Below are 55,189 nucleotides of genomic sequence, written 5' to 3' on the forward strand. Positions count from 1 at the left end.
TTCATCACCACCGACCACGACAACAACCAGATCACCGCCTTCCACCCGGGCGCGATGATGCGCTCCTACGAGAACCACGTGCGTGGCGTACCGGGCGTGACTCTGGGGCTGGTCGGCCCGGACGGCCGCGAAGGCATGATCCAGAACGCGCAGGAATTCCACGAAGACGGTATTCCGTTCATCTTCGACCCGGGCCAGGCCATGCCGCTGTTCAACGGCCCGGAGCTGCGCGCCTTCATCGACCAGGCCGACTACGTGGTGGTCAACGACTACGAGTCGAACCTCCTGCAGGAACGCACCGGCTGGGACGAGAAGGAGATCGTCAGCCGGGTCAAGGCCTACATCACCACCCGCGGCCCGAAGGGCGCGGTCATCCACACCCCGGAAAAGAGCTACGACATCCCGCCGGCGCACGAGCGCCGCGTGGTCGACCCGACCGGCTGTGGCGACGCCTTCCGTGCGGGCCTGATCTACGGCATCCAGAAGGGCTACGACTGGCTGACCATCGGCCGCATGGGCAACCTGATGGGCGCGCTGAAGGTCGAGCACCCGGGCACGCAGAACCAGCGCTTCACCTTTGACGAGTTCAACGAGCAGTTCAAGCAGCAGTTCGGTTACGCGCTGGGCGCGTAAACGAACTGCCCGCGCACCCGCTCGGTGGGTGTCGACCTTGGTCGACACCCTGTGCCTTGGTAGGTGTCGACCTTGGTCGACACTGCCGGCCAGCGGCCGGCACTACCCCTTCTGCTGCCAGGCGGCCAACAGGTCGCGGCAATCGGCGAAATGCCAGTCGGCACTGCCCGGCCACGGGTTCTCCGGCAGATTGACCAGCACGGTGTGGGTGCCCGCGGCGCGGCCGCACTCCAGGTCGTAGGCGTGGTCTCCCACCATCACCGCCTCTGCCGCCGCGATGCCCCAACGCTGCAGGTGCTGCTGCAGGCCATCCGGCGACGGCTTGGGCACCGCTTCATCGCGGCCGATGATGTCGGCATCGTCGAACAACTCCCCGACCCCGATCGCGTCCAGGGTCAGCTTCGCCAGCGCATGATCGTTGCGGGTCAGGATGCCCAGCCGGCAGCCCGCCGCCGACAGCGCGCGCAGCAGCTTCACCGCACCCGGCGCCGGCAGTGCCTCCTCGGCCAGCGCACGTTCGTGATCCAGCAGCCACTCGCGCTTGGCCTGCGCCGGCGCATCCGGCAGCGCTGCGATATGGTCGAGGATATCTTCCTCCGCGGCGATCTGCAGCGCGCGGCGGATCGCGGCGAAATCATGCACGGCGACAGTCAGCGTACCGTCCATGTCGAACACCCAGTGCCGGATCGCGGACAACGCGTGCACTGCGCTGCCCGCCGCAACCATCACTGCCACCACTGCGGCATGCGGCTGGCGTCGACACCACCGGTTTCGAACACGGCAGTACGCGTGCCGCCGGCCTTGACCGGGAACTCGATGCTGATCGACTTGCCCTTGCGCGCCAGCTTCCACAGTGCCTTCTGGTCGGTGATGAACAGCGCGATGGCTTCATCGGTCTTCGGGCGCCAGGCCGCCATGGAAATCGGCTTGCCGTCGTCCACGGTTACTTTCACCGCGCACTGCGGGCAACGGAAATCGCCGGCCTGCAGCACCAGGTAGGCATGCCGCTTCCACTCCGGATGATCGCGGAACACCAGCTGCACCGGCTTGGCACCGCTGCCATCCACGTCCACCCGTTCCTTGCTGTAGATCTGCGCCGAGACCTGGTTGCCCTTGTTGCCCACCGGGATCTGGTTGTACTGCCACAGCGCCTGCATGCGGCGCAGGTCGCGCGCAGCATCGCCCTTGGCCTTGACCTCGTCGAAGCCGGCGGCGATGCGCTCGGCGGCGGCGGTGTCCTTGTACTGGTCCAGCAGCGAGGCGCCATGCAGGCGCGCACGCTCCCAGTCCTGTGCGGCCACGGCCATGTCGTACTGCTTGGCCACGTCTTCGGCCTTGGCTTCCTTCTGTGCCTGCACGGCGGCTGCGGCGGCTTCCTGCGCCTTGCGCTCTTCCTCGGGGTTGCTGCAGGCAGCCAGGGCCAGGGTGCAGGCGGTGAGCAGGATCAGTCGTTTCATGGCGGAGGTCCTTCGTGTTTTCGCATTTCTGTAGAGTCGAGCCATGCTCGACTGGCGCTTCAACAGCAGTCGAGCATGGCTCGACTCTACAAAAAAGCGCCGGGGGGTGCCCGGCGCTTTTTCTTACTTGGCTTCAGCCTTGGACAGCATGTCCTGCACCGAGCCGGTGGTGATCGGGTGGTATCCCGGCTTGGCCTTTTCGAAGGCCTGCTTGGCCAGCTCCAGCCCCTTCGGCGTCTTCACCAGTTCAGCGTAGATCGGCATGATCAGCTTGCGACGGCCGACGCGCTCGATGAACGCAGCGGCCCCTTCGTTGGCCTGCTCGTAACCGCTGCGGATTGCCAGCGGGTACCAGCGCATGGCGATCTCGCCATTCGGGGTGCCGGTGAAGTGGAACGCCTTGTCCAGCGTGGCCAGCTTGTCCAGCGGCTGGGTCGCGCCCAGGCCGTCGATGAAGCGCACCCATTCCTGCGTGCTCCAGTCGGCGATGACCTGGCTGCTCGGCACGGTGCCGGCGCTGGCAAACGCGATGCGCGCGGTATCGACGCTACTGAAGTTGCGCGACTGCGCCTTGGCCGCGAACGCCGGGATGCCCGGCTCGTCCAGCCATGCCTTCAGTTCGGCCTCGGTCACTGCCGACGGATTCTTCGGCAGCAGGTTCTTCTTCAGGTACTCGACGAACTGGTCGGTGTTCGCGCTCTGGAAGGCGTGGTCATCGAACCAGCCACGCAGGAACGGATCGAAGGTTTCGCGGCCGAAGCGCTGCTCCAGGAATTCCAGGAACCACGAACCCTTGACGTAGGCGACCTGGCTGAGGGCTTCGTCGGGGTCACGCTCGTTCAGCGGCGGCAGCGCCAGCGCCTGGTCGGCCGGGCTCATGTCCTTCACTTCGGCCAGCAGGTCGGTCTGGTCGATCTGCTTCTCCATCTCGGCCATCTCCTTGCCGTACAGAGCTTCGGTGATGCGGCCCTGGACGTAGGTGGTGAAGCCTTCATTGAGCCAGATGTCCTTCCAGCTGGCGTTGGTCACCAGGTTGCCCGACCAGCTGTGCGCCAGTTCGTGGGCGACCAGCGAGACCAGCGACTTGTCACCGACGATCACGGTCGGGGTGGCGAAGGTCAGGCGCGGGTTCTCCATGCCGCCGAACGGGAATGACGGCGGCAGCACCAGCATGTCGTAGCGGCCCCAGCGGTATTCGCCGTACAGCTTCTCGGCGGCACCGATCATCTTCTCGGTGTCTTCGAACTCCTTGGCGGCCTTGTTGACCATGGTCGGCTCGGCCCAGACGCCGGAGCGGCCGGAGATCGGCTCGAACACCAGGTCGCCGGCGGCGATGGCCAGCAGGTACGACGGAATCGGCTGCGGCATCTTGAAGGTGTAGTCACCGTCACGCGCGGCCTTCGGATCGTTGTCGGCGCTCATCAGCACCATCACGTCCGGGCGCGAGACCACGTGCGCGCTGTAGGTGAAGCGCACGCTCGGGGTGTCCTGCAGCGGCACCCAGGAACGGGCGTGGATGGCCTGCGACTGGCTGAACATGAAGGGCAGCTTCTTACCCTCGGTCATCGACGGTGCCAGCCACTGCAGGCCCGAGGCGGTCGGCGCGGTGTGGTAGGTCACTTCCACCTTGGCCGGCTGTTCCGGGGCTTCGATGGTCAGCTTGCTGCCGAACACCTTGTCAGCGGCGGCCAGCTCGAACTTCAACGGGCTGCGCGCGCCATCGGCAGCGACGGCCTCGACCTTGGACACGGTCAGCTCGCGGGTGTCGAGCACCAGCTGCTTGGCGTCCTTCTGCTTCCATTCCAGGGTGTAGGTGGCGGTGCCGCCGATCTGCTTCTGGTCGAAGTCCAGCTTCAGATCCAGCGCGATGTCCTTGATGACGACCTTGTCCGGCTCGGCGTACGAGCTTTCGTCGTGGCTGCGGTTCTCGGCGTTCACGGGGGCGGCGGGGGCCTTGGCGGCAGTCGGGGCGGCGGCGGGTGCAGCCGCCTCCTGGGAGCAGCCGGCGGCCAGGGCCACGGCCAGCGGAAGGAGCATCAGCGGATTACGCATGAATCGGGACCGTTACGGGGATCAGACCCCCAATGGTAACTCCCTCCGGCCCCGCAGGCGTTGCGCGGTGCGGGGTAATGGCGGGCGGGGCCGATCCTGCGCCTCCGGCGCATGCCAACCAAGGTTGGCTTCTACCGGAATGGCGGCGGACGCGGTACGGGCGGCCGGGGCTGCGCTGCGCCTCGGGCGCATGCCAACCAAGGTTGGCCTCTACCGGTAGGTGCCAACCTTGGTTGGCACGGATGTGTCAGCGCCCGGTGCAGGCGTGTGCCAACCAAGGTTGGCACCTACAAAAGCGCGGTTTACAGCTTGTAGCCGGAGTGGATCGAAACGATGCCGCCGGTCAGGTTCTTGTAGTGGCAGCGCTCGAAGCCGGCCTGCCCCATCATCGCCTTCAGTTCGTCCTGCGGCGGGTGCTTGCGGATGCTCTCGGCCAGGTACTGGTAGCTGTCCGAATCATTGGCGAACAGCTTGCCCAGCTTGGGCAGGATCTTGAACGAGTGGAAGTCGTAGATCGGCTTGAACCAGTCGGCGGTGACTTCGGAGAATTCCAGCACGCGGGCCTGGCCACCCACCTTCAGCACGCGGTACATCTCGCGCAGGCCAGCGTCCTTGTCGGTCACGTTGCGCAGGCCGAAGGCGATGGTCACCAGGTCGAAGCTGTTGTCCGGGAACGGCAGGGCTTCGGCGTTGCACTGCACATAGTCCAGGCCGAGCACGAGGCCGCGGTTGGTCAGGCGGTCGCGGCCGACCGACAGCATGCCGGCGTTGATGTCGCCCAGCACCACCGAGCCCTCGGCGCCGACGCGCTCCTTCAGCAGCGCGGCGATATCGCCGGTGCCGCCTGCCAGGTCGAGCACACGGTCGCCCGGCTTCACCTGCGCGGTAGCCACGTAGTAGCGCTTCCACGCCCGGTGCACGCCCAGGCTCATCAGGTCGTTCATCAGGTCGTAGTTGCGCGCGACCGAGGTGAACACCTGGCCGACCAGCTTCTGCTTGTCCTTGGCGGCGACGTCGCGGAACCCGAAATGGGTGGTACCGGCTTTGTAGGGGGATTCGCTCATGGCCCCGATTATCGCACCGCCGGGGGCCAGCGGCACCCCCTGCCCGTATCATGGCGGGCCACGACTTACCGGAGCCCCGCATGATCACCACGCCCGACTACCAGGCCCTGCTGCAGACCGCCATCGCCGAAGCCCGCCAGGGCCTGGCCGAGGGCGGCGTGCCGATCGGCGCGGCGCTGTACCACAACGACGGCCGCCTGCTCGGCTGCGGCCACAACCGCCGCGTGCAGGAAGGCGACCCGTCGGTGCACGGCGAAACCGATGCGTTCCGCAAGGCCGGCCGCCAGCGCCGCTACCAGGACACCATCATGGTCACCACCCTGGCGCCGTGCTGGTACTGCTCGGGCCTGGTGCGCCAGTTCAACATCGGCACCGTGGTGGTGGGCGAATCGCGCACCTTCCAGGGCGGCATCGACTGGCTGCGGGAAAACGGCGTCAACGTGATCGACCTGGACAGCCAGGAATGCGTGGACCTGCTGGGCGGCTTCATTGCGCAACACCCGGAGATCTGGAACGAAGACATCGGTGAATGATCACCACGCAGTGTGCTGTTGAACCCGCTTAATGAACGCTTCAGTGCCGGCACGCCCTAGTGCCGGCAGCGTTTGCGGCCAATGCCGTGAACCTGTGCACAGTCAGCTGCGCTGTGTGCACACGCTGCGGTAACACCCCACCCGGCTGCCGCGCCTAGGGTGGGGTTACCGGGACTTCCTTCCCCGGCGGAGCCAGCCATGTGCGCGCACGCCGTACGCCCCACGCCCGACCCGATCCTCGACGCCATCCGCAAGCGCCTGCAGCAGCAGTACGCGCTGCACCAGCGTGGAGCACTGTTCTGGACTGCCTACCAGGGCCTGCAGCTGGAACTGGTGCGCGGCCACCCGCTCGACCATGAGCGCCTGTGCAATGCAATGGCCGACATGGCCGAAGACCTCGGCGCGGTCGAGCATGCGCAACTGGTAGGCAATCGCAACGCCAGCTGCACATCGCGCTGACGCGGCTTCCACTGCCCCATCGGCCACACTCGGATGAACCCCCACTCCCTCTCCACTCAACCGAACTGGATTGTCATGCACGCCGAAGTTCCCACCATTCCCCCGGTCATCAACGTTGACGCCGAGCTTGACCACTGGCGCCGCCAGCATGCCGACGGCGCACTACCGCACAACTCGTTCGGCTCCTACGTGCCGTGGATCAAGTTCGCCTGTGATTCGCTGATCACACAGCCGCGCGCCAGCAATGCGCAGCGCGACGAGATGTTCCAGACCCAGTACGCCCTGCAGATCATGCCGCGCCTGAGCGAAGCCCAGGCCCGCGAATTCGTCGACCGTTGCTGGCAGCACGTCTACCAGACCAGCCCGGTGCGCCTGCAGGACGCCCCGCGCCTGCGCGCCTGAGCTGCACGGCCCCTGCACGAGCCGCTGCCGATCATCCTCGTCACCTGAGTGGGACGACGACGATGAAAGCACGCAACCTGTTCAATACGATCGCCAAGAAGGCCGCGGCCGCCACCGGCTCGCCGTGGACCTTCCTGGCCGCGGTAGCGATCGTGGTGATCTGGGGCATCAGTGGCCCGGTATTCGGTTTCAACGACACCTGGCAGCTGGTGATCAACACCGGTACCACCATCATCACCTTCCTGATGGTGTTCCTGATCCAGCACACGCAGAACGCAGATACCGCCGCGATGCAGATCAAGCTGGACGAGCTGATCCGCGCGACGGCCGAAGCCAACAACGAACTGTTGGATCTGGAAGAACTGGACGAGGAGCGGCTGGAAGAGATCCGGCGCGAGTACGAGCAGATGGCGCGCGAGGCTGGCGACGCGCTGGCGCGTGTGCGCGCCTGCCATGCAGCGCGGCGCGACGATGAAGCGGTGTAGCAGGCCCTGAAATGACAATGCCGGCCCGCGGCCGGCATTACCCTCGATCTCCAGGTAGGTGCCAACCTTGGTTGGCACAGGGCCAGCCGTCTGCGCTGACGCATCCGTGCCAACCAAGGTTGGCACCTACCAGAAGCACTGCTTACCCGCGCTCGTGCCAGCCGCCGCCCAGCACCTTGTACAGGGTGATGCGGTTGGCCTGCTGGGCCAGCTGCGCCTGCAGCTGAGTCTGCTGCGCGTTGTAGGCGGTACGGCGCGCATCAAGCAGGGTCACGAAGCTGTCCAGGCCAGCGTCGTAGCGTGCCTGCGACAGGCGGTTGGCCTGTTCGGCCGCTTCCACCAACCTCTGCTGTGAACTCACCTGCTCATCCAGGCTGACATTCAACGCCAGCGCATCGGCGGTTTCGCGGAAGCCCACCTGGATCGACTTCTCGTACTGCGCCAGCGCGATGTCACGGTCCGCGTTGGCGATGGCCAGGTTGGCGCGCAGCTTGCCACCCTGGAAGATTGGCAGCGTGATCTTCGGCAGGAAGCTCCACACGCGGGTGCCGCTGTCGAACAGGTTGGACAGTTCGCTCGAACCACTACCGATGCTGCCGGTCAGCGAGATGCTCGGGAAGAACGCCGCGCGTGCCGCACCGATGTTGGCGTTGGCCGCCAGCAGCTGATGTTCGGCGGCCATGATGTCCGGGCGCTGCAGCAACACGTCGCTGGGCAGGCCGGCCGGCGGCGGTGCCAGTGCCAGCAGCTGCGGTTCGATGCTGTCCGGCAGCAGTGCCGGATCCAGCTGGCCACCGGCCAGCAGCGCCAGCGCATTGCGGTCCTGGGCCAGCTGGCCACGCAGGCGTGCAGCATCCGTACGCGCGGTCTCGACCAGGGTACGGGTCTGGGTCAGCTCCAGCGCCGAACTGCCACCACGCTCGTGGCGGGCCTCGGCCAGGCGCAGCGAATCCTCGTAGGTCTTCAGCGTGGCATCGGCGATCTTCAGCCGCTGCGCATCAGCTCCGTAGGTCAGCCACGCCGTGGCGGTCTCGGCCACCAGGCTCAGCTGCGCGTTGCGGCGGTTGGCGGCCACGGCGAAGTACTGCTGCAGCGCCGCTTCACTGAGATTGCGCACGCGGCCGAACAGATCCAGTTCGAACTCGGCTACGCCGACACCCGCGGTGAACTGCTCGGTGACACCGGCGTCGGTACCACGGCGGTCCATCTGGCCGGTGACGGCCACGCCGGGCACACGGTCGGCGCGCTGTACGCGGTACTGGCCGCGCGCGCGTTCAACGTTGAGTACGGCCACGCGCAGGTCGCGGTTGTTCTGCAGCGACTGGTCGATCACCTGCTGCAGGCGCGCATCGGTGAAGAAGTCGCGCCAGCCGACGGCGGCGACATCGGCCACCTCGCCCTGCGCGGCCTCGGCCGGCCACTGCGCCGGAATGGCCGGAGCAACGGCGGTGTTCTTCGGCACCAGGGTGGAGCAGCCGGCGAGCGCGAGCGCGGCGGCAATGGAAAGGAACAGGGATGCACTTTTCATGGGAATGACTTCCATCGGTACTGCCGGATGGCAGGAGGTAGTGCCGGCCGCTGGCCGGCAACCTCGTTGGATTCACATCACGCGGGCAGTAGGTGCCGGCCAGCGGCCGGCACTACCGTTTCAGGTCACGTCGTGGACTTGCGCTTGAACACGCGCTGCACCACCACGAAGAACAGCGGCACGAAGAACACGCCGAGCACGGTGCCGACGATCATGCCGCCAAGCACGCCGGTGCCGATCGCCTGCTTGGCACCGGAGCCGGCACCGGTGGAGATTGCCAGCGGCACCACGCCCATGCCGAAGGCCAGCGAGGTCATCACGATCGGGCGCAAGCGGTCGCGCACGGCGTGCATGATCGACTCGATCAGGCTGGCCCCCTTCTCCAGGTTTTCCTTGGCGAACTCGACGATCAGGATCGCGTTCTTGCTGGTCAGGCCCACCGTGGTCAGCATCGCCACCTGGAAGTAGATGTCGCGTTCCAGGCCCTTGAAGGTATTGGCCAGCACCGCGCCGAGGATACCCAGCGGGGCCGCCAGCAGCACCGCGGTCGGCACGCTCCAGCTTTCATACATCGCGGCCAGGCACAGGAACACGATCATCAGCGACAGCGTGTACAGCAGCGGCGTCTGCGAGCCGGCCTGGCGTTCCTGGTAGGACATCGCCGTCCACTCGATGCCGAAGCCCGCCGGCAGCTGCTTGGCCAGCTGTTCGATCTCGGCCATGGCATCACCGGACGCGACACCCGGGGCCGGTTCGCCCTGGATTTCCATCGCCGACACACCGTTGTAGCGCTCAAGACGCGGCGAACCATAGTCCCAGTGCTTGGTGGCGAACGCGCTGAACGGCACCATCTCGCCCTTGTCGTTCTTCACGGACCAGAGATCGAAGTCCTCCGGCACCATGCGGAACGGCTGGTCGGCCTGCACGAACACACGCTTGACGCGGCCACGATCGACAAAGTCGTCGATGTACGAGCTGCCCCATGCGGCGGCCAAGGTACCGTTGATCTGGTCGATCGACAGCCCCAGCGAGGTCGCCTTGGCTGCATCGATGTCGATGCGGAACTGCGGCGTGTCTTCCTGGCCGTTCGGGCGCACGTTGGCCAGCTTCTTGCTGCCGGCGGCGAGGCCCAGCAGCTGGTTGCGCGCGGCCACCAGTGCCTCGTGGCCCTGGCCGCTGTTGTCCTTCAGGAAGAAGGTGTAGCCCGACGCGGTACCCAGTTCCGGAATGGCCGGCGGCGGGAAGGCGAAGATGAAGGCATCCTTGATCTGGCCCAGTGCCGCCATGGCGCGACCGGTGATCGGCATCACGCCATTGTCGGCGTCACGCTCGCTCCAGTCCTTCAGCTTGACGAATGCCATGCCCGCGTTCTGGCCCATACCGGCGAAGCTGAAGCCCTGCACCGAGAACACCGAGTCCACCGCATCCTTCTCGTTCTGCAGGAAGTGGTTTTCCAGTGCCGCGATCGATTCCAGCGTACGTTCCTGGGTGGCACCGACCGGCGCCTGCACCAGCGCCATCAGCACGCCCTGGTCTTCGTTGGGCAGGAACGAGCTGGGCAGGCGCACGAACAGCACGCCCATCAGCACGAACAGTGCCGCCACGATGCCCATGAAGCGCCACGGACGGTGGATGATGCCGCGCACACCGCGCTGGTAGCTCTCGCTGGTGCGGTCGAAGCCGCGGTTGAAACCATTGAAGAAACGACCGGACCAGCCCTTGTGTGCGACGTGGTGCTCACCCTTCTTCAGCGGCTTGAGCATGGTCGCGCACAGCGCCGGGGTCAGCACGATCGCGACCAGCACCGACAGCGCCATCGCCGAAACGATCGTGGCCGAGAACTGGCGGTAGATCACGCCGGTGGAGCCGCTCATGAAGGCCATCGGCACGAACACCGCCGACAGCACCAGGCCGATACCCACCAGCGCGCCGGTGATCTGGCCCATCGACTTGCGGGTGGCCTCAAGCGGCGACAGTCCTTCCTCGGACATGATGCGCTCGACGTTCTCCACCACCACGATGGCATCGTCCACCAGCAGGCCGATCGCCAGCACCATCGCGAACATGGTCAGCATGTTCACCGAGAAGCCCAGCATCGCCAGCACGCCGAAGGTACCCAGCAGCACCACCGGAACGGCGATGGTCGGGATCAGGGTGGCGCGGAAGTTCTGCAGGAACAGGTACATCACCACGAACACCAGCACGATCGCTTCGATCAGGGTCTGCACCACGCCCTTGATCGACACGCGCACGAACGGGGTGGTGTCGTACGGGATCTCGGCCTTCAGGCCGGCCGGGAAGAAGCTCTTCATGTCCTGCAGCGCGGCATCCACGCCGGCCGCGGTATCCAGCGCGTTGGCGCCGGTGGCCAGGGTGACCGCCAGGCCGCTGGCCGGCTGGCCGTTGTAGCGGGTGACGAAGTCGTAGGACTCTGCACCCAGTTCGACGCGGGCGACATCGCCCAGGCGCAGTTCGGCACCGTCCTGCGCGCCGCGCACGATGATGTTGCGGAACTGTTCCGGGGTCTGCAGGCGCGACTGCGCATTGATGGTGGCGTTGAGCTGCTGGCCCTTGATCGACGGCGCGCCGCCGAGCTGGCCGATGGCCACCTGGGCGTTCTGTGCCTTGATCGCTGCGGTCACTTCCGCAACCGACAGGCCATAGGTATGCAGCTTGTTCGGGTCCAGCCAGATGCGCATGGCGTACTTGCCACCGAACACCTGGATGTTGCCCACGCCCGGCACGCGGCTCAGACGGTCGACGACATTGGAACCGACGTAGTCGGCGATGTCGTTGGCGTCCATGCTGCCGTTCTCGGACACGAACGCAATGACGTTCAGGAAGCCCGAGCTGGACTTGGCCACGTTGATGCCCTGCCGCTGCACTTCCTGCGGCAGCAGCGGCATGGCCAGCTGCAGCTTGTTCTGCACCTGCACCTGGGCGATGTCCGGGTTGGTGCCGCTCTCGAAGGTCAGGGTGATGGTGGCCTGGCCGTTGGACGAGCTGTTGGAGGAGAAATAGATCAGGCCATCAAGGCCCTTCATGTTCTGCTCGATGATCTGCGTCACCGAGTCCTCGACCACCTTGGCCGATGCACCCGGGTAGGTGGCGCTGATTTCCACCGCCGGCGGTGCGACGTTGGGGTACATCGAGACCGGCAGCTTGAACAGGGCCAGGCCGCCGGCGAGCATGATGATGATGGCGATCACCCATGCAAAGATGGGTCGATCGATGAAAAAGCGTGCCATGGGGTTCTCCGCTTACTTCGCGTCGCCGGCCGGAGCGGCAGGCTGGGCGGCCGCTGCCGGCTTGGCCGGAGCAGCGCCCTTCTCGGTGGCCTTGACCGGCATGCCGGGGCCGATCTTCTGCAGGCCTTCGACAATGACCTTGTCGCCGGCCTTCAGACCGTCCTCGACCAGCCACTTGTCGCCGACCGTGCGGCTGACCTTGACCGGGCGCACTTCGACCTTGTTGTCCTTGTCGACCACCATCGCGGAGGTGTCACCCTTCGGATCGCGGGCGATGCCGGCCATCGGCACCAGCACTGCATCGCTGCGCACACCGCCGCCGATCACCGCGCGCACGTACGTGCCCGGCATCAGCAGGCCGTCCGGATTGTCCACCTTCACGCGCAGGCCGAAGCTGCCAGTGGCCGGGTCGACGCTGACTTCGGAGAACTCCAGCGTGCCCTTGTGCTCGAAGGTGCTGCCGTCTTCCATCAGGATGCTGACCGGCAGCGTCTGGTTGTCCTGCAGGCGGCCCGCGGCCAGCTCACGGCGCAGCTGCAGCAGCTCGGCCGAGGACTGGGTCAGGTCCACATAGATCGGGTCCAGCTGCTGCACGGTGGCCAGCGCATTGGCCTGGCCGGCGCTGACCAGCGCACCCTGGGTGACGCTGGACTTGCCGATGCGGCCGCTGATCGGCGCGGTGATGCGGGCGTAGCCCAGAGTGACGTTGGCCGCATCCAGCGAGGCCTTGGCGGCGCCGACGTCAGCCTCGGCCTGCTTCTGCGCGGCCACCGCGTTTTCCAGGTCCTGCTGGCTGACCGCATCAACCTTGGCCAGCTCGGTGATGCGCTTGGCACTCAGGCGCGCGGCGTTGGCGGTGGCCTCGGCACGCGCCAGCTGGGCACGGGCACTGTTGGCCTGTGCGCGGTAGCTGGCGTCCTCGATCTGGTACAGCGGCTCGCCGGCCTTGACCATGCCGCCCTCGGTGAACAGGCGCTTGGCGACGATGCCGTTGACCTGCGGACGCACTTCGGCGACCAGGAAGGCGTTGGTACGGCCCGGCAGCTCGCGGGTCAGGCCCACGGTCTCGGACTTCAGCGTGACCACGGTGACGTCACCCGGGCCCTGTTCGGGGGCCTGGGGTTGGCCGCCGCAGGCAGCCACGGTCGCGGCGATTGCCAGCGACAGTGCAAAGGGTCGGATTCGGCTCAGCAACATGACGGAAAGGCTCTTGAAGGAAAGGGTCTCAGCCAGCGCTGATACGGCGGACCCTCCACCAGCGAAGGTGAAGACCGTGCGAACAGCGCCCACCCGGGCGGAGTGGGAGCCGGACGGGCCTGCCACGCACACGACGGGAATGATGGGTGCGAAATATACATACATGCTTGTTTGTTTGTAAACCGGTACAATTCAGCCACGTTTCACCCGCACTCGTACCCACACCCATGGCCCGCAAGACCAAAGAGGACACCCAGGCAACCCGGGAAGGCATCCTTGACGCCGCCGAAGCCTGCTTCCATGAACACGGCGTGGCCCGTACCACGCTGGAGATGATCGGTGCCCGCGCCGGCTATACCCGTGGCGCGGTGTACTGGCACTTCAAGAACAAGAGCGAGGTGCTGGCCGCGATCGTCGAACGGGTGCACCTGCCCTTCATGCAGGAACTGGAGCGCACCTCCACCGACCAGCGCGACACACCGGTGCACGACCTGCGCGCAGTGATGATCCACTCGTTCATCGAGCTGTCCGAGGACGAACGCCTGCGCAAGACCATGGAGATCATGCTGCGCAGCGACGCCTCGGCCGATACCAAGGTGCTGACCGAAATGCAGCAGGCCGGCTTCCGCGATGCGCTGGACCGGATGGAGCGCGCCCTGCGCCGGGCCCAGGACCTGGGCCAGCTGCGCGAAGGCGCGGACCCGAAGATCGCCGCGCGCATGCTGCACGCCACTGTGCTGGGCGTACTGCATGGCGCGATGGTCGAACCGGAACTGATGGACCTCAAGCGCGACGGCATGCTTGCGCTGGACATGACCCTGGCCGCCTACGTGAAAGAAGGCGTGTTCGTGCCCGGAACGGTGCCCGAGCCGCTGCCCGAAGCATGAGTAGAGCTGCTGCCGCCACCGCGACACTCATCTGAGGACGAACCCATGATCCTGGACAACGTGGTGTGGGGCTTCATCGGCTGTGGCAGCGTCACCGAGAAGAAGAGCGGGCCGGCCCTGGCCAACACGCCGGGCTCACGGGTGGCGGCGGTCATGCGCCGCAATGCGGCGTTGGCCGAGGATTATGCGCGGCGCCATGCGATTCCCCGCTGGTACACGGACGCCGATGCACTCATCGCCGACCCGGAAGTGAACGCGATCTACGTTGCGACGCCGCCCTCCACGCACATGCACTACGCGTTGCAGGCGATTGCCGCGGGCAAGCCGGTCTACATCGAGAAGCCGATGGCCATGGATCACGCGGAATGCGAACGCGTGCTGGAGGCCAGCGCGCGCAGTGGCGTGCCGGTGTTCGTGGCCTACTACCGCCGCGCCCTGCCCCGCTTCGCGCAGGTGAAGCAGCTGCTGGACAGCGGCACGATCGGCACGCCGCGCAGCGTGCGCGCCACCCTGCACCGGCCACATTCGGCGAACGCTGCATCGCCGGACTTCTGGCGGACCAACCCCGCGATCGCCGGCGGCGGCCTGTTCGTCGATCTGGGCTCGCACACCCTGGACCTGCTCGATCATCTGCTCGGGCCTTTGACCGATGTGCGTGGCCTGGCCAGTTCGCAGGCAGGCGCGTATGCCGCCGAGGACAGCGTCTCGATGTGCTTCCGCACCGGGACGGGGGCGCACGGCATCGCGCAATGGAGTTTCTGCGCGTTCCGCCGCCAGGATGAAATCGAAATCACCGGCGATCGCGGACAACTGCGCTTTGCCACCTTCGAGGACATCCCGGTGGTTCTGGAGACCGAGGCCGGCGTGCAGGCGTTCGACATCCCGAACCCGCCGTCGATCCAGCAACCGTTGATCGCCACTCTGGTGGATGAGCTGCGCGGCAACGGCCACTCGCCATCGAACGGCATCAGCGCCGCCCGCACCAGCGCGGTGATCGACCAGGTGCTGCAGGCCTACCGCGCCAGACATCCGCACTGACCAACAACAAAAAGGCCGCCTTTCGGCGGCCTCATGCTTTGCAGCGTCGGGCATTACAGGATGTAGCGGCTCAGGTCCGGGTCCTGCACCAGCTCACCCAGGTGCGCATCGACATAAGCACTGTCGATGGCCAGGGTTTCGCCGTCGCGGTCCGGTGCCTCGTAGCTGAGCGAATCCAACAGGCGCTCCAGTACGGTGTGCAGGCGACGGGCACCGATGTTCTCCTGGCGCTCGTTCACCTGGAAGGCGATCTCGGCCAGACGATCGATGGCGTCGGCAGTGAAGCTGACCTTGACGCCTTCGGTGGCCAGCAGCGCTTCGTACTGTTTGGTCAGCGCGGCCTTCGGCTCGGTCAGGATGCGCACGAAATCACCCTTGCTCAGCGCACCCAGCTCCACGCGGATCGGGAAGCGGCCCTGCAGCTCCGGAATCAGATCGCTGGGCTTGGCCAGGTGGAACGCGCCCGAAGCAATGAACAGGATGTGGTCGGTCTTGATCGTGCCGTACTTGGTCGACACGTTGGAGCCTTCCACCAGCGGCAGCAGGTCGCGCTGCACGCCTTCGCGCGACACGTCGCCACCACCCACGTTGTCACCACGCTTGGCGACCTTGTCGATCTCGTCGATGAAGACGATGCCGTGCTGCTCGCAGGCCTCGATCGCGGCAGTGCGGATGTCGTCCTCGTTGACCAGCTTGCCGGCTTCTTCCTCGATCAGCAGCGGACGCGCGGCCTTGATGGTCAGCGTGCGCTTGTGCGCCTTGGCGCCGCCGCCGAGGTTGGCGAACATCGACTTCAGCTGCTGGCCCATTTCCTCCATGCCCGGCGGGGTCATGATGTCCATGCTGACGTTGGCAGCCAGGTCGAGCTCGATCTCGCGCTCGTCCAGCTCACCGTTGCGCAGCATCTTGCGGAACTTGATGCGGGTCTCGTTGTCCTGCGCCGACGGCTCATTGCGGGCGACTTCCGGATCGAAACCGATGCCACCGCTGCGGCGCGGCAGCAGCGCATCGAGGATGCGGTCTTCGGCGCGCTCCTCGGCCTGGGTACGCACGCGCACCTTGGCCTGTTCGCGGTACAGCTTGACCGCGGTATCGGCCAGGTCGCGGATGATCTGCTCGACGTCCTTGCCGACGTAGCCGACTTCGGTGAAGCGGGTGGCTTCGACCTTCACGAACGGTGCGTTGGCCAGGGTGGCCAGTCGACGCGCGATCTCGGTCTTGCCGACGCCGGTCGGGCCGATCATCAGGATGTTCTTCGGCATCACTTCATTGCGCAGCTCGGGCACCAGCTGCATGCGGCGCCAGCGGTTGCGCAGGGCAATGGCCACGGCGCGCTTGGCGTCGTGCTGGCCCACGATATGCCGGTCCAGTTCCTGCACGATCTCGCGCGGGGTCATGGTGGCGGAGGAAACTTCGATCTTCGACATGGATGTGCTCACGGATTCATTGTCGGTAGTGCCGGCCACTGGCCGGCAACCAGGCACGCGTGCGGGGGATCATGAGGTTGCCGGCCAGCGGCCGGCACGACCCTCACAGCTCCTCGACCACCACGTTGCGGTTGGTGTAGATGCAGATGTCGCCGGCAATGCCGATCGCTTCGCTGGCAATGGTGCGCGCATCCAGTTCGGTGTGCGCCATCAGCGCGCGCGCGGCCGACAGTGCATAGGAACCACCGGAACCGATGGCGATGATGCCGTCCTCCGGCTCGATCACATCACCGGTGCCGCTGATGATCAGCGAGGTTTCCTTGTCGGCCACTGCCAGCAGGGCCTCGAGCTTGCCGAGGCGGCGCTCGGTGCGCCAATCCTTGGCCAGTTCGACCGCAGCGCGCTGCAGCTGGCCGTGCTTTTCCAGCTTGGCCTCGAACAGCTCGAACAGGGTGAAGGCATCGGCGGCGGCACCGGCGAAGCCGGCCAGCACCTGGCCGTCTCGGCCGAGGCGGCGCACCTTGCGCGCATTGCCCTTCATCACGGTGTGGCCCAGCGTGACCTGGCCGTCGCCGGCAATGGCCACGTGCTCGCCGCGACGGACGCAGACGATGGTGGTGGCGTGGAAAACGTTGGGATTCTGACTGGGGTCCATGCGGCCTCCGATAGCTGTTCCCGGGACATGGGGACAGCGCCGGGTGCGATCAAGCCTGTGCGGATGGCTGCCGTTCAGCGCTTGGCGGCGCCCCATGGGAAGAGGGCGCCCTTTTAACGAGCGCATCGCAATGCGCGCGGACCCCGCCGCCCGAACGTGGAACGCCTGCCGTTCAGCGCTTGGCCTGCGAAGGCCGATCCGGATTCGGCTCGATGCCCCAGGCGATGTACCAGTCCTCACCCTGCGTCTCGATCGGGTGCTGGGTGCGGCCGGAGCCATTGCCGCAGGCCAGCGCGTCAGCCGCGCAGTAGCGATCGCAGCCCCAGCAGATGCGTTCGGGGTGCCTGGGATGCAGCGGAATGGGCTTCGCCATGGTGGCGGTGTCCTCGTGGCCTGCGGCCACAATGCGCCGGTAGCGGCCGCCCTGCCCTGATCCAGATCAAGGGCGGTCTATTCAGCCTTGTCGTCCTTGCTGCGGCGCTTCGCACGTGGATGCGCGGCGTCGTAGACCTTGGCCAGGTGCTGGAAATCGAGGTGGGTGTAGATCTGCGTGGTGGCGATGTCGGCATGGCCAAGCAGTTCCTGCACGCCACGCAGGTCACCGGACGATTCCAGGATGTGGCTGGCGAAACTGTGCCGCAGCATGTGCGGGTGCACGTGCTTGAACAGGCCTTGGCGCTGCGCCAGCTGGCGGATGCGGATCTGCACCGCACGCTGGCTGATCGGCCCGTTGCGACCGGGAAACACCGGCGAGGCCGGGCCGCCGCCACTTTCCGCACGCCACGCCTGCAGCGCTTCGCGCGCCGGCCGGCCGAACGGCACGCGACGCTGGCGATTGCCCTTGCCCAGCACGTTGACCAGGCCGCTGTCGAAATCCAGGTCGCGCCAGGTCAGCGCGCAGACTTCGCTCAGGCGCAGGCCAGAGGAATAGAACAATTCCAGCAGCGCGCGGTCACGGCGGCCGAGTTCACCTTCCGGTTCCAGCTCGACCAGCTGCACGGCTTCGTCGGCATCGAGCACCTGCGGCAACCGGCGCGGTGCGCGTGGCGCCTTCAGCGTCGCCGCCGGGCTGACCTCGATGCGTCCATGCTTCAACAGCCAGGCGTAGAAGCTGCGGCACGCCGACAAGCGGCGTTGCAGGCTCTTGGCCGACAAGCCACGCCGGTGCTCATCGGCGACGAACTGACGCAGCGACTCGGCATCGAGTGCTTCCACCGCAACACCGCGCGGCTCGGCCCAGGCCGACAGCGCGTCCAGGTCGCGGCGGTAGGCGTCGAGCGTATGTGCCGACATCCGCCGCTCTACCTGCAGATGCTGCAGGAAGGCCTGTACCGCGCTCATCGTCGTATCCTGCTCAGCCCGGGAAGCGCTTCAGGCCGGTGGCCAACGCATCGCCCATCATGCGCAGGAACAGCGTGCCCATGCCCGGGTAGAAGCGGTTCGGGTCGTGGCTGCCCACAGCAATCAGGCCCACGCCCGGCAACGGCAGCAGCGCGGTGGTCTGCACTTCTTCGCTGCGCACGCCGTACAGCACGGCATTCTTTTCCGGCTGCAGGCGCCCGCAGATCGGCTCGCCGTCGTTCAGGCAGTCGCGGAACGGGCCCAGCTGCGCATCATCGGCGGCGATCACCTGCAGCCAGTCGGCCTGTTCCAGCCCGGCCACCGGTGTGTGCACCACCAATCGCACCAGGTCGCCGGCGAAATCTTCCTGCAGCGAGGCAGCCATCGCACGCAGGGTGTCGGCGGCGTTGTCCTGCTTCATCAGCGCCAGGGTCAGCTGATGCGTGCGCACTGCCAGGCGTTCATTGACCTGGGCGGTGGCACCCAGATCGGCCAACCGTCGTGCCAGCTCGCGGTTCTTCTCGCGCAGCACTTCCAGCTGGTAGCTGGCCAGCGACGCGGTCGGGCCATCGTCGCGTGGCACCACCAGGGTCAGGGCCAGGTCCGGGAACTGCTTGAGGAAGCCGGGATGTCGCCGCAACCACGCAGCGACTTCATGGGCCCCGAGCTTGTCGACGGTTTCGGTCATGCGATCCACTCCCCTTCGAAGACGAATGCGGTCGGGCCGGCCATCACCACCGGCTGGCCATCGCCCGGCCACTGGATGCGCAGGTCACCCCCGGGCAGGCTGATGCGCGCATCGCGCTGCAGGCGGCCACGCTGCATCAGGGTCACCGCAGCGGCGCAGGCGCCGCTGCCGCAGGCCAGGGTTTCGCCGACGCCACGTTCATTCACACGCAGACGTGCATGCGCCGGGCCCATCACCTGGGCAAAACCCACGTTCACCGAGCGCGGGAACGAGGCATGCTGCTGCAGCAGCGAACCGACGCGCTCGACCGGTGCTGCATCGATCAGGCCCACTTCGATCACCGCATGTGGATTGCCCATCGACACCGCGGCGAAGCGTATGCTCTCGCCCTGCAACGGCAGCAGGTACTCCTCGCGTGCATGGGCGAAGCCCACCAGCGGCACGTTGACCGGCTCGAACGCAGGCACGCCCATGGTCACCGCGAACTGGCCATCGCCCAGGGCCTTCACCCCATGACTGGCCAGCGGGCTGTCGATGACGAACTGATCCCCCTGCGCACTGCCCTCACGCACCAGCCAGGCCGCGATGCAGCGCGCGCCGTTGCCGCACTGCTCGGAGTTGGAACCGTCGGCATTCCAGATGCGGTACGACGCCACCGAGCCTTCCGCGCGCGGCGCTTCGATGGTCAGGATCTGGTCGCAGCCGACGCCGGTGTGGCGGTCGGCCAGGCGCGCGGCCAGTTCAGGCGTGGGCGGCGCAGTGCCGTCACGCAGGTCGATCACTACGAAATCATTGCCCGCGCCATGCATCTTGCTGAAGCGCAGCGCCTTGGAACCGGCCTTACTCATTCCCGCCGCCCACCTTCTTCGCAGGTGCAGGCGCCGGTTGTGGGGTCGGTGCAGCCGGGTCCACGGTCGTGGCCGGCGTGGCGCTGCCCTGGGTCTCCGCCGGGGTCGCTTCGGTAGCGGGCTCGGCAACCGGTTCGACGGTTTCTTCCACCGGCACCGGCTTCTGCGGCAGTACCAGCGGGCCCTTGTTGCCGCAGGCGGCGAGGAGCAGCAGCGAGGCCGCTGCCAGCGGAATCAGGATGGCGTTTCGATGGGGGATCTTCATGCCCCGAGTATAGCCATTGGCGGCTGAGCGGTTGGTGCAGGGGATCGGGTTGCCGGCCAGCGGCCGGCACCACCGCAGGCGTTCAATCTGCAGGCGGCGGCAGCGGCCGGGTCCACAGCCAGATCGCCACCACGGTCATGCTGCCGATCGAGAACCACTTCACCCAGGCGATCGGCACGCACCACAGCATGATGCCGGCGCACACTGCCATGGTGATCGTGGCCATCCACTTGCCGTAGCGGCTGACCGCCCCGTGTGCCTGCCAGTTGGCGATGGCCGGGCCGAAGCGCGGGTGCTGCAGCAGCCAGGTGTGCAGGCGCTCGGAACCACGCGAGGCAGCCCAGGCCGAGATCAGGATGAATACGGTGGTGGGAAGACCCGGCACGAAGATGCCGACGATACCGGTGCCCAGGCTGACGTAGGCCAGCAGCCACCACGCCCAGCGGAAACGCACCACGCGCGGTGGCGTGGCAGCATCGCGGGGTGCGGAGGGGTCGGACTGGCTCATGGCCGCAAGGATACCGGTTCGGGGTGCCAGGCAACGCCCGGCACCCCTGCACCATTACGGCTGGGCGATGCCCAGCTGCTGCAGCACGAACGCGTACGACTCGGACAGCTCGCGGTAGCGCTGGAAGCGCCCCGACTTGCCGCCGTGGCCGGCTTCCATGTTGGTGCGGAACAGGATCGGGTAATGGCCGGTGTTGTCGTCACGCAGCTTGGCCACCCACTTGGCCGGCTCCCAGTACTGCACCTGCGAATCCCACAGGCCGGTGCCCACGAACAGCGCCGGGTACGCCTGCTGCTTCACGTTGTCGTAGGGCGAGTAGGACAGCATGTAGTCGTAATACTGCTTCTGCTCGGGGTTGCCCCACTCGTCGTATTCGTTGGTGGTCAGCGGAATGGTCGGGTCGAGCATGGTGGTGACCACGTCGACGAACGGTACCTGCGCCACCATCACCCGGTAGTCCTGCGGCGCCTGGTTGGCCACGGCGCCCATCAGCAGGCCACCGGCGCTGCCGCCGGACGCGGCGACGCGATCCTTCGCCGCCCAGCCCTGTGCGACCAGGCCGCGGGTGACGTCGATGAAGTCGTTGAAGGTGTTCTGCTTGTGCAGCAGTTTGCCGTTCTCGTACCAGTCGCGGCCCATCTCCTGGCCGCCACGGATATGGGCGATGGCATACACCACGCCACGATCGAGCAGGCTCACCGCGGTCTGGTTGAAGTACGGATCCATCGACATGCCGTAGCTGCCATAGGCGTACTGGAACAGCGCGCCCTTGCCGTCCTTCTGGTAGCCCTTGCGGTAGACCAGCGACACCGGCACCTTCACGCCATCGCGTGCGGTGATCCAGACACGATCGGTTTCGTACTTCGACGCGTCATAGCCGATCACCGGCTGCACCTTCAGCTGGCGACGCTCGCCGGTGGCGGTGTTCAGCTCGAACACGGTGGTGGGGGTGGTCATCGAGGTGTAGACGTAGCGCAGCCACGGCGTATCGGCCTCGGTGTTGTCGCCCAGGCCCATCGAGTACGCCGGCTCATCTGCCTTCACGTAGTCGCTGCGGCCATCCTTGAACAGCAGGCGGATGCGTTCCAGGCCCTCGGAACGTTCGGCGATGGCGGTGTACGCATCGAACAGCTCGAAGCCTTCGATGAAAACCGCATCGTCATGCGCGATCCAGTCCTTCCACTGTGCGCGCGAGGTCGCATCGGTCGGTGCGGTGACCAGCTTGAAGTTCTTCGCACCGTCGTTGGTGCGGATCACCCAGCGGCCGTCGTAGTGGTCAGCGTCGTACTCCACATCGCGCTGGCGCGGCGCCAGTACGGTGAACGTGGTCGGGTCGCTGGCCGGCGCGTAGCGCTCTTCCGAGGACACAGTGCTGTGCACGCCGATGGTGATGAAGCGATCGTCGCGGGTGCGGCCGATGCCCATGTAGAAGCTGTCGTCCTTCTCTTCGTAGACGACGGTGTCGGCACTGGCCGGGGTGCCCAGCACGTGCTTCTTCACGCGTACGGTCAGCAGCGTTTCCGGATCGTTCTCGACATACAGCACGGTGCGGTTGTCGTCGGCCCAGACCAGGTCGCCGGAGCTGCCGGTGATCACATCGGGCAGCACCTTGCCGGTAGCCAGGTCCTTGAAGCGGATGGTGTACTGGCGGCGACCGACATCGTCATCGGCCCAGGCCAGCAGCTGGTTGTCCTGGCTGACTTCCATCGAGCCGACGCTGAAGTAGCCCTTGCCGGCGGCCATCGTGTTGACGTCCAGCAGGATTTCCTCGGCGGCATCCATGCTGCCCTTGCGGCGTGCGTGGATCGGGTAGTCCTGGCCGGTCTCGAAGCGGCTGTAGTACCAGTAGCCGCGCTCGCGCGCCGGCACACTGGAATCGTCCTGCTTGATGCGGCCGACGATCTCCTTGTACAGGGTGTCTTCCAGCGGCTTCAGCGGCGCCAGCAACTGGTCGGCGTAGGCATTCTCGGCCTGCAGGTAGGCCAGCATGTCCTTGTTCTCGCGCTCGTCGTCGCGCAGCCAGTAATAGTCGTCGTTGCGGGTCGCGCCGAACGGCGCCTTGACCACATGCGGATGCTTGGCGGCATCCGGCGGAACGGGCGGCGTGGCGGCGGTGGCAGTGGTGGTCATCAGGCTGGCAAGCAACAGGCAGAGGGTGGATTTCATGAGATAAGGCTCCTTGAGCCGCAATGCAATGGCGTCCTTGTGCTCGAGTCTGGGTTGCAGGAGGGTTGCGGGCAACCCTGCGGATCGTCATGGGTCGTGCTTGCCGCTGGCCGGCAACCTTGGGATAAACAGAGGCGGGTGGTTGCCGGCCAGCGGCCGGCACGACCAGGACGCGCGGCGTACCATGGGCACATGAGTACCCTGCCCCACACGCCGGGCTACAGCCGGCGCAGCCATGAAATCGCTCCGTTCCACGTGATGTCCCTGCTGGCCCGCGCGCAGGCGCTGGAACAGGCGGGCCACGATGTGATCCACCTGGAAATCGGCGAACCGGACTTCACCACGGCCGAACCGGTCGTGCGTGCCGGCCAGGCCGCATTGGCCGCCGGCCATACCCGCTACACCGCCGCACGTGGCCTGCCGGCCCTGCGCCAGGCGATCAGTGGTTTCTATCGCAGCCACTACGGGCTGGATATCGATCCCGAACGCATCCTGGTCACTCCCGGCGGCTCCGGTGCGCTGCTGCTGGCCAGCAGCCTGCTGGTCGATCCGGGCCGCCACTGGCTGCTGGCCGACCCCGGATATCCCTGCAACCGTCATTTCCTGCGCCTGGTGGAAGGCGGTGCACAGCTGGTTCCGGTCGGCCCGGACACCGCCTACCAGCTCACACCGTCGCTGGTGGAACAGCACTGGAATGCCGACAGCGTCGGCGCACTGGTGGCCTCCCCCGCCAATCCGACCGGCACCGTGCTGTCCGCCGACGAACTGGCAGCACTGTCGCAGGCCCTGCACGCGCGTGGCGGCCATCTGGTGGTGGACGAGATCTACCACGGCCTGACCTACGGCCTGGATGCACCCAGCGTGCTGCAGGTGGATGACAGCGCGTTCGTGCTGAACAGCTTCTCAAAGTATTTCGGCATGACCGGCTGGCGGCTGGGTTGGCTGGTGGCGCCGCCGGCGGCGGTGCCGGACCTGGAGAAGCTGGCGCAGAACCTGTACATCAGCGCCTCAAGCATCGCCCAGCACGCCGCACTGGCCTGCTTCAGCGAGGAATCGATGGCGATCTTCGAACAGCGCCGCGAGGCGTTCCGCCAGCGCCGTGATTTCCTGCTGCCCGCGTTGCGCGAGCTGGGTTTCCGCATCGAGGTCGAGCCGCAGGGCGCGTTCTACCTGTACGCCGATGTCAGCGCGTTCACTGACGACGCGCAGGCGTTCTGTGCGCACTTCCTGGAAACCGAACACGTGGCGTTCACCCCGGGCCTGGATTTCGGTTTCCATCGCGCCAACCAGCATGTGCGCCTGGCCTATACCCAGGAAGTGCCGCGGCTGCAGGAGGCGGTGGCGCGGATTGCACGCGGGTTGAAGAGCTGGGGCGCCTGATCGATCTGCGCGAACGGCATCCACGCATGGCGTGGATCTACTGACCCAGCGCACGATACGTAGGTAGATCCACGCCATGCGTGGATACGTGAACCCAACGAAAAACGCCGCCCTGGGGCGGCGTTTTCCGTTCTGCTTATTTACCGCCCAACCGCTCCCACAGGAAGCTGTAGGCCAGCGCCGACATGTGTGCGGCCTGCGCGTTGTTGGCTGCGCCGCCGTGGCCACCTTCGATGTTCTCGTAGTAGGTCACGTCCTTGCCGGCGTCGATCATCTTCGCCGCCATCTTGCGGGCATGGCCCGGGTGCACGCGGTCATCGCGGGTGGAGGTAGTGAACAGCACCGGCGGGTACTTCTTCTTCGCGTCGAACAGGTGGTACGGCGAGAAGGTCTTGATGAACTCCCAGTCGCTGGTGTCCGGGTTGCCGTATTCGGCCATCCACGAGGCACCGGCCAACAGGTGGCTGTAGCGCTTCATGTCCAGCAGCGGCACCTGCACCACCACTGCACCGAACAGCTCCGGGTACTGGGTCAGCATGTTGCCGGTCAACAGGCCACCGTTGCTGCCACCCTGCACGCCCAGGTGCTTGGCGCTGGTGATCTTGCGCTTGACCAGATCGCGCGCCACCGCAGCCATGTCTTCATAGGCCTTGTGACGGTTCTGCTTCAGCGCTGCCTGGTGCCAGCGCGGGCCGTACTCGCCACCACCACGGATGTTGGCGACCACGTACACACCGCCCTTCTCCAGCCAGGCGCGGCCCATGCCACCGGAGTAATTCGGGGTCAGCGAGATCTCGAAGCCACCATAGCCGTACAGCAGGGTCGGGTTGGAGCCGTCCAGCTTCATCGCCTTGTCGTGCACCACGAAGTACGGCACGCGGGTGCCGTCCTTGCTGGTGGCGAAGTGCTGCTCGATCACCTTGCCCTTGGCATCGAAGAAGGCCGGCATGGTCTTCAACGTTTCCGGCGCCTGGCCGATCTCGGCCAGAGCCAGCGTGGTCGGGGTCAGGTAGTCGGTGGCGGTCAGCCACACCGCATCGCTGTCGTTGCTGTCCACTGCGCCCACCGCCAGCGTGCCAAAGGCCGGCGCGCCGACGAAGCGGCTGGTCTGCCAGCCATCGGCGCCCGGGGTCAGCACCGACAGGCGGTTCTTGACGTCATCCAGCACGTTCAGCACCAGGTGGCTCTTGGTCCAGGTGGCGCCGGCCAGCGAGGTGGTCGCGGTCGGGGTGAACAGCACCTCGAAGTCGCGCTTGCCGGCCAGGAAGTCGTCCAGCTTCGTCGCCAGCAGCGAACCGGACGCGTAGGTCTTGCCGCCCACGGTCCACGGATCGCGCAGTTCCAGGGTCAGCCACTGTTTGTGCAGGCCCTTCTCGGCCGAGTTCGGCGCGTCGATCTTGGTCAGCGTGCCGTCGTCGCCACGCAGGTAGAGCTCGTTGTTGTAGAACGCCAGCGTGCGGCTGACCAGGTTGCGCTCGAAGCCCGGGGTGTCATCGTGCATCGCCGCGATGTACATGTCCTCCGGCTTGCCTTCGTACACCACGGTGGCCGAGGTCATCGGCGTGCCGCGCTTCCACAGCTTGGCCACGCGCGGGTAGCCGGAGGTGGTCATCGAGCCCGCACCGAAGTCGGTGTAGACGAACACGGTGTCGCGGTCGACCCAGTTGAGGCCGCCCTTGGACTCGGGACGGAAGAAGCCGTCCTTGATCCAGGTCTTGTTGGCCAGGTCGAACTCACGGGTGACGTCGGCGTCGGCGCCACCGCGCGACAGCGCGATCAGGCAGCGGCTGTAATCCGGGCGCAGGCAATCGGCGCCGTGCCAGACCCAGTTCTCACCCTCGGCCTTGTTCAGCGCATCCAGGTCGAGCACGGTTTCCCACTGCGGCGAGGCCTTGCGGTACTCGGCCAGGGTGGTGCGCCGCCACAGGCCGCGCTCGTGCTGCTGGTCCTTCCAGAAGTTGTAGTAGTAGTCGCCGATCTTCTGCACGCCGGGGATCTTGGCATCGGAGTCGAGCACCTCGCGGATGCTGGTCTCCATCTGCTTGAAGGCCGGGGTCTGCGCCAGGCGCGCCTCGGACTTGGCGTTCTGTTCCTTGACCCAGGTCAGCGGCTTGTCGCCGGTGACGTCTTCGAGCCAGGCGTAGCGATCGGTGTCTTCAGCGGCCACGGCGGTCCCCACCGAGGCAGCGGTCATCATGCCGGCCAGCAGGCAGGCGGAAGCGAGTCGAGACATTGCAGCTCCAGGCAGTCATAAGCCGTGGAACGCTAGCATGGATCGCCGCGGCCGCCCCCGTGTCGAAGGTCAGGCCGCGGCGGTGGAGCCGCGACGGCCTCGCGCCGCCCCGCCGCTACGGCGACGTGCCTGTCCACCGGTACGACGCGCCAGCCGCAGCCACGACAGGCGCGGCAACGGAAAGCGCAGCAACGCCCACCAGGCCACCAGCGGCATGCCCACCAGCCACATGGGTAGCCAGCCCAGCCAGGCACTGCTGCCGCGCGCGGCCGGCCAGACCAGTACCAGCGCCATACCGGCCAGGGCCAGCTGCTGCACGCTGCGCAGCAGGCGCGGGTCGGCACGCTCGAGAATGACGCGTTCAGTTGCAGAGCGGCGGACGGAACGTGCGTTCATGGGGCTTCTCCGGTGGACAATGCAACACAGCATGGGCAACCCCCTTCTCACAGGTTGCGACACCATTGACGGATCGCGTGCACACAGTCGACCATGCGCGTGCAAGCCCACTGGAGCCCGCTCCCGCATGACTTCGATCCGCCCGCTCTGCGCCGCGCTGCTGGCCCTTTCCCTGGCCGGCCCCGCCGTGGCCGCCAGTGAGCCGCCGTCGCCCCGTACCAGCGCCCCTGGTGCGGCTGCCCTGGACGCACCGATCGACCTGAAGCGCTTCATGGGCACCTGGTACGTGATCGGCCGCGTGCCGAACTTCATCGAGCGCGGCCATGTGGCCAGCGTCAATAACTACGAACTGCGCGACGAGCACAAGGTCGGCATTACCTACCGCTACCGTGATGGCTTCGGCGAACCGCTGCAGGAAGTGCGTGCCCGCGCCAGCGTCGACCCGGACAGCGGCAACCACGGCTGGCGCACCTGGTTCTACCGTGTCGTGCCTACGCATTCGAGGGTGCTGGAAGTAGCGCCGGATTACTCGTGGGCACTGATCGGCTACCCGGGCCGCGAAATGGCCTGGATCTTCTCGCGTACGCCGGACATGGACAAAGCCCTGTACAAGGAGCTGGCCGAGCGCCTGCGTGACGAGTACGGCGTGAACACCGACAAGCTCAAGCGCGTGCCGCAGCACCCGGAGCAGGTCGGCAAGCTGGGCTACGAAGTACCGAACGTGCGTTGACTGGATTGTGGCCGCGGACCTCGGTCCGTGCGCCCCGAATTCACGCTGCCCGCGGCTGTACCCGTCGCTCGATCTCGCTGCGCGTTGGCAATGTCTTGAGGTCGTAGGCCGCCTGCATCGCAAGCCAGGACGCGGCATCCCCACCAAAATGTCGCGCCAGCCGTGCCGCGGTATCGGCCGAAATACTGCGCTCCCCGTGCACGATGGCGTGCAGCCGTGTTGCGGGAACATCCAAGGCCCTTGCCAGCGCGTTCACGCTCAACGCCAGAGGCATCAGGAACTCTTCGCGCAGGATCTCGCCAGGATGGATGGCGCGCATGCCGTTGTGGGGACGCTTCATGGCGGGCACCTCAGTGATAGTCAACAATTTCCACGGCATCGGCACCGTTGTCAGTCCAGGTAAAGCACAGCCGCCACTGGTCATTGATACGCAAGCTGTACTGCCCTCTCCGATCACCTGACAGCGCCTCGAGTCGGTTCCCGGGCGGGCTGCGCAGGAATGCCAACGTCTGTGCCGAGTCGAGCAGCTGCAGCTTGCGCTCGGCAGCCCGCCGGATCGAAAGCCAGGCACGTGGACAGGTTCCTTCAAACAGGGCACGGGTCTGCTTGCAGCGGAATGAACGGATCATTCCGTAAAACGTATTACGTTGAACGGAACATACCAAGGAACGGGGTGTGCTGCCAGTCCCAGTCTGGCGATATCGATTCCTGATGGGTGTGGCGGCTTCCAGAGCCTGGCGCTATGACAGGCACACTGTCGAAGTTCTGCAGGTTCTGCAGGCTCTGCCGGCCAGCGGCCGGCACTACCGTTTCCAGGCAATGGGGTAGAGCCGGCCGCTGGCCGGCTGCCGCGATGCACCGGGCGACGCCGGGGGCAGCGCCCCGGCGCCTCGTCATTTGCGGCTGTAATGCGCGACCAGGCGGTCGCCGAGCATCTGCAGCAGCTGCACCAGAACCAACAGCAGGACCACGGTAACCAGGGCCACGTCGGTGTGCGAACGCTGGTAGCCATCGCGGAACGCCAGGTCACCAAGGCCGCCGGAACCAATCGCACCGCCCATCGCGGTGAAGCCGATCAGCGCCACGGTGGTGACCGTCGCACCGGCGATCAGGCCGGGGCGCGCCTCGGGCAGCAGCACGCGGGTGACCAGCTGCCAGGTGGTGGCACCCATCGACTGGGTCGCTTCGATCACGCCACGGTCCACTTCGCGCAGTGCGGTTTCGACCAGGCGCGCGTAGAACGGCGCGGCACCGATCACCAGCGGCACGATCGCACCGCGTACCCCCAGCGACGTCCCCATCAGGAACAGGGTGACCGGGATCAGCACGATCATCAGGATGATGAAAGGCACCGAGCGCAACAGGTTCACCACCAGCGCCAGCACGCCGTAGGCGAACGGACGGCGCTTCATCTGCGGCGCGCCGAACAGGTACAGCAGCACGCCCAGCGGCAGGCCGATGGCCAGGGTCAGCGGCAGCGAACCGAGCAGCATCAGCAGGGTGTCGATGGTGGCCTGGCCGATGTCGGCCCACTTGCCCGCATCCAGGTGGCGGAAGAATCCGCCGGCAGTGGCGATGATCATCGACGCAGCTCCTCAACGTGCACGCCGGCAGCCACGAACGCGGCCTGCGCGGCGGACTGGTCACCGCCCACCAGGGCGACCACCAGCTGGCCATACGGGGTGTCCTTGATCCGGTCGATACGGCCGGACAGGATGTTGTAGTCGACCCCGGTCTCCCGCGCGACACTGCCGAGCAGGGGTTCGTAGGTGTCTCCGCCGAGGAAGGTCAGGCGCACGATGCGGCCACCGACAGCATCGAAATCACGGTGCAGCGCGCCTTCATCCACGTGCTCCGATTCGCTGACGAAACGGCGCGTGGTCGGGTGCTGCGGGTGCAGGAACACCCGGGTGACCGGCCCGGTCTCGACCATCTGGCCGGCGTCGAGCACGGCGACACGGTCGCAGACACGGCGGATCACGTCCATCTCGTGGGTGATCAGCACGATCGTCAGGCCCAGCTCGCGATTGATCTTCGACAGCAGCGACAACACCGAGGCGGTGGTCTGCGGGTCCAGCGCACTGGTGGCCTCGTCGCACAGCAGGATCTGCGGGCGTGTCGCCAGCGCACGGGCGATGCCGACGCGCTGCTTCTGGCCACCGGACAGCTGTGCGGGGTACTTCTGCGCATGCGCCTCCAGGCCCACGGTCTGCAGCAACTCGGCCACGCGCGCGTCGATCTCCGCCTTCGGCGTGCCGGCCAGCTCCAGCGGGAAGGCGACATTGCCGGCCACCGTGCGCGACGACAGCAGGTTGAAGTGCTGGAAGATCATGCCGATGCGCCTGCGCAGCGCGCGCAGGCCATCCGCGTCCAGTGCGGTGACATCCTCGCCACCGATCAGCAGGCGACCACCGCTGGGCTCTTCCAGGCGGTTGATCATGCGGATCAGGGTCGACTTGCCGGCGCCGGAATGGCCGATGATGCCGAATACCTCACCGGCCTCGATGGTCAGGTCCAGCGGCTGCAGCGCGCTGACTGCGCGGCCGGCAACGGCATAGGATTTGTGCAGGCGCTGGAACTCGATCACGGGCGTGGCTCACCGGCTGGGTGACGGAAGGGGGCGTGCAGCCTACCAGCGCAGGCGGTCGCGCGCCCGCGCCATGGGCCAGAATGTTATTCCTTTTGGTTCTAAGTCGCCCGCACCCGGTAGTGTCGGCCGCTGGCCGGCACCTGCAGCGATCCCTCCGGGGCAAGGAGTTGCCGGCCAGCGGCCGGCACTACCCCGGCTCAGGGATGATCCAGCGGCTTCGGCGGTTCCTGCCGGTTCACCCGCTCACGGTGCAGCAGGTACAGCCCCGAGGCGACGATGATCGCCGCGCCCACCCAGGTATAGCTGTCCGGCAGCTGGCCCCAGAAGGCCAGGTCCCAGCCGATCACCCACACCAGGCCGCTGTACTCCAACGGCGCGATCATCGACGCCTCGCCCAGCTGGAAGGCCTTGGTCAGTGCGATCTGACCGAGCGCTCCGGCCAGACCCATGCCGGCGATCAGCGGCGCATGCTCCAGCTGCAGCGGCACCCAGCCGGGAAGGGCCAGCAGGCCGGCACCGATGGCCATGATCACCAGGAACCAGACCACCATCGACTGCGAGGTATCGGTGCGGGTGAGCAGGCTGACCGTGATCGCCGCCACCGCATACGCGGTGGCCGCGGCCAGCACCATCAGCCCCGGCACCGAAATGAAGCCGTCCACGCCCGGCCGCAGCACCACCAGCACGCCGACCAGGCCGATGCCGATGGCCACCCAGCGCCGCGGGCCAACCCGCTCACCCAGCAACGGCACCGACAGCGCGGCGATCAGCAGTGGGGCAACGAAATAGATGGTGTAGGCGGTGGACAGCGGCAGGTCACGCAGGGCGAACACGAAGCAGCCGATCATCGCCATGCCGAGCCCACCACGCAGCAGGTGCAGGCCCCAGCGGCGCGGGATCAGCGAGCGCGGGCCGGCGCTGACCAGCACCCAGACCAGCACGAACGGCAACGAAGCCGCACCACGCAGGAAGGTCACTTCCAGGGTCGGATAGCTGGCCGACAGCTGCTTCATGCCGGCGTCCATCAGCGAGAAACAGGCGACCGCCGCAACCATCCAGGTCACCGCGCGCGAGGGAGAGCGTTGCAGGTTCATGGCCCATTATCGCCCGCCTGTTGCTCTTATGTAGCGCCGAGCCATGCTCGGCGGGCCGCCTTGTAGAGTCGAGCCATGCTCGACTGCTCTTCACAAAGCAGCCGAGCATGGCTCGGCGCTACAAGGGAGGGAGCGAGTCGAGCATGGCTCGACTCCACAAAACGGGTATGCAGCCAGCACGATAGAATGACCGCCACTGAATTCTGCGGAGCACCGCCCATGCCTTCCTTCGACGTCGTGTCCGAAGTCGACACCCACGAGCTGACCAACGCCATCGACCAGGCCAACCGCGAACTGGCCACCCGCTTCGACTTCAAGGGCGTGGACGCCAAGTTCGAACGCGATGGCGATGTCATCAATCAGACGGCGCCGACCGAGTTCCAGCTCAAGCAGATGAACGACATCCTGCGCGCACGCCTGGCCGCGCGCGGCATCGACGTGCTCAGCCTGGAGTTCGGCGACATCGAAACCAACCTGGCCCAGGCCCGGCAGAAGATCACCGTCAAGCAGGGCATCGAGCAGAAGATCGCCAAGAAGATCGCGGCGGCACTGAAGGACGCCAAGCTGAAGGTGGAAAGCCAGATCAACGGCGACAAGCTGCGCGTGCAGGGCAAGAAGCGCGACGATCTGCAGGACGCCATCGCCGTGCTCAAGGCCGGCAAGTTCGAACTGCCGCTGCAGTTCAACAACTTCCGCGACTGATGCCCCCGCCGGGACCTGCCCGGTGGACTACGCGGTCAATCGCGCAGCAGCTTGTACAGCGTGGTGCGCGAGATTCCCAACTGGCGTGCGGCCAGGCTGAGGTTGCCGTCAGCGGCCAGGGCCGCGCGACGCGCGGCCTCACGCTGCTGGTCACGCAGCAGCGGCGCGCCTGGGTCTGCCGGGGTGCTTCGCACAGTAGACCGGTGCGTCGCGCCCCGCGGCCCCTGCAGACGCTGCAGGTAGACCGCACTGCCCTCGCCCAACCGGACCCGATGCGCTGCGCCCGGTTGCAGCAGCCGACGCCGTTGCGCCGCACTGGCACCGGCAAACAGCGCTTCCAGACCCAGCAGCGGCAACGGCCCGCGCCGTGGCAGGCCCAGCAGGCGCCGTGCAACGCGGTTGGCTGCACGCAGCTGGCCATCCTCCTGCACCGCCAGCAGTCCCTGCAGCGGTGACGCCAGCCAGCGCGGATCATGTTGCACGGCGAGCAGATGCACGTCGGTGAGGCTGTGGAACAAGCGATTTTCGCTAGCCAGCGCAGCCTGCCGGAAATAGCCCTGCAGCAGCGCGGGATCGCGCTCGCCAAGACCGGTGATATCGATCACTCCGCAGACCCGACCGTCGAGATCGTGCAGTGGCTCGCTCAGGCAGAACACCGGCGCGAACCGCTGCAGGTAGTGTTCGTTGCCGCGCACCAGTGCCGGCACATCGTCGGCCAGGCTGACCGCTGGCGCAGTGGTGCCGATCTCGGTCTCGCCCAGCTGTCGCCCGACCTGGATCGGCCGCAGCAAGGGAGCATCTTCCAGCCCGTGGGCCTGCTGCGCGATCACCATGCCGTCGCGGTTGGCGCAGAACATCGTCCAGCCACGCCCACCGAAGGCCGCCCAGAGCTGTTCCAGCTCCGGCTGCACGCAACGCGCCAGGCGCCGGTCATCGGGATGGGACAGATGGCGGCCATCGCCCAGCAGCGGCCGATAGTCCGGCTCCTGCCCCGGCTGCAGGCCCGCTGCGCGCGAACGCAGCCATGACTGCTGCAGCGGCAGCGGCAACACGCCCAATGAGCGCGCATCGCCGTCGGCGAAAGCGGTACGTGCCGCCACCAGTTGTTGCTGCCCGACTGTCGTGGCCATCATGGACGCAGCGTACACCCGCCAGCGGCAACGTCATGTTACGTCTCGGCAACGGAGCGTTTCCGTTTCAAGACGCGTTCAAACAAAGGGGCAGAGCCGTTATGGAAAACGGATCTGCCCCATGCCGGCCAGCGGCCGGCACAACCAACAGGGGAAACTACGCCGCGATGCGCAGCACCGGCTTCAGGGTGATGCCACGGGTGCTGTCTTCGGCCGCCTGGTTGATCTGTTCCAGCGGATAGAACTTCACCAGTTTGTCGAACGGGAAGCGTCCCTGCTGGAACAGGGTCACCAGCTGCGGAATGAACACCTGCGGCACACTGTCGCCCTCGACGATGCCGCGGATGCTGCGACCGCCGAGCAGCAGGTTGTTCACATCGAAACTGGCGGTGGTGCCCAGCTTCGGCGCACCGACCACGCCCATCATGCCCAGCCCCCCCAGCGCCTCGACGCCAGCGGACAGCACGTCCGGACGACCGGTCGATTCCAGCGCGAAGTCAGCACCCCCACCCGTGATCGCACGCACCGCCTCGACCACATCGGTCTCCCGGCTGTTGACCACGTGGGTGGCCCCCAGCTCCAGAGCAAGCTCCAGGCGCGAAGGCACCACGTCGATGGCAATGATGGTGGTGGCCCCGGCCACCTTGGCCGCCATCACCGCGCTCAGGCCCACCGCACCGGCACCATAGCTTGCAAAGCTGCTGCCCGACCGCACCTGCAGCGAGTTGAGCACCGCACCGGCACCGGTCTGGATGCCGCACCCCAGCGGGCCCAGCAGTTCCAGTGGTGCGTCATCAGGCACCTTGATCGCATTGATCTCGCGGGCCAGCGCGTAGGTGGCAAACGAGGACTGGGCGAAGAAATGATCGTGCAGCGGCTGGCCCTGCGCATCGGTGATGGCGGTATGGCCGTGGCCATCATCGCCACCGAAGTTCAGGGCGAAGAAATCCCTGCAGTAAGCACCGTGTCCACCCCGGCAGGGATTGCAGTGACCACAGGCGCCGTAGGTCAGCACCACGTGATCCCCCGCCTTGAGGTCGCGCACGTTCGGGCCAACCGCTTCGACGATGCCCGCCCCCTCATGGCCCAGCACCGCCGGCAGCGGCACCGGATAGTACTGATCGCGCACGATCAGGTCGGTATGGCACAGGCCGGTGGCCACCACCTTCACCAGCACCTCGTCGTCCTGGGGACCGCGCAGCGTCGCCTGCTCGATGACGAAGGGCTGCTCCTTGCCGCGTACCACGGCGGCGGTGATCTCACGCGTTGCGTTGTTGTCGTTCATCGTGATGGCTCCTTCGATCAGATCGGGTAAGCGGGCGCTTCGCCCTTGACGGTCAACCACTGCCACTGGGTGAACTCCTCGCCGTTGGCCGGGCCACCGATGCTGGTGCCGTTGCCGGACGCGCCGACGCCGCCGAAGGGATTGATCACCTCGTCATTCACGGTCTGGTCGTTGATGTGCAGCAGACCGGTACGCAGGCGCTCGCCGATCTTCAGTGCGCGGCCGACGTTGCTGGACACGATCGCCATCGACAGCCCGTACTCGCTGTCGTTGGCCAGGCGCACCGCTTCGTCGTCATTGTCGAACGGCACCACCACCGCTACCGGCGCGAAGATTTCCTCGCTGAAGGCCGGATTGTCGGCCGCAACGTTGCCGAGCACGGTGGGTGCGAAGAACAGCTCCCGGTGTGTGCCGCCCGCTTCCAGCGTGGCACCGGCCTGCACCGCCTGCTCGACCACGCGTGCAGCATGGTCGCGCTGGCCAGCATTGATCAGCGGGCCGATCGCCACGTCCTCACGTGCCGGGTCGCCTACCTTCAGCGCGTTGGCCTTGGCCACCAGTTTCTGCAGGAACGTGTCGTGGATCTTCCGGTGCACCAGCACGCGGCCGGTCGCCATGCAGATCTGGCCCTGGTGCAGGTAGACGCCCCACGCGGTGTTGGCCACCGCCAGGTCCAGGTCCGCATCGTCCAGGATGATCAACGAATTCTTGCCACCCAACTCCAGCGAAACCTTTTTCAGGTGCTTGCCCGCCGCTTCGCCGACCTTGCGCCCGGCGGCGGTGGAACCGGTGAACTGGATCATCGCCACGTGCGGGTCACTGGTCAGCGCGGCCCCGGCCGCGCCATCGCCGGGCAGCATGTGCAGCACGCCTGCCGGCAGGCCCGCCTGCTCGAACAGGCGTGCGATCACCGCGCCACCACACACTGCCGTACGCGGGTCCGGCTTGAGAACCACAGCGTTGCCCAGCGCGATCGCCGGGGCCACCGCACGCATCGCCAGATAGAGCGGGAAGTTGAACGGCGAAATGACCCCGACCACACCCAGCGGGCGGCGCCGCGCCAGATTCAGCTTGCCCGGCTCGGACGGCAGGATCTCACCCGTGCTGCGCGACGGCAGTGCGGCGGCCTCGTGCAGCGCCTTGATCGTCACCTTGGTCTCGAAGCCGGCCTTCAGGCGGGTCGAGCCGCTTTCGCGCACCAGCCACTCGACCAGGGTGTCGATGTTCTCTTCGGCCAGACGCGCGGCCTTGCGCAGCACGTCGGCACGCTGTTCGTAGGGCGCCGCCGCCCAAGCCTGCTGCGCCTGTGCCGCGGCAGCCGCCGAACGCGCGATCTGCGCCGGGTCGGCCAGGCCGATCTCGCCCAGCTCCCGGCCAGTGGCCGGTTCAATCACCGGGTGCCGTTGCGGGGCAGCCTGCCAGTGGCCATCAAAGAAGGCGCCGGCCCAGAGGGCGTCCGGCAGCCACGGGGAAGATGCAGTCATGGGTGTCCTCCTGTGTCGTGCATCCATTCCACGCCCGTCGCCCCGGACTGGCAATCGGCCATCCATCGGTAGCGCGCAACGGTTTGAATCTTCAGGAATTTCCAGCTTCGCCACTGTCCAGTTCCTGCACAGTGGACAGCGCAGCACCGGCACACTGCCTACAATGGCGGCCCCGCCAGCCCACGTGCCCGCCATGACCGATACCTCCCTGCCCACCGATGACCCGATCGCAGCCACCCGCCTGTGGCTGGAGCGCATCGTCATCGGCCTGAACCTGTGCCCGTTCGCCAAGGCGGTGTACGTGAAGGACCAGGTCCGCATCGTGCTCAGCGATGCGACCACGCCGGAAGCGCTGGTTGAACAGCTGGCCGAGGAGCTGGTGCTGCTGCGCGATACGCCGGCCGAGCAGATCGACACGACGCTGATCGTGCATCCGCAGGTGCTGACCGATTTCCTCGACTACAACGATTTCCTCGACAACGCCGATGCGGCGATCGAGGCACTGGACCTGCAGGGCATCCTGCAGGTGGCCAGCTTCCACCCGGACTACCAGTTCGATGGCGTGGCCGCGGACGACGCCAGCAACTACACCAACCGCGCGCCCTTCCCCACCCTGCACCTGCTGCGCGAAGACAGCGTGGCACGCGCGGTGGATGTCTATCCGGACCCGGACGTGATCGTCGAGCGCAACATCCAGACCCTGGACCGCATCGGTGTGGACGGCTGGCATCGCCGCCTGCGCGGCGAAGACCTGACGTGAGCACCGTGCCGCCGATTGCCGCATGGCCGGCCGCGCCACTGTCGGGCAAGGTTGTGCTGGTCACCGGCGGTGCCAACGGCATCGGCCGTGGTATTGCCCAGGCCGTACTTGGTGCCGGTGGACGCGTGCTGATCGGCGACCTGGACGTGGAGGCCGGAGAAGCGTGTCTGGCGGAATGGCAGCGCGGCGAGGATGCCGCGTTCCAGCGCCTGGACATCACCGACGAAGCCAGCGTGCGCGACTTCATCGCCGTGGCCCTGCAGCGTTTCGGCCGTATCGACGGACTGGTGAACAACGCGGGCATCGCCGGTCCACACGGCACAGGGTTGCAGGATATGGACTGGGACGAGTGGCAGCGCCGGCTGTCGTCACTGCACGGTGCATTCCTGTGCAGCAAGCACACGTTGCCTGCACTGACCGCCAGCGCCGCCGGTGCGATCATCAACATCGCCTCCACCCGGGCCTGGCAATCCGAAGCACACAGCGAAGCCTATGCGGCAGCCAAGGGTGGGCTGGTGGCCTTCACCCATGCACTTGCGATCAGCGCCGGTCCGGCGGTGCGTGTGAACAGCATCAGCCCCGGCTGGATCGGCACCACTGCGTGGCAGGCCCCCTCACGGCGCCACGCGCCGGAATACTCAGCCATCGACCATGCGCAACACCCGGTCGGCCGGGTCGGCCGCCCCGAAGACATCGGTGCACTGGCGGTGTACCTGCTGTCGTCGCTGTCCGGTTTCACCACCGGCCAGGACTTCATCGTGGACGGTGGCATGACCCGGAAGATGATCTACGCCGAATGACCCCAAGGCGCGACGCCCGGTAGAGGCCAACCTTGGTTGGCCTGGGCTTTTCGCCAACCAAGGCGTTACGCCATGTCCGAACATTCCGGTAGATCCACGCCATGCGTGGATAACGGTAACGTGCCAACCAAGGTTGGCACCTACCAAACACCTTACGCCATGCCCGAGTGGCGCAGTAGCGCGTCGATCTGCGGTGCGCGGCCGCGGAAGGCCTTGAAGTTCTCCGCCGCCGGGCGGCTGCCACCACGCGACAGGATCTCATCGCGGAAGCGCGCGCCGGTTTCAGCCAGCGCCTGCGGCGCCTCCTCGAACGCCGCATAGGCATCGGCGCTCAGCACCTCGGCCCACTTGTAGCTGTAGTAACCGGCTGCGTAGCCGCCGGCGAAGATGTGGCTGAACTGATGCGGGAAGCGATTCCAGACCGGCGGATGGTTCACGGCCACTTCCGCACGCACGCGGTCGAGCAGTGCCAGCACGCTGTCCTGCGCCGGTTCGAACTGGCTGTGCAGCAGCATGTCGAACAGGCCGAACTCCAGCTGGCGCACCGTGGCCATGCCGCTGTGGAAGTTGCGTGCAGCCAGCATGCGCTCGTACAGCGCGCGCGGCAGCGGCTCGCCACTGTCCACATGTGCGGTCATCGCCTGCAGGTGCTCCCATTCCCAGCAGAAGTTCTCCATGAACTGGCTGGGCAGCTCCACCGCGTCCCATTCCACGCCGTTGATGCCGGCCACACCCAGTTCGCCGATGCGGGTCAGCAGCTGATGCAGGCCGTGGCCCATTTCATGGAACAGGGTGGTCACTTCATTGTGGCTGAAGGTAGCCGGCTTGCCATTGGCACCTCGGCCGAAGTTGCACACCAGGTAGACCAGCGGCGTCTGCACGCTGCCGTCGGCACGCTCGCGGCGGTTACGGCAATCATCCATCCACGCGCCACCGCGCTTGCCTTCGCGCGCGTACAGGTCCAGGTAGAACTGGCCCACCAGCGCACCCTGCGCATCGACCAGGCGGAAGAAGCGCACATCCTCGTGCCACACCGGCGCGCTGTCCTCCTGCACGCGCAGGCCGTACAGCTGCTCGATTACCGAGAACAGGCCGCCCAGCACCTTCGGTTCGGTGAAGTACTGCTTCACTTCCTGTTCGGAATAGCTGTAACGCGCCTGCTTCAGGCGATCGGCAGCGAATGCCAAGTCCCAGGCCTGCAGGCTGTCGATACCGAGTTGCTCGCGTGCGAACTGTTCCAGTTCAGCACGGTCCTTGGCCGCGAACGGCTTGGCGCGCGAGGCCAGGTCACGCAGGAAACCGAGCACCTCGGCCGGGTCCTGCGCCATCTTGGTCGCCACCGAATAATCACCATACGAACCGAAGCCGAGCAGTGCGGCGAGTTCCGCGCGCAGGGCGAGGATGCGGTCGATGTTGCCGCTGTTGTCCAGCGTGTCATCGCCGAATTCGGACGCACGCTGTGCGCTGGCACGGTACAGGATCTCGCGCAGGTCGCGGTCCTCACCCCAGGTCTGCACCGGCAGGTAGCACGGCATCTGCAGGGTCAGTTTCCAGCCAGACTTGCCGTCCTTCTGTGCTGCGGCATGCGCGGCGGCCTTCACGTCTTCCGGCAGGCCCTTCAATCGCGCTTCGTCCTCGACGATCAGCGACCAGGCATCGGTAGCGTCAAGAACGTTCTGCGAGAACTTCGCCGACAGCGCCGACAGTTCTTCCTTGATCGCCGCGAAGCGCTGCTGCGCCTCCGGCGCCAGCTCGGCGCCGCCGAGGCGGAAGTCACGCAGCGTGTTGTCCAGCACCTTGCGCTGAGCCTCGTCGAAGCGCGCCGCCTCGGTGCTGGCGGCCAGCGTCTGGTGCTGCCGGTACAACGCCAGGTTCTGGCTGAGCGCGCTGGCGAAGCGGGTCACCCGCGGCAGGTTGCTGTTGTAGGCCTCACGCAGTTCCGGGGTGTTGACCACGCCCTGCAGGTGGCCGACCAGGCCCCAGGCGCGCCACAGCCGCTCGGTGGCATCGTCCAGCGGGGCAACGAAGGTCTCCCAGCGCACCGGCTGCACCTGCTCGGCCGTGCTGACGGCGGCTTCGGCCTCGGCCAGCAGCACGTCCAGCGCCGGCGCCACGTGCTCGGGGCGGATGGCCTCGAAGCGCGGCAGGCCGGAAAAATCGAGCAGGGGGTTGGCAACGGTCACGTCAGATCTCCAGGGTACGGGCCCGGCGGGCGGGCAGCATGCAGGATATGGCGCTGGCAGGCGGGGCTGACAAGGGGGCACGGCCCGGCATTCACGTCGGCCTTACGGTCCCGCGCTGAAGCTCTGGCTGCGGGGGAGTCCGCAGCGATACGCACCGAACGAGGCCCTACATGGAAGGTCTGGCTGCAGTTGCATCCGCCTCACCGGCCCGGTCACTGGCATTGTCCGCCAGCCCGGCCGAACTGACCTGGATCGCCGCATTGTGCGATGCCGGCGACGACGCCCCGCGTCACCTGCATCAACTGCAGGCAGTGCTGCAGCAGGGCGGCATGTTCAACGATGCCCAGGAGTGGTACCCGTTCGAGGTGATCGAACGCGGCGCCAGCCAGCTGCGGCTGGGCCATGAGCGCGAGTTCGTGATCTGCGTGCTGCTGTGGCTGCAGGCGCTGGCCCAGGGCCGTGCCAGCATCCTGGACCCAAGCCTGCATCTGGATGATCGCGCGATGGACATCGAGGCCTTGCCCGATGCGCTGCGAGATGCAGTGCTGGACGCGTTCACCGCGGCGGGCTACTGAATCTGTAGCGTCGAGCCATGCTCGACGGCTCTTTCCCGGAGTCGAGCATGGCTCGACTCTACAAGGGCTCTACAATGCTTCCAGGCTGCACCACGGCAGTTCCGGCAGCCCCTGCCCGGCCACTGCCGCCGCCAGCTGCGCATCGGCGCCGTCGACATCGATGCCCTGGCGCGCGTACCACGCCGGGTCGTAATAGCTCTGCGCGTAGCGCTCGCCACTGTCGCACAGGATGCTGACAATGCTGCCCTGGTGGCCCGCCTCACGCATCCACTGCGCCGCCTGCAGCACACCGATGAAGTTGGTGCCGGTGGAGCCACCGACACGGCGGCCGAGCTGGCGGCTGACATGGCGCATCGCGGCCAGGCTCAGCGCGTCGGGCACCTTCACCATCGCATCGACGCTGGTCGGGATGAAGCTCGGCTCCACCCGCGGCCTGCCGATGCCTTCCACGCGCGAACCGCCGCTGCAGGTCAGGCCGCGCCAGTCCTGCTGGCCGGCCACGGCAGCCTGATAGCCATCGAAGAACACCGACACTTCCGGGTCCGCGCACAGGATGCGGGTGTCATGCCGGCGGTAGCTGACATAGCGGCCCAGCGTCGCTGCGGTACCGCCGGTACCGGGGCTGCACACGATCCATTCCGGAACCGGGCTGGGCTCCTCGGCCATCTGCTTGAAGATGGATTCGGCGATGTTGTTGTTGGCGCGCCAGTCGGTCGCCCGCTCGGCATAGGTGAACTGGTCCATGAAGTGGCCACCGGTTTCGCGGGCCAGCTTCTCCGATTCACCGTTGAGTTCGCAGGCGCGCTCGACCAGGTGGCAGCGGCCCCCGTGGAACTCGATGGCGGCGATCTTCTCCGGCGAGGTCGTGGCCGGAATCACCGCGATGAACGGCACCCCCAGCAGGCGCGCGAAATAGGCCTCGGACACGGCCGTCGAGCCGCTGGAGGCCTCGATCACCGGCCGTCCTTCGCGCAGCCAGCCGTTGGTCAACGCATACAGGAACAGCGAGCGCGCCAGCCGGTGCTTGAGGCTGCCGGTGGGATGGCTCGATTCATCCTTCAAGTACACATCGATGCCCGCGAACCCGGGCAGCGCCAGCGGGATAAGGTGGGTATCGGCGGAACGGTTGAAATCGGCTTCGATCTTGCGGATGGCGGCAGCCACCCATTCACGCTGCGACATGGCGGGCAATGCTCAGAACGGAACGGTGCGATCCGCCCATTGTACGTCGCGGTGCCGTCAGGTGACGGCCGGTAGAATGGCCCCATCCGGCCAGCAACGGCCCTGTCTGAAGGACCTCCCCCATGACCATTCCCGCCCTGCGCGATGTCCCCGGCGTCGCCGCCCAGGCCCCGGCCGAGACCACCGGCTTCGTGTTCAACCACACCATGCTGCGGGTGAAGGACATCACCGCCTCGCTGGACTTCTACACCCGCGTGCTCGGCTACCAGCTGATCGACAAGCGCGACTTCCCGGAGGCCCAGTTCAGCCTGTACTTCCTGGCCTACGTGCAGGCCGGCGCGGTGGTGCCGGAAGACGATGCCCAGCGCCGCGTGTGGATGGCCGGCCTGCCGGGTGTGCTGGAACTGACCCATAACCACGGCACCGAGACCCAGGACGGCGCGGTCTACCACGACGGCAACAGCGACCCGCGCGGCTTCGGCCACATCTGCGTGTCCGTGCCGGACATCGAAGCCGCCTGCCAGCGCTTCGAGGACCTGGGCGTGACCTTCCAGAAGCGCCTGACCGATGGCCGCATGAAGAACCTGGCCTTCATCAAGGATCCGGACGGCTACTGGGTCGAGATCATCTCCAACGTCTGACCCAAAAAGGGGACGGAGGGGATTAAGTCGTTTCTGGCACTATTGGCTGGAAGCGACTTAATCCCCTCCGTCCCCTTTTTTGCGAGGTTCGTATGGAAACGATGGAACTGCACCGTGGCCGCCTGATCGACCACATCCAGCTGGTGGTGCGCGACCTGGCCGCCAGCCGGCGCTTCTACCAGGCGGTGTTCGATACGATCGGCATCCCGATCGCCGGCGAAGGCGAGGATTACTTCTGGGCCGATGAGCTGTTCATTTCCAGCGCCAGCAGCGAGGCCGCCGCCGGCCAGCTGACCGGGCGCCACCATCTGGCCTTCCAGGCACGCGACAGCGCCACCGTCGATGCCTTCCATACCGCCGCGATCGCCGCCGGCGGCACCGACAACGGCGCGCCCGGCGAGCGCCCCTACCATCCCGGCTACTACGGCGCCTTCGTGCTCGATCCGGATGGCAACAACATCGAAGTGGTCTATCACGGTCCGGCGAACTACAGTGCCGATTCGGTGAAGGTCACTTTCTGATATCACCGAAGCCGTGAACGAAGAAGCCGGGCAATGCCCGGCTTCTCTGCATCCAAGGGTCCAGCCCTCAGTGGGCGGCCATGTAGATGTCCTGCAGCACGGCCTTTTCCAGCTCCAGCTCGCCCAGCAGGTTCTTCACGATGTCGCCCAGGCTGAGGATGCCCACCAGCAGGGTGCCTTCGGTGACCATCAGATGACGGCGCCGCGAGTATGTCATCAGCGACATGGCCTGCTTCAGGGTCGCTTCCGGCGCAATGCCTTCCAGGCCGGTGGACGGCAGGCTGGAGATCACCCGGCGGCCGGCCTGCGGGCCGTCGTCGGCCAGGGTGCGCACGATGTCCTTCTCGGAAATGATGCCGACCGGGGCATCGTCCTTCATCACCACCAGCGCAGCGATCTTGTTCGCGCTCATCTTGTGGGCGGCGGCACCGATGGTGTCTTCGGCGTCGATGGTGATGACAGCTTCTTTCTTGGATTGCAGGAGTTCGCGGACGTTCATTCTTGTTTCCTGGTGCAGGTCACTAAGTCAAAAAGTGTGCTCTTCCGATACGCCCCCTCCCCGGGAACAGACCTTTCAGCGCACGTCTGGCGCACCCGGCTGCCGGTGGAAATGGATCGGCAGACGACGTGCTGCAACGCGAACGAGGTGGGTTCAACCGCTCAACCCGGCCCTCGGTCAAATCGATTCTACGACTGCGACCATCGGTCACTACCGGCATCGATAGGACAGTTCGTCGTGGGAACCAACTGACGATCCAGAGAATGGCACCGCGGCTGAAACCGCCGCTGAATACAGGCGATGTCGCGCATTAAAGATTGATTGCCTGCTGCCGACAGCGGACAGAACACCCGGCGGCTGTCCCACTTGGCACGACCACCGGCGCAAACGAAAGGGGCCCACGTGGGGCCCCTTTCGCATGCAGCTTCCAGCGGTTCCGGCGGAGTTACTCCACCGTCACGCTCTTGGCCAGGTTGCGTGGCTTGTCCACGTCGGTGCCACGTGCCAGTGCGGTGTGGTACGCCAGCAGCTGCACCGGGATGGTGTGCACGATGGGGCTGAGCACGCCGGCATGGCGCGGCGTGCGGATCACATGCACGCCTTCGGACTCGTTGAAGTTGCTGTCCTGGTCGGCGAACACGAACAGCTCGCCGCCGCGCGCGCGCACTTCCTGCATGTTCGACTTCACCTTCTCCAGCAGGCTGTCGTTGGGCGCGATCACCACTACCGGCATGTCCTCGTCCACCAGCGCCAGCGGGCCATGCTTCAGCTCGCCCGCCGGGTAGGCCTCGGCGTGGATGTAGGAGATTTCCTTGAGCTTGAGCGCGCCTTCCAGCGCGATCGGGTAATGCAGGCCACGACCCAAGAACAGCGCACTGCTCTTGCGGGCGAAACGCTCGGCCCAGGCGGCGATCTGCGGCTCCATGTTCAGCGCGTGCTGCACGCTGCCCGGCAGGAAGCGCAGCTGCTCCAGGTAGTCCGCTTCCTGCGCCGCGTCGATGCGGCCATGCAGCTTGCCCAGCACCACGGTCAGCTGGAACAGTGCGGCCAGCTGGGTGGTGAAGGCCTTGGTCGACGCCACGCCGATCTCGGCGCCGGCGCGGGTGTAGCAGACCAGCTCGCTGGCGCGCGGAATCGCGCTTTCCGGCACGTTGCAGATCGACAGCGTGTGCCTGTGGCCCAGCGACTTGGCGTACTTCAACGCCTCCATCGTATCCAGCGTTTCGCCGGACTGAGAGATGGTGACGATCAGGTGCTTCGGGTTCGCATAGGCGGCGCGGTAGCGGTACTCGCTGGCAATCTCCACGCTGCACGGCAGGCCGGCGATGGCTTCGATCCAGTAGCGCGCGGTCAGGCCGGCGTAATAGCTGGTGCCACAGGCGATGATCTGCACGCCTTCGATGCCTGACAGCACGGCCTCGGCATTCTTGCCGAACAGTTCGGCCGGGAAACCACCGGCGTCGATCGCTGCCTCGATGGTGTCGCCCAGCGCGCGCGGCTGCTCGTGGATTTCCTTCTGCATGAAGTGGCGGTACGGGCCCAGCTCCAGCGATGCCAGCGATACGTCGGACAGGTGCACCTCGCGCTCGATCGGCTGGTCATGCTCATCGAAGATGCGCACGCCGTCGCGGCGGATTTCGGCGGTGTCGCCCTCTTCCAGGAAGATCACCTTGCGGGTGGCCGAGATCACCGCCGAAACGTCGGACGCCACGAAGTTCTCGCCCTCGCCCAGGCCGATCAGCAGCGGGCAGCCCATGCGCGCGCAGACGAAGCGTTCCGGCTCGGCGCGGCTGACCACGGCCAGCGCGTAGGCACCGGTCAGCTCCTTCACCGTGTGCTGCAGCGCCACCAGCAGGTCGTCGCCGTCCTTCAGGTGGTGATGGATCAGGTGCGCGATGACTTCGGTGTCGGTCTGCGACTCGAAGGTGTAACCCAGGGCACGCAGCTTCTCGCGCTGCTCCTCGTGATTTTCAATGATGCCGTTGTGCACCAGCGCCACGCCGTGGCTGATGTGCGGATGCGCGTTGGCCTCGGTGACACCACCGTGGGTGGCCCAGCGGGTGTGGCCGATGCCCAGCACTGCATTGAAGCCCTCGGCCTCGGCCGCAGTGGCCATTTCCGACACACGGCCGGTACGACGCACGCGGCGCACATCCGGCCGTTCGGCATGGTCGATCACCGCGATGCCCGAGGAATCGTAACCACGGTACTCAAGGCGCTTCAGGCCTTCGATCAGCACCGGCACTACGTCGCGATCAGCGATCGCACCCACGATTCCACACATGTCACGCGTTTCCTTGAAGACGATCGCCGCATTCTAGCCTGCGGGCCCGCGCTCCCCCTCCTGTCCGCTTAATGAAAGTGTCCGGAAAGGTGTCCGCGGACACCCGGACACTTCAGGGCGCCTCCCAACCCATTGACCCACAAGGAAATAAAGTTGGCACGCTACGTGCTTGGTACCCACTACCACCGTCAGGCACGCACCCGATGATCCGCGACACCTCCGCACAGGACCAGATCGTTTCCTCCGCCCCGGCCGGCACCACCCGCGCCAACTGGCAGCGTTACCGCTGGCCGGCACTGGGCGCCATCGCGCTGCTGGCCGGCATCGGCTGGGCCGTGTACGCCTGGTCCAACGCCAGCCGCTCCTACGACAGCAGCCGCGTGCGCATCGCCGAAGTGAAGCGCGGTGACCTGGTCCGCGACATCGCCGCCGACGGCCGCGTGATCGCCGCCAACAGCCCGATCCTGTACGCCATCTCGGCCGGTACCGTGGACCTGAAAGTCGTTGCCGGTGACGTGGTCAAGAAGGACCAGGAGCTGGCGGTCATCGACAGCCCGGAACTGCGCAGCAAGCTGGCTCAGGAGCAGGCCACCCTGGCCGGCCTGGAAGCCGAGGCCAGCCGCGCCGCGCTGGACGCCACCCTGGCCCGCGCCAAGTCGCGCAAGGAAACCGACCAGGCCACCATCGAGCGCCAGGCCGCCGACCGCGACCTGCAGCGCTACCAGCGCGGTTACGACGGCGGTGCAGTACCGCAGATCGATCTGGCCAAGGCCAAGGACTCGCTGAAGAAGGCCGACATCACCCTGGCCAACGCCACCACCGATGCACGCCTGCAGAGCCAGGGCGCTGACCTGGACGCCCGCAACAAGCGCCTGCTGGCCGACCGCCAGAAGGCCGTGGTGGCCGAGGTGCAGCGCCAGGTGGACGCGCTGACCCTGCGCGCGCCGTTCGACGGCCAGGTCGGCCAGGTGCAGGCTATCCAGTCCACCAACCTGGCCGCCAATGCGCCCGTGCTGGGCGTGGTCGACCTGTCCAAGTTCGAGGTCGAGATCAAGGTGCCGGAAAGCTTCGCCCGCGACCTGGCGATCGGCATGCCGGCGCAGCTGACCGGCGGCAACGGCAAGCCGTTCCCGGGCGAGATCAGCGCGGTGTCGCCGGAAGTGGTCAACGGCGAGGTCAACGCCCGCGTGCGCTTCGCCAGCGCGCAGCCGGAAGGCCTGCGCCAGAGCCAGCGGATGTCGGTGCGCGTGCTGCTCGACACCCGCAAGGACGTGCTGAAGGTCGAGCGCGGCCCGTTCGTCGAACAGGGCAACGGCATCGCCTACGTGATGGATGGCCGCACCGCAGTGCGGCGTCCGGTGGAACTGGGCGTCAGCAGCCTGGGCGAAGTGGAAATCAAGTCGGGTGTGCAGCCGGGCGACCGCATCGTGGTCTCTGGCAGCGACCTGTTCAAGGACGCCGAACGCGTCTCCGTCAACTGATACCTGATACCTGAATCCTGGAGAGAGGACACCCCATGTACATGCTCGAAATGCGTTCGGTCGCCAAAGTCTTCCGCACCGAACAGGTGGAAACCCACGCACTGCGCTCGCTGGAACTGCAGGTCAAGGAAGGCGAGTTCGTCGCCGTCACCGGCCCGTCAGGCTCCGGCAAGACCACCTTCCTCAATATCGCCGGCCTGCTGGAAACCTTCACCAGCGGCACCTACATGCTGGACGGCCAGGACGTGAGCACGCTGGGCGACGACGCCCGCAGCCGCCTGCGCAACCAGAAGATCGGCTTCATCTTCCAGGGCTTCAACCTGATCCCCGACCTGAACCTGTTCGACAACGTCGACGTGCCGCTGCGCTATCGGAAGATGAGCGCCAACGAGCGCCGCGAACGTATCGAGAAGGCGCTGAGCCAGGTCGGCCTCGGCTCGCGCATGAAGCATTATCCGAATGAACTGTCGGGTGGCCAGCAGCAGCGCGCGGCCATTGCGCGTGCGCTTGCCGGCAGCCCGCGCCTGCTGCTGGCCGACGAACCGACCGGCAACCTGGACACACAGATGGCCCGCGGCGTGATGGAACTGCTGGAGGAGATCAACGCTGCCGGCACCACCATCGTGATGGTCACCCACGACCCGGAACTGGCTGCGCGCGCGCAGCGCAACGTGCACATCGTCGATGGCCAGGTGACCGACCTGGTGCGCGAGCCGGTGCTGGCCACCCCGCCGCGCCACATCGTCGCCGTCAACGAGTGAGGGCCCGACCATGTTCGCCTACTACGCCCGATTGGCGGTGCGCAGCTTCCGCCGCAACAAGGTACTGACCGCGCTGATGGTGATCGCTATCGCGCTCGGCATCGGCGCCTCGATGACCACGTTGACCGTGTTCCACGTGCTGTCCGGTGACCCGATTCCCGGCAAGAGTGACCGCCTGTTCTATGTGCAGCTTGATGCCGCGACCGGCGCCTATGTCGCTGGCGAGGAACCGGAAACCCAGCTGACCCGCTTCGACGGTGAAGCCCTGCTGCGCGAAGCCAAGGGCGAGCGCCAGGCGCTGATGAGCGGCGGCGGCGGCACCATCGAACCGGACAACAGCACCCTCAAGCCCTTCAGCATCGATACCCGCTGGACCTCGGCCGACTTCTTCCCGATGTTCGAGGTGCCCATGCAGTACGGCCGCGCCTGGACGCGCGAGGACGATGAAGGCCGTGCACGCGTGGTGGTCATCTCCAAGGCGCTCAATGACAAGCTGTACCAGGGCGCCAACAGCGTCGGCCGCGACCTGCGCATGGAAGGGCAGAGCTACCGCATTGTCGGCGTGATGAAGGAATGGAGCCCGGAGCCGCACTTCTACGACCTGACCACGGGCAGCTACGGCAAGAACGAGGACCTGCTGCTGCCGATCTCCACCTCCTTCGACCTGAAGCTGGGCAACAACGGCAACATGAACTGCTTCGGCGAGAATCCCGACGGCAACAGCTACTCGCTCAACGCACCGTGCGCATGGCTGCAGTACTGGGTGGAGATGGACCCGGCCAAGGCCGCCGACTACCGCCGCTACCTGGAGAACTATTCGACCCAGCAGCGCGAGGCCGGCCGCTTCAAGCATCCGCCGAACGTGCGCCTGCGCACCGTGATGGAATGGCTGGACTTCAATGGCGCGGTCCCCAGCGATGTGCGCCTGCAGCTGTGGCTGGCGCTGGGCTTCCTGGGTGTCTGCCTGGTCAACACGGTGGGCCTGCTGCTGGCCAAGTTCCTGCGCCGCAGTGGTGAGATCGGCGTGCGCCGCGCCCTCGGCGCCAGCCGTGGCCAGATCTTCCTGCAGTGCCTGGTGGAAGCCGGTGCGGTCGGTGTGGTCGGTGGCGTGCTGGGTATCGGTCTGGCCCTGCTTGGCCTGTTCGCGGTGCGCCAGCAACCGGTGGAATACGCAAAGCTGGCCCACCTGGACGGCAACATGCTGCTGCTCGCGCTGGGCCTGACCCTGCTCGCCAGTCTTGCCGCCGGGTTCCTGCCCGCCTGGCGCGCCATGCAGGTCACCCCGGCCATCCAGCTCAAGTCGCAGTAAGCACCCGAACGAGGACTCCCATGGACATCCGCCCCATCCTCAGCACGCTGCGCCGGCACAAGACCGCCGCTGCCCTGATCGTGCTGGAAGTCGCACTGACCTGCGCCATCGTCTGCAACGCGCTGTTCCTGGTCAGCCAGCGCGTGGAGAAGATCAGCATGCCCAGCGGCATCGCCGAGAGCGAACTGGTCATGCTGCGCGTCAGCGGCATCGGCAAGCAGACCGACGCCATGGCCCGCACCCGCGAGGACCTGGCATCGCTGCGCGCGATTCCCGGCGTCAGCAACGTCACCATCATCAACCAGGTCCCCTTCCGCAACGGCTCCTCCAGCAGCAGCATTTCGCGTGTGATCGACCAGGAACGGCCGACCACCAACGCCTCGATGTACACCCTGTCCGAGAACGGGCTGGCCACGATGGGCATCAACCTGATCGCAGGCCGCGATTTCCTGCCCGACGAGTACCAGAACTTCGAAGACGCCAGCAAGGGCGGCGCAAAGGAGAACGCGATCCCGGTCATCCTCACCCAGGCCACCGCCGCCAAGATGGAACCCAATGGCAGTGCGCTGGGCAAGACCTACTACATGGGCAAGCAGCCGCTGCATGTGGTCGGCATCGTCGACACGCTCAGCACGCCCAACGGCTGGAATGACAACTGGACCAACTCGATGCTGCTGCCCATGCGGCGCACCTTCGACGAAGGTGGCACGTATGTGCTGCGCACTTCGCCGGAACGCCGCAAGGAAGTACTCGATGCCGGTGCCGCCGCGCTGGAACGCAACGACCCCAACCGGCTGATGCGCGACAAGCTGACCTATGAAGACCAGCGCAAGGACTTCTTCAAGAACGACCGCGCGATGGTCGGCCTGCTGATCACCGTCAGCATCTCGCTGCTGGTGGTCACCGCGCTGGGCATCATCGGCCTGGCCAGCTTCTGGGTGCAGCAGCGCAGCAAGCAGATCGGCATCCGCCGTGCGCTGGGCGCGACCCGCGGGCAGATCCTGCGCTACTTCCAGACCGAGAACTTCCTGCTGGCCACGCTGGGCATCGTGCTGGGCATGCTGGCGGCCTACGCCATCAACCTGGCGCTGATGAACCTGTACGAGCTGCCGCGCATGCCGCTGTACTACCTGCCGCTGGGTGCACTGCTGCTGTGGGTGCTGGGCCAGATCGCGGTGTTCGGGCCGGCGCGGCGTGCGGCAGCGGTGCCGCCTGCGGTCGCCACGCGGGGCGCGTGAGATGCGTGCCCGCGCGATGTGCCTGATGCTGCTCCTGCCATTGCCGGCGCTGGCCGGCGGTGGCAGTGCGCAGACACTGGAGTGGCGCCAGGATGCCGCGCGGTTGTCATTGCGCTCAACGGAGGGCCAGGTGCGCGTGGAGGCCGCCAGCCCGGAAACGCGCTTCGGCGTGCGCAGTGGCGATCGCATCCTGCGCGTGGACGACACGGCGGTGCGCCGGGTCGAACACCTTGCCGAGGCCCTGCGTCATTCCAACGCAGCCACCGCCTATCTGTTGCTGCGCCGCGACAAGCGCGAACTGACGGTGGCGGTCGACGCCGCAGCCTGGCGCCAGGCGCTGGAGGTGCCGCCGCCACCTGCGCCGCCACGGCCCCCGGCGCCTCCCCGGCGCTGAGCGAGGGCCGCTCCTGCACAGCCACGGGTTTGGCTATGCTTGATGGGTGGCGCCGGGCTCTCCCGGTGCGTGGACACGAACGGCTCCAACGGCGCCGCCCATCCCTTTCTGCAGAACCGCTTGATGCCTGCGATCCTGATCATCGACGACAACGCCAGCGTGGGTACCGCGCTGGACGTGCTGTTCTCCCTGCACGACATCGACACCCTGCAGGCGCAGAGCCCGTCCGAAGGGCTGGCCCTGCTGGAGTCGCAGCCGGTCGACCTGGTGATCCAGGACATGAACTTCAGCGAGGACACCACCTCCGGCGAAGAAGGCGAGGCCCTGTTCGCGCAGATCCGCGCGCGCCATCCCGATCTGCCGGTGATCCTGCTGACCGCCTGGACCCACCTCAGCAGCGCGGTGGATCTGGTCAAGGCCGGTGCGGCCGACTACCTGGCCAAGCCCTGGGACGACCGCAAGCTGATGACCACGGTCAACAACCTGCTGGAACTGTCCGAGGCGCGCCGCGAACTGGACCGGCGCCGCAGCCGTGAACTGCGCCAGCGCAATGCGCTGGAAGAGAAGTACGACCTGTGCGGCGCGGTCTTCGCCGACCCCGCCAGCGAGCGCGTCATCGCTCTCGCCTGCCAGGTCGCACGCTCGGAACTGCCGGTACTGATCACCGGCGCGAACGGTGCCGGCAAGGAGAAGATCGCGCAGATCATCCAGGCCAATTCCCTGGTGGCCAAGGGTCCATTCGTGGCGGTCAACTGTGGCGCGCTGCCTTCGGAACTGATCGAGGCCGAACTGTTCGGTGCCGAGGCCGGTGCGTATACCGGCGCCAACAAGGCACGCGAAGGCAAGTTCGAGGCCGCCGATGGTGGCACCCTGTTCCTGGATGAGATCGGCAACCTGTCGCTGGGCGGGCAGATGAAGCTGCTGCGTGTGCTGGAAACCGGCCGCTTCGAGCGCCTGGGCTCCAACCGCGAACGCCAGGTCAAGGTCCGCGTGGTCAGCGCGACCAATGCCGACCTGCCGGCGATGATCCGCGACGGCACCTTCCGCGAAGACCTCTATTACCGCCTCAACACGGTGGAACTGGTGCTGCCGCCGCTGGCCGATCGCCCGGGCGACATCGTGCCGCTGGCCGAGCGCTTCCTGACCGCTGGCAAGCCCCTGTCCAGCGCCGCCACCGCCGCCCTGCAGCGGCACCCGTGGCCAGGCAACGTGCGCGAACTGCGCAACGTGATCCAGCGCGCCGAACTGCTGGCCACCGGCAACCGCATTGAAGTGGCCGATCTCAATCTGCCGCGCGCAGCCGCAGCACCGCGCCCGGCCCCCAGTGCGGGCAATGACCCCGACCGCGCGCGCATCGAAGAGGTACTGGCGCGCAACCATGGCGTCATCGCCCAGGCCGCCGCCGAACTCGGCCTGAGCCGCCAGGCGCTGTACCGGCGCATGGACCGCCACGGTATCCCGCGAGAATGAAACGGCGCTCGTTCACTTTCCGCCTGTTCCTGCGCCTGCTGCCGGTGCTGGCGCTGGCCGCCGCGTTGCCGTGGCTGCTGGCCTACTGGATGGACCATGGCTGGGTGGTGACCACGGTGTCGGCGTTGATCCTGCTGTCGCTGATGTGGTGGACCCTGCGTCGCGCTACCGCCCCGGTGCGGTCACTGATGCGGGCCCTGGCGGGCACCACCAGCAGCTATCGCGACGGCGAATACAACTTCGGCGTGCACTGGCCCGGCAATGACGAGCTCGGCGACCTGGTGCAGGCACACCGCGAACTGGGCGATGTGCTGCGTGCGCAGCGGCAGGGCCTGGTGCAACGCGAACTTCTGCTGGACACGATGGTGCAGAACACGCCGGTGGCGATGCTGCTGATCGCCTCGGGCGGTGATGGCATCGCCCGCGTGGTGTTCTCCAATCTGGCTGCGCGCAAGCTGCTGCATGGCGGCTGGAAGCTGGAAGGCCAGCGCCTGGAGGACGTGCTGGAACAGGTGCCGGTGGAGCTGCGCGATGCCATCGCCCGCGGTGGCGACAGCCTGTTCGCGGTGCATGCCGAGGGCGAGGACGGCGATGAGGACGACGAGCAGGTGTACCACCTCTCGCGCCGCGCCTTCCAGCTCAATGGTCGTCCGCACGACCTGCTGCTGGTGCGCCTGCTGACCGCCGAGCTGCGCCGCCAGGAAGTACAGACCTGGAAGAAGGTGATCCGGGTGATCAGCCACGAGCTCAACAACTCGCTGGCACCGATTGCCTCGCTGGCCCACTCCGGCGGTGTACTGGTGCAGCGTGAGCGCTTTGACCGGCTGCCGGAGATCTTCACCACCATCGAGGATCGTGCACGCCACCTGGAAGGCTTCATCCGCGGCTATGCGCGCTTTGCCAAGCTGCCGCAACCGCAGTTGCAGACCGTGCACTGGGCCCCCTTCCTGTCCAGCCTGCGCCAGCAGATCCCATTCGGCATGGAACGTGAGCCGGACGAGGAACTGAGCAGCCGCATCGACATCGCCCAGTTCGGGCAGGCACTGCTGAACCTGTTGAAGAACGCGCACGAAGCCTGCGCCGAAGCAGAACCGCCCAACGACGACGTACAGGTGCAACTCACGCGGCTGCCGCAGTGGCTGCGCCTGGACGTACTGGATCGCGGCAAGGGCATGAACGAGCAGGTGCTGCAGAATGCGCTGATGCCGTTCTATTCGACCAAGCGCAATGGCACCGGGCTGGGCTTGGCCTTGACCCGCGAGATCGTGGAAGCGCATGGCGGCCGGGTATCACTGCAGAATCGCGGCGATGGCGGGTTGTGCGTGTCGATCCTGTTGCCGGTGGGTTGAGCGGGTAGGTCCACGCCATGCGCGGATGTGCCGACCAAGGTCGGCACCTACCAAACCTGCCGCATCGCCACCCGCAGGTGCATCGGGAACCCGAGCGCAGCCTCTTCGGCCATCACCGCGCGCAGGCCATCGTTCCACTGCGCCTCGGGCACTACGTCGAATCCTTCGCTGGCATAGAAGGCCGCATTCCACGGCACATCGGACAGCGTGGTCAGCACCGCGGCCGCGTAGCCTCCCGCCCTCGCCTGCGCCAAGGCATGGCGCAGCAAAGCGCGGCCGTGGCCACGCCGCGCGTGTGCGGGATCCACGTCCATCTGCAACACATGGAATTCACCGCAGAGTTCACCGGCCAGCAGGTAACCCGCGATACCACCGTCAGCCGCATCCACCACCCACAACTGGCCACGTTGAAGGCCATCCTGCAGCGTCGGCAGGTCCAGACCATGCCCGGCAAACACCGGGTAGGCCTGGTGACCCTTCAGCAGTTCACCGGCACGTTGTTCAATTGCCGGCAGCATGCCGAGTTCGTCGGCATGCGGGATGCGTGGCTCAGGACTTCTTGAGCGGGCGCTTCCAGCCATCGATGGTTTCCTGTCGTGCACGTGCCAGTGTCAGCTTGCCATCCGGGGCGTCGCGGGTGATGACCGAACCGGCGGCAATCGTCGCACTGTCGCCAATGGTCACCGGCGCTACCAGCGAACTGTTGGAACCAATGAAGGCGTTGTCGCCGATGGTGGTGGTCGACTTGTTCACGCCGTCGTAGTTGCAGGTGATGGTGCCGGCACCGATGTTTACCTTGCTGCCGATCACCGCATCGCCCAGGTAGGTCAGATGGTTGGCCTTGCTGCCAACACCGAGGGTGACCTTCTTGGTCTCGACGAAGTTGCCCACGTGCACGCCGTCGGCGAGCACGGTCCCCGGGCGCAGCCGCGCGAACGGTCCCACCAGTGCTGCGCCTTCGGTGACCACGCCTTCAAGATCACAATGCGCGCGCACTTCGGTGCCCGGGCCAAGATTGACGTCCTTCAGCCGGTTGAACGGGCCCACGGTGACGCCGTCGCCGAGCACGATGTGGCCTTCCAGAACGACGTCGACATCGATCAGCACATCGCTGCCCACGGTGACGGTGCCACGGATATCCAGTCGTGCCGGGTCACGCACGCGCGCGCCCTGCGCGCACAGGGCCCGTACCGCGCGGCGCTGCCAGGCACGCTCCAGCTGCGAAAGCTGCCAGGGATCGTTTGCCCCTTCGGCTTCCTGCGCGTCGGCCACCAGTGCCATTTCGGCCGGGGTGTACTCGTGCGCAGCAAAGGCGAACACGTCGGTCAGGTAGTACTCGCCCTGAGCGTTGCTGTTGGACAACTGCGACAGCCAGCGCCGCAGCGCGGTCGACTCGGCGGCAATGATGCCGGTATTGATCGTGCGCACACGCAGCTGGTCGTCGGTAGCGTCCTTCTGCTCGACAATGGAGCCCACCTTGCCTTCGGCATCGCGCAGCACGCGGCCGTAGCCGGTCGGGTCATCGACATCGGCGACCAGCACCGCCAGGCGACCCGGCTGCGCCAGCAGGTCGCGCAGGGTCTGCGCGCGGATCAGCGGCACGTCGCCGTACAGCACCAGCACCTGCGCGGCGTCGGGCACCTGCGGCATCGCCTGGGCCACCGCATGGCCGGTGCCCAGCTGCCGTGCCTGTTCAGCCCATTGCAGATCGGGCTGGTCGGCGAAGTGCTGGCGCACCGCTTCACCACCATGGCCGAAGACCACATGGATCGCCGAGGGCTGCAGTTCGCGGGCCGCATCGATCACATGCGCCAGCATCGGCTGGCCGGCGATCGGC

General features: G+C 66.6%; 54 protein-coding genes (2 of these 54 only partly in view). 22 read left to right on the forward strand and 32 right to left on the reverse strand.

Annotation, left to right across the window (positions count from 1 at the left end):
• Positions 1–633 carry the 3' portion of a carbohydrate kinase family protein gene (locus tag ACZK2R_RS19920; protein WP_049463230.1) on the forward strand. 306 nt of this gene lie to the left of the window's left edge, so 633 of the gene's 939 nt are visible here — the last part of the coding sequence; the start codon falls outside the window, past its left edge; its stop codon occupies positions 631–633.
• A 102-nt stretch (positions 634–735) separates the two neighbouring features.
• Here ACZK2R_RS19920 and ACZK2R_RS19925 read toward each other — a convergent pair whose 3' ends face one another.
• The 4 genes from ACZK2R_RS19925 to ubiE all read right to left on the reverse strand — a co-directional run bounded on the left by ACZK2R_RS19925 (position 736) and on the right by ubiE (position 5,206).
• Positions 736–1,359, reverse strand: a complete 624-nt coding sequence (locus tag ACZK2R_RS19925) for an HAD family hydrolase (RefSeq protein WP_180838669.1) — start codon at positions 1,357–1,359, stop codon at positions 736–738.
• Entirely contained in the window at positions 1,359–2,090 is a 732-nt protein-coding gene (locus ACZK2R_RS19930) for a hypothetical protein (protein WP_180838668.1), read from the reverse strand. The genes ACZK2R_RS19925 and ACZK2R_RS19930 overlap by 1 nt, the downstream gene beginning before the upstream one ends.
• A 123-nt stretch (positions 2,091–2,213) precedes the next feature.
• On the reverse strand, positions 2,214–4,142 hold the full coding sequence (locus ACZK2R_RS19935; protein ID WP_125893445.1) for a M1 family metallopeptidase: 1,929 nt from the start codon (positions 4,140–4,142) through the stop codon (positions 2,214–2,216).
• 302 nt (positions 4,143–4,444) lie between these two features.
• Positions 4,445–5,206 carry a bifunctional demethylmenaquinone methyltransferase/2-methoxy-6-polyprenyl-1,4-benzoquinol methylase UbiE gene (ubiE, locus tag ACZK2R_RS19940; protein WP_005411082.1) on the reverse strand — a complete coding sequence of 254 codons (762 nt, stop codon included), beginning with the start codon at positions 5,204–5,206 and terminating at the stop codon, positions 4,445–4,447.
• A gap of 80 nt (positions 5,207–5,286) precedes the next feature.
• Between ubiE and ACZK2R_RS19945 the strand changes: the two genes are divergently transcribed.
• From ACZK2R_RS19945 to ACZK2R_RS19960, 4 genes are all read left to right on the forward strand, one after another.
• Complete coding sequence (locus ACZK2R_RS19945) at positions 5,287–5,739, forward strand: nucleoside deaminase (RefSeq protein WP_005411083.1); 453 nt, start codon at positions 5,287–5,289, stop codon at positions 5,737–5,739.
• Positions 5,740–5,937: 198 nt separating this feature from the next.
• Positions 5,938–6,198: a hypothetical protein gene (locus ACZK2R_RS19950; protein WP_121504356.1), complete on the forward strand. Its 261-nt coding sequence runs from the start codon at positions 5,938–5,940 to the stop codon at positions 6,196–6,198.
• A gap of 75 nt (positions 6,199–6,273) precedes the next feature.
• Positions 6,274–6,600, forward strand: coding sequence for a hypothetical protein (locus ACZK2R_RS19955; protein WP_014038526.1), 327 nt, complete (start codon positions 6,274–6,276; stop codon positions 6,598–6,600).
• Positions 6,601–6,662: 62 nt separating this feature from the next.
• On the forward strand, positions 6,663–7,085 hold the full coding sequence (locus ACZK2R_RS19960; RefSeq protein ID WP_032129005.1) for a low affinity iron permease family protein: 423 nt from the start codon (positions 6,663–6,665) through the stop codon (positions 7,083–7,085).
• A gap of 142 nt (positions 7,086–7,227) precedes the next feature.
• Here the strand turns inward: ACZK2R_RS19960 and smeF are convergent, their stop codons facing one another.
• The 3 genes from smeF to smeD form a co-directional block, all read right to left on the reverse strand.
• Positions 7,228–8,628, reverse strand: coding sequence for a multidrug efflux RND transporter outer membrane subunit SmeF (smeF, locus tag ACZK2R_RS19965; RefSeq protein ID WP_125893439.1), 1,401 nt, complete (start codon positions 8,626–8,628; stop codon positions 7,228–7,230).
• Positions 8,629–8,738: 110 nt separating this feature from the next.
• Complete coding sequence (smeE, locus tag ACZK2R_RS19970; RefSeq protein ID WP_125893437.1) at positions 8,739–11,861, reverse strand: multidrug efflux RND transporter permease subunit SmeE; 3,123 nt, start codon at positions 11,859–11,861, stop codon at positions 8,739–8,741.
• Positions 11,862–11,873: 12 nt separating this feature from the next.
• Positions 11,874–13,058 (reverse strand): multidrug efflux RND transporter periplasmic adaptor subunit SmeD, encoded by a 1,185-nt coding sequence (gene smeD, locus ACZK2R_RS19975; RefSeq protein WP_032129008.1) that lies wholly within the window; start codon positions 13,056–13,058, stop codon positions 11,874–11,876.
• A 227-nt stretch (positions 13,059–13,285) separates the two neighbouring features.
• Between smeD and smeT the strand changes: the two genes are divergently transcribed.
• Positions 13,286–13,945: an efflux transporter SmeDEF transcriptional repressor SmeT gene (gene smeT / locus ACZK2R_RS19980; RefSeq protein ID WP_032129009.1), complete on the forward strand. Its 660-nt coding sequence runs from the start codon at positions 13,286–13,288 to the stop codon at positions 13,943–13,945.
• A 45-nt stretch (positions 13,946–13,990) separates the two neighbouring features.
• Complete coding sequence (locus ACZK2R_RS19985; protein WP_180838449.1) at positions 13,991–14,983, forward strand: Gfo/Idh/MocA family protein; 993 nt, start codon at positions 13,991–13,993, stop codon at positions 14,981–14,983.
• Between the two features lie 53 nt (positions 14,984–15,036).
• Here ACZK2R_RS19985 and hslU read toward each other — a convergent pair whose 3' ends face one another.
• The 9 genes from hslU to ACZK2R_RS20030 form a co-directional block, all read right to left on the reverse strand.
• The gene (gene hslU, locus ACZK2R_RS19990; protein WP_014038532.1) at positions 15,037–16,410 is read right to left on the reverse strand and encodes an ATP-dependent protease ATPase subunit HslU; all 1,374 of its coding nucleotides are present in this window, start codon (positions 16,408–16,410) and stop codon (positions 15,037–15,039) included.
• 103 nt (positions 16,411–16,513) lie between these two features.
• Entirely contained in the window at positions 16,514–17,065 is a 552-nt protein-coding gene (gene hslV, locus ACZK2R_RS19995; RefSeq protein ID WP_005411093.1) for an ATP-dependent protease subunit HslV, read from the reverse strand.
• Positions 17,066–17,237: 172 nt separating this feature from the next.
• Positions 17,238–17,438: a DUF3079 domain-containing protein gene (locus ACZK2R_RS20000; protein ID WP_010481389.1), complete on the reverse strand. Its 201-nt coding sequence runs from the start codon at positions 17,436–17,438 to the stop codon at positions 17,238–17,240.
• 77 nt (positions 17,439–17,515) lie between these two features.
• Positions 17,516–18,406 carry a tyrosine recombinase XerC gene (gene xerC, locus ACZK2R_RS20005; RefSeq protein ID WP_049421395.1) on the reverse strand — a complete coding sequence of 297 codons (891 nt, stop codon included), beginning with the start codon at positions 18,404–18,406 and terminating at the stop codon, positions 17,516–17,518.
• A 13-nt stretch (positions 18,407–18,419) separates the two neighbouring features.
• Positions 18,420–19,094 carry a DUF484 family protein gene (locus ACZK2R_RS20010; protein WP_125893427.1) on the reverse strand — a complete coding sequence of 225 codons (675 nt, stop codon included), beginning with the start codon at positions 19,092–19,094 and terminating at the stop codon, positions 18,420–18,422.
• The gene (dapF, locus tag ACZK2R_RS20015) at positions 19,091–19,942 is read right to left on the reverse strand and encodes a diaminopimelate epimerase (protein WP_125893425.1); all 852 of its coding nucleotides are present in this window, start codon (positions 19,940–19,942) and stop codon (positions 19,091–19,093) included. The genes ACZK2R_RS20010 and dapF overlap by 4 nt, the downstream gene beginning before the upstream one ends.
• Entirely contained in the window at positions 19,935–20,207 is a 273-nt protein-coding gene (gene lptM, locus ACZK2R_RS20020) for an LPS translocon maturation chaperone LptM (protein WP_180838450.1), read from the reverse strand. Before lptM ends, dapF begins: the two co-directional genes overlap by 8 nt.
• An 82-nt stretch (positions 20,208–20,289) precedes the next feature.
• Positions 20,290–20,715 carry a YbaN family protein gene (locus tag ACZK2R_RS20025; protein ID WP_180838451.1) on the reverse strand — a complete coding sequence of 142 codons (426 nt, stop codon included), beginning with the start codon at positions 20,713–20,715 and terminating at the stop codon, positions 20,290–20,292.
• Positions 20,716–20,769: 54 nt separating this feature from the next.
• Positions 20,770–22,881: a S9 family peptidase gene (locus ACZK2R_RS20030; RefSeq protein ID WP_180838452.1), complete on the reverse strand. Its 2,112-nt coding sequence runs from the start codon at positions 22,879–22,881 to the stop codon at positions 20,770–20,772.
• A gap of 192 nt (positions 22,882–23,073) precedes the next feature.
• Between ACZK2R_RS20030 and ACZK2R_RS20035 the strand changes: the two genes are divergently transcribed.
• Entirely contained in the window at positions 23,074–24,261 is a 1,188-nt protein-coding gene (locus ACZK2R_RS20035; RefSeq protein ID WP_180838453.1) for a pyridoxal phosphate-dependent aminotransferase, read from the forward strand.
• Positions 24,262–24,397: 136 nt separating this feature from the next.
• On the opposite strand, the gene ACZK2R_RS20040 is transcribed toward ACZK2R_RS20035, so the two are convergent.
• On the reverse strand, positions 24,398–26,494 hold the full coding sequence (locus ACZK2R_RS20040; protein ID WP_180838454.1) for a prolyl oligopeptidase family serine peptidase: 2,097 nt from the start codon (positions 26,492–26,494) through the stop codon (positions 24,398–24,400).
• Between the two features lie 69 nt (positions 26,495–26,563).
• Positions 26,564–26,890 carry a hypothetical protein gene (locus ACZK2R_RS20045; protein ID WP_049399225.1) on the reverse strand — a complete coding sequence of 109 codons (327 nt, stop codon included), beginning with the start codon at positions 26,888–26,890 and terminating at the stop codon, positions 26,564–26,566.
• Between the two features lie 127 nt (positions 26,891–27,017).
• Between ACZK2R_RS20045 and ACZK2R_RS20050 the strand changes: the two genes are divergently transcribed.
• Positions 27,018–27,620 carry a lipocalin family protein gene (locus ACZK2R_RS20050; protein ID WP_180838455.1) on the forward strand — a complete coding sequence of 201 codons (603 nt, stop codon included), beginning with the start codon at positions 27,018–27,020 and terminating at the stop codon, positions 27,618–27,620.
• Positions 27,621–27,660: 40 nt separating this feature from the next.
• Here ACZK2R_RS20050 and ACZK2R_RS20055 read toward each other — a convergent pair whose 3' ends face one another.
• The 5 genes from ACZK2R_RS20055 to ACZK2R_RS20075 all read right to left on the reverse strand — a co-directional run bounded on the left by ACZK2R_RS20055 (position 27,661) and on the right by ACZK2R_RS20075 (position 31,304).
• Positions 27,661–27,960 (reverse strand): HigA family addiction module antitoxin, encoded by a 300-nt coding sequence (locus ACZK2R_RS20055; RefSeq protein ID WP_049463234.1) that lies wholly within the window; start codon positions 27,958–27,960, stop codon positions 27,661–27,663.
• Between the two features lie 10 nt (positions 27,961–27,970).
• Complete coding sequence (locus tag ACZK2R_RS20060) at positions 27,971–28,249, reverse strand: type II toxin-antitoxin system RelE/ParE family toxin (protein WP_080356578.1); 279 nt, start codon at positions 28,247–28,249, stop codon at positions 27,971–27,973.
• Positions 28,250–28,513: 264 nt separating this feature from the next.
• A complete protein-coding gene (locus ACZK2R_RS20065; RefSeq protein ID WP_032129021.1) occupies positions 28,514–29,203 on the reverse strand; it encodes a methionine ABC transporter permease in 690 nt (229 codons plus the stop codon).
• The gene (locus tag ACZK2R_RS20070) at positions 29,200–30,207 is read right to left on the reverse strand and encodes a methionine ABC transporter ATP-binding protein (RefSeq protein ID WP_032129022.1); all 1,008 of its coding nucleotides are present in this window, start codon (positions 30,205–30,207) and stop codon (positions 29,200–29,202) included. The genes ACZK2R_RS20065 and ACZK2R_RS20070 overlap by 4 nt, the downstream gene beginning before the upstream one ends.
• A gap of 200 nt (positions 30,208–30,407) precedes the next feature.
• Positions 30,408–31,304, reverse strand: coding sequence for a DMT family transporter (locus ACZK2R_RS20075; protein ID WP_180838456.1), 897 nt, complete (start codon positions 31,302–31,304; stop codon positions 30,408–30,410).
• A 219-nt stretch (positions 31,305–31,523) separates the two neighbouring features.
• Between ACZK2R_RS20075 and ACZK2R_RS20080 the strand changes: the two genes are divergently transcribed.
• A complete protein-coding gene (locus tag ACZK2R_RS20080) occupies positions 31,524–32,006 on the forward strand; it encodes a YajQ family cyclic di-GMP-binding protein (protein ID WP_006471121.1) in 483 nt (160 codons plus the stop codon).
• Positions 32,007–32,041: 35 nt separating this feature from the next.
• On the opposite strand, the gene ACZK2R_RS20085 is transcribed toward ACZK2R_RS20080, so the two are convergent.
• The 3 genes from ACZK2R_RS20085 to ACZK2R_RS20095 all read right to left on the reverse strand — a co-directional run bounded on the left by ACZK2R_RS20085 (position 32,042) and on the right by ACZK2R_RS20095 (position 35,905).
• Positions 32,042–33,136 (reverse strand): helix-turn-helix domain-containing protein, encoded by a 1,095-nt coding sequence (locus tag ACZK2R_RS20085; protein WP_253143443.1) that lies wholly within the window; start codon positions 33,134–33,136, stop codon positions 32,042–32,044.
• A 157-nt stretch (positions 33,137–33,293) separates the two neighbouring features.
• The gene (locus ACZK2R_RS20090) at positions 33,294–34,421 is read right to left on the reverse strand and encodes an NAD(P)-dependent alcohol dehydrogenase (RefSeq protein ID WP_049399218.1); all 1,128 of its coding nucleotides are present in this window, start codon (positions 34,419–34,421) and stop codon (positions 33,294–33,296) included.
• Between the two features lie 17 nt (positions 34,422–34,438).
• A complete protein-coding gene (locus ACZK2R_RS20095) occupies positions 34,439–35,905 on the reverse strand; it encodes a benzaldehyde dehydrogenase (RefSeq protein WP_125893411.1) in 1,467 nt (488 codons plus the stop codon).
• Positions 35,906–36,098: 193 nt separating this feature from the next.
• Between ACZK2R_RS20095 and ACZK2R_RS20100 the strand changes: the two genes are divergently transcribed.
• Together ACZK2R_RS20100 and ACZK2R_RS20105 are read left to right on the forward strand one after the other, a co-directional pair.
• Positions 36,099–36,665 (forward strand): DUF1415 domain-containing protein, encoded by a 567-nt coding sequence (locus ACZK2R_RS20100; RefSeq protein WP_125893409.1) that lies wholly within the window; start codon positions 36,099–36,101, stop codon positions 36,663–36,665.
• Positions 36,662–37,465, forward strand: coding sequence for an SDR family oxidoreductase (locus ACZK2R_RS20105; RefSeq protein ID WP_049460889.1), 804 nt, complete (start codon positions 36,662–36,664; stop codon positions 37,463–37,465). Before ACZK2R_RS20100 ends, ACZK2R_RS20105 begins: the two co-directional genes overlap by 4 nt.
• Positions 37,466–37,617: 152 nt before the next feature.
• On the opposite strand, the gene ACZK2R_RS20110 is transcribed toward ACZK2R_RS20105, so the two are convergent.
• On the reverse strand, positions 37,618–39,648 hold the full coding sequence (locus ACZK2R_RS20110; RefSeq protein ID WP_180838457.1) for a M3 family metallopeptidase: 2,031 nt from the start codon (positions 39,646–39,648) through the stop codon (positions 37,618–37,620).
• A 170-nt stretch (positions 39,649–39,818) separates the two neighbouring features.
• On the opposite strand from ACZK2R_RS20110, the gene ACZK2R_RS20115 reads away from it, so the two are divergent.
• Positions 39,819–40,223 carry a hypothetical protein gene (locus ACZK2R_RS20115; protein WP_125893405.1) on the forward strand — a complete coding sequence of 135 codons (405 nt, stop codon included), beginning with the start codon at positions 39,819–39,821 and terminating at the stop codon, positions 40,221–40,223.
• Positions 40,224–40,292: 69 nt separating this feature from the next.
• Here the strand turns inward: ACZK2R_RS20115 and ACZK2R_RS20120 are convergent, their stop codons facing one another.
• Entirely contained in the window at positions 40,293–41,405 is a 1,113-nt protein-coding gene (locus ACZK2R_RS20120) for a PLP-dependent cysteine synthase family protein (protein ID WP_071228880.1), read from the reverse strand.
• Positions 41,406–41,527: 122 nt separating this feature from the next.
• Here ACZK2R_RS20120 and gloA point away from each other — a divergent pair, with 122 nt between their 5' ends.
• Positions 41,528–42,046 (forward strand): lactoylglutathione lyase, encoded by a 519-nt coding sequence (gloA, locus tag ACZK2R_RS20125; protein ID WP_125893403.1) that lies wholly within the window; start codon positions 41,528–41,530, stop codon positions 42,044–42,046.
• Between the two features lie 92 nt (positions 42,047–42,138).
• Positions 42,139–42,567 carry a VOC family protein gene (locus tag ACZK2R_RS20130; RefSeq protein ID WP_049421411.1) on the forward strand — a complete coding sequence of 143 codons (429 nt, stop codon included), beginning with the start codon at positions 42,139–42,141 and terminating at the stop codon, positions 42,565–42,567.
• Between the two features lie 67 nt (positions 42,568–42,634).
• On the opposite strand, the gene ACZK2R_RS20135 is transcribed toward ACZK2R_RS20130, so the two are convergent.
• Positions 42,635–43,066, reverse strand: coding sequence for a CBS domain-containing protein (locus tag ACZK2R_RS20135; protein WP_006394252.1), 432 nt, complete (start codon positions 43,064–43,066; stop codon positions 42,635–42,637).
• Positions 43,067–43,511: 445 nt separating this feature from the next.
• On the reverse strand, positions 43,512–45,350 hold the full coding sequence (gene glmS / locus ACZK2R_RS20140) for a glutamine--fructose-6-phosphate transaminase (isomerizing) (protein ID WP_071228878.1): 1,839 nt from the start codon (positions 45,348–45,350) through the stop codon (positions 43,512–43,514).
• A gap of 203 nt (positions 45,351–45,553) precedes the next feature.
• On the opposite strand from glmS, the gene ACZK2R_RS20145 reads away from it, so the two are divergent.
• The 7 genes from ACZK2R_RS20145 (at position 45,554) to ACZK2R_RS20175 (ending at position 53,352) form a co-directional block, all read left to right on the forward strand.
• Complete coding sequence (locus ACZK2R_RS20145; protein WP_180837270.1) at positions 45,554–46,831, forward strand: efflux RND transporter periplasmic adaptor subunit; 1,278 nt, start codon at positions 45,554–45,556, stop codon at positions 46,829–46,831.
• A gap of 35 nt (positions 46,832–46,866) precedes the next feature.
• Positions 46,867–47,592: an ABC transporter ATP-binding protein gene (locus ACZK2R_RS20150; protein WP_032129038.1), complete on the forward strand. Its 726-nt coding sequence runs from the start codon at positions 46,867–46,869 to the stop codon at positions 47,590–47,592.
• A gap of 10 nt (positions 47,593–47,602) precedes the next feature.
• Positions 47,603–48,901, forward strand: a complete 1,299-nt coding sequence (locus ACZK2R_RS20155) for an ABC transporter permease (protein ID WP_180837277.1) — start codon at positions 47,603–47,605, stop codon at positions 48,899–48,901.
• Positions 48,902–48,921: 20 nt separating this feature from the next.
• Positions 48,922–50,139, forward strand: coding sequence for an ABC transporter permease (locus ACZK2R_RS20160; protein WP_049399196.1), 1,218 nt, complete (start codon positions 48,922–48,924; stop codon positions 50,137–50,139).
• A gap of 16 nt (positions 50,140–50,155) precedes the next feature.
• Positions 50,156–50,533 (forward strand): PDZ domain-containing protein, encoded by a 378-nt coding sequence (locus ACZK2R_RS20165; RefSeq protein WP_180837441.1) that lies wholly within the window; start codon positions 50,156–50,158, stop codon positions 50,531–50,533.
• Between the two features lie 123 nt (positions 50,534–50,656).
• On the forward strand, positions 50,657–52,003 hold the full coding sequence (locus tag ACZK2R_RS20170; protein WP_032129058.1) for a sigma-54-dependent transcriptional regulator: 1,347 nt from the start codon (positions 50,657–50,659) through the stop codon (positions 52,001–52,003).
• Positions 52,000–53,352: a sensor histidine kinase gene (locus tag ACZK2R_RS20175; protein ID WP_049399192.1), complete on the forward strand. Its 1,353-nt coding sequence runs from the start codon at positions 52,000–52,002 to the stop codon at positions 53,350–53,352. The genes ACZK2R_RS20170 and ACZK2R_RS20175 overlap by 4 nt, the downstream gene beginning before the upstream one ends.
• A gap of 47 nt (positions 53,353–53,399) precedes the next feature.
• On the opposite strand, the gene ACZK2R_RS20180 is transcribed toward ACZK2R_RS20175, so the two are convergent.
• Entirely contained in the window at positions 53,400–53,933 is a 534-nt protein-coding gene (locus ACZK2R_RS20180) for a GNAT family N-acetyltransferase (RefSeq protein ID WP_032129042.1), read from the reverse strand.
• Positions 53,902–55,189, reverse strand: partial view of a bifunctional UDP-N-acetylglucosamine diphosphorylase/glucosamine-1-phosphate N-acetyltransferase GlmU gene (glmU, locus tag ACZK2R_RS20185; protein WP_107433287.1) — the 3' portion only. It continues 80 nt past the right edge of the window; 1,288 of the gene's 1,368 nt are visible here — the last part of the coding sequence; its start codon lies off the right edge, out of view; its stop codon occupies positions 53,902–53,904. The genes ACZK2R_RS20180 and glmU overlap by 32 nt, the downstream gene beginning before the upstream one ends.

This window comes from Stenotrophomonas sp. 96582_Sma, from assembly GCF_056480905.1.

Bases quoted from the DNA above. Each gene is read 5' to 3' on its own strand.
- ACZK2R_RS19925 (WP_180838669.1), bottom strand. From the start codon at position 1,359: ATGGTTGCGGCGGGCAGCGCAGTGCACGCGTTGTCCGCGATCCGGCAC.
- ACZK2R_RS19930 (WP_180838668.1), bottom strand. From the start codon at position 2,090: ATGAAACGACTGATCCTGCTCACCGCCTGCACCCTGGCCCTGGCTGCC.
- ACZK2R_RS19935 (WP_125893445.1), bottom strand. From the start codon at position 4,142: ATGCGTAATCCGCTGATGCTCCTTCCGCTGGCCGTGGCCCTGGCCGCC.
- ubiE (WP_005411082.1), bottom strand. From the start codon at position 5,206: ATGAGCGAATCCCCCTACAAAGCCGGTACCACCCATTTCGGGTTCCGC.
- ACZK2R_RS19945 (WP_005411083.1), top strand. From the start codon at position 5,287: ATGATCACCACGCCCGACTACCAGGCCCTGCTGCAGACCGCCATCGCC.
- ACZK2R_RS19950 (WP_121504356.1), top strand. From the start codon at position 5,938: ATGTGCGCGCACGCCGTACGCCCCACGCCCGACCCGATCCTCGACGCC.
- ACZK2R_RS19955 (WP_014038526.1), top strand. From the start codon at position 6,274: ATGCACGCCGAAGTTCCCACCATTCCCCCGGTCATCAACGTTGACGCC.
- ACZK2R_RS19960 (WP_032129005.1), top strand. From the start codon at position 6,663: ATGAAAGCACGCAACCTGTTCAATACGATCGCCAAGAAGGCCGCGGCC.
- smeF (WP_125893439.1), bottom strand. From the start codon at position 8,628: ATGGAAGTCATTCCCATGAAAAGTGCATCCCTGTTCCTTTCCATTGCC.
- smeE (WP_125893437.1), bottom strand. From the start codon at position 11,861: ATGGCACGCTTTTTCATCGATCGACCCATCTTTGCATGGGTGATCGCC.
- smeD (WP_032129008.1), bottom strand. From the start codon at position 13,058: ATGTTGCTGAGCCGAATCCGACCCTTTGCACTGTCGCTGGCAATCGCC.
- smeT (WP_032129009.1), top strand. From the start codon at position 13,286: ATGGCCCGCAAGACCAAAGAGGACACCCAGGCAACCCGGGAAGGCATC.
- ACZK2R_RS19985 (WP_180838449.1), top strand. From the start codon at position 13,991: ATGATCCTGGACAACGTGGTGTGGGGCTTCATCGGCTGTGGCAGCGTC.
- hslU (WP_014038532.1), bottom strand. From the start codon at position 16,410: ATGTCGAAGATCGAAGTTTCCTCCGCCACCATGACCCCGCGCGAGATC.
- hslV (WP_005411093.1), bottom strand. From the start codon at position 17,065: ATGGACCCCAGTCAGAATCCCAACGTTTTCCACGCCACCACCATCGTC.
- ACZK2R_RS20000 (WP_010481389.1), bottom strand. From the start codon at position 17,438: ATGGCGAAGCCCATTCCGCTGCATCCCAGGCACCCCGAACGCATCTGC.
- xerC (WP_049421395.1), bottom strand. From the start codon at position 18,406: ATGAGCGCGGTACAGGCCTTCCTGCAGCATCTGCAGGTAGAGCGGCGG.
- ACZK2R_RS20010 (WP_125893427.1), bottom strand. From the start codon at position 19,094: ATGACCGAAACCGTCGACAAGCTCGGGGCCCATGAAGTCGCTGCGTGG.
- dapF (WP_125893425.1), bottom strand. From the start codon at position 19,942: ATGAGTAAGGCCGGTTCCAAGGCGCTGCGCTTCAGCAAGATGCATGGC.
- lptM (WP_180838450.1), bottom strand. From the start codon at position 20,207: ATGAAGATCCCCCATCGAAACGCCATCCTGATTCCGCTGGCAGCGGCC.
- ACZK2R_RS20025 (WP_180838451.1), bottom strand. From the start codon at position 20,715: ATGAGCCAGTCCGACCCCTCCGCACCCCGCGATGCTGCCACGCCACCG.
- ACZK2R_RS20030 (WP_180838452.1), bottom strand. From the start codon at position 22,881: ATGAAATCCACCCTCTGCCTGTTGCTTGCCAGCCTGATGACCACCACT.
- ACZK2R_RS20035 (WP_180838453.1), top strand. From the start codon at position 23,074: ATGAGTACCCTGCCCCACACGCCGGGCTACAGCCGGCGCAGCCATGAA.
- ACZK2R_RS20040 (WP_180838454.1), bottom strand. From the start codon at position 26,494: ATGTCTCGACTCGCTTCCGCCTGCCTGCTGGCCGGCATGATGACCGCT.
- ACZK2R_RS20045 (WP_049399225.1), bottom strand. From the start codon at position 26,890: ATGAACGCACGTTCCGTCCGCCGCTCTGCAACTGAACGCGTCATTCTC.
- ACZK2R_RS20050 (WP_180838455.1), top strand. From the start codon at position 27,018: ATGACTTCGATCCGCCCGCTCTGCGCCGCGCTGCTGGCCCTTTCCCTG.
- ACZK2R_RS20055 (WP_049463234.1), bottom strand. From the start codon at position 27,960: ATGAAGCGTCCCCACAACGGCATGCGCGCCATCCATCCTGGCGAGATC.
- ACZK2R_RS20060 (WP_080356578.1), bottom strand. From the start codon at position 28,249: ATGATCCGTTCATTCCGCTGCAAGCAGACCCGTGCCCTGTTTGAAGGA.
- ACZK2R_RS20065 (WP_032129021.1), bottom strand. From the start codon at position 29,203: ATGATCATCGCCACTGCCGGCGGATTCTTCCGCCACCTGGATGCGGGC.
- ACZK2R_RS20075 (WP_180838456.1), bottom strand. From the start codon at position 31,304: ATGAACCTGCAACGCTCTCCCTCGCGCGCGGTGACCTGGATGGTTGCG.
- ACZK2R_RS20080 (WP_006471121.1), top strand. From the start codon at position 31,524: ATGCCTTCCTTCGACGTCGTGTCCGAAGTCGACACCCACGAGCTGACC.
- ACZK2R_RS20085 (WP_253143443.1), bottom strand. From the start codon at position 33,136: ATGGCCACGACAGTCGGGCAGCAACAACTGGTGGCGGCACGTACCGCT.
- ACZK2R_RS20090 (WP_049399218.1), bottom strand. From the start codon at position 34,421: ATGAACGACAACAACGCAACGCGTGAGATCACCGCCGCCGTGGTACGC.
- ACZK2R_RS20095 (WP_125893411.1), bottom strand. From the start codon at position 35,905: ATGACTGCATCTTCCCCGTGGCTGCCGGACGCCCTCTGGGCCGGCGCC.
- ACZK2R_RS20100 (WP_125893409.1), top strand. From the start codon at position 36,099: ATGACCGATACCTCCCTGCCCACCGATGACCCGATCGCAGCCACCCGC.
- ACZK2R_RS20115 (WP_125893405.1), top strand. From the start codon at position 39,819: ATGGAAGGTCTGGCTGCAGTTGCATCCGCCTCACCGGCCCGGTCACTG.
- ACZK2R_RS20120 (WP_071228880.1), bottom strand. From the start codon at position 41,405: ATGTCGCAGCGTGAATGGGTGGCTGCCGCCATCCGCAAGATCGAAGCC.
- gloA (WP_125893403.1), top strand. From the start codon at position 41,528: ATGACCATTCCCGCCCTGCGCGATGTCCCCGGCGTCGCCGCCCAGGCC.
- ACZK2R_RS20130 (WP_049421411.1), top strand. From the start codon at position 42,139: ATGGAAACGATGGAACTGCACCGTGGCCGCCTGATCGACCACATCCAG.
- ACZK2R_RS20135 (WP_006394252.1), bottom strand. From the start codon at position 43,066: ATGAACGTCCGCGAACTCCTGCAATCCAAGAAAGAAGCTGTCATCACC.
- glmS (WP_071228878.1), bottom strand. From the start codon at position 45,350: ATGTGTGGAATCGTGGGTGCGATCGCTGATCGCGACGTAGTGCCGGTG.
- ACZK2R_RS20145 (WP_180837270.1), top strand. From the start codon at position 45,554: ATGATCCGCGACACCTCCGCACAGGACCAGATCGTTTCCTCCGCCCCG.
- ACZK2R_RS20150 (WP_032129038.1), top strand. From the start codon at position 46,867: ATGTACATGCTCGAAATGCGTTCGGTCGCCAAAGTCTTCCGCACCGAA.
- ACZK2R_RS20155 (WP_180837277.1), top strand. From the start codon at position 47,603: ATGTTCGCCTACTACGCCCGATTGGCGGTGCGCAGCTTCCGCCGCAAC.
- ACZK2R_RS20160 (WP_049399196.1), top strand. From the start codon at position 48,922: ATGGACATCCGCCCCATCCTCAGCACGCTGCGCCGGCACAAGACCGCC.
- ACZK2R_RS20165 (WP_180837441.1), top strand. From the start codon at position 50,156: ATGTGCCTGATGCTGCTCCTGCCATTGCCGGCGCTGGCCGGCGGTGGC.
- ACZK2R_RS20170 (WP_032129058.1), top strand. From the start codon at position 50,657: ATGCCTGCGATCCTGATCATCGACGACAACGCCAGCGTGGGTACCGCG.
- ACZK2R_RS20175 (WP_049399192.1), top strand. From the start codon at position 52,000: ATGAAACGGCGCTCGTTCACTTTCCGCCTGTTCCTGCGCCTGCTGCCG.
- ACZK2R_RS20180 (WP_032129042.1), bottom strand. From the start codon at position 53,933: ATGGCTGGAAGCGCCCGCTCAAGAAGTCCTGAGCCACGCATCCCGCAT.